Source organism: Novosphingobium rhizosphaerae, assembly GCF_050920675.1.
Lineage (GTDB): Bacteria > Pseudomonadota > Alphaproteobacteria > Sphingomonadales > Sphingomonadaceae > Novosphingobium > Novosphingobium rhizosphaerae.
The window spans coordinates 2286762-2344432 of the sequence record NZ_CP137861.1; the positions used below are offsets into that span (position 1 = coordinate 2286762).

The 57671-nt window shown below is 65.0% G+C and carries 46 protein-coding genes (2 of these 46 cut by a window edge); 19 read left to right on the forward strand and 27 right to left on the reverse strand.

All coding sequences use genetic code 11. From position 1 onward, the window contains the following. The 4 genes from R9J51_RS10480 to R9J51_RS10495 all read right to left on the reverse strand — a co-directional run. On the reverse strand, positions 1–177 hold the beginning of the coding sequence (locus tag R9J51_RS10480; protein WP_432787991.1) for a DUF2141 domain-containing protein. It extends 381 nt beyond the left edge of the window; 177 of the gene's 558 nt are visible here — the first part of the coding sequence; it begins with the start codon at positions 175–177; its stop codon lies beyond the left edge, outside the window. Positions 178–182: 5 nt separating this feature from the next. Beyond that, positions 183–1082 (reverse strand): hypothetical protein, encoded by a 900-nt coding sequence (locus R9J51_RS10485; protein ID WP_168554422.1) that lies wholly within the window; start codon positions 1080–1082, stop codon positions 183–185. 111 nt (positions 1083–1193) lie between these two features. Further along, complete coding sequence (locus R9J51_RS10490; RefSeq protein WP_179504429.1) at positions 1194–2306, reverse strand: glycosyltransferase; 1113 nt, start codon at positions 2304–2306, stop codon at positions 1194–1196. Positions 2307–2326: 20 nt separating this feature from the next. Beyond that, positions 2327–3106 carry a polysaccharide deacetylase family protein gene (locus R9J51_RS10495; protein ID WP_179504430.1) on the reverse strand — a complete coding sequence of 260 codons (780 nt, stop codon included), beginning with the start codon at positions 3104–3106 and terminating at the stop codon, positions 2327–2329. A gap of 351 nt (positions 3107–3457) precedes the next feature. Between R9J51_RS10495 and R9J51_RS10500 the strand changes: the two genes are divergently transcribed. Further along, positions 3458–4150, forward strand: coding sequence for an RBBP9/YdeN family alpha/beta hydrolase (locus R9J51_RS10500; protein ID WP_168554425.1), 693 nt, complete (start codon positions 3458–3460; stop codon positions 4148–4150). A 120-nt stretch (positions 4151–4270) separates the two neighbouring features. Here R9J51_RS10500 and glgX read toward each other — a convergent pair whose 3' ends face one another. From glgX to R9J51_RS10535, 7 genes are all read right to left on the reverse strand, one after another. Next, positions 4271–6052 (reverse strand): glycogen debranching protein GlgX, encoded by a 1782-nt coding sequence (gene glgX, locus R9J51_RS10505; protein WP_179504431.1) that lies wholly within the window; start codon positions 6050–6052, stop codon positions 4271–4273. Beyond that, positions 6052–7683, reverse strand: coding sequence for an alpha-D-glucose phosphate-specific phosphoglucomutase (locus R9J51_RS10510; protein ID WP_179504432.1), 1632 nt, complete (start codon positions 7681–7683; stop codon positions 6052–6054). The genes glgX and R9J51_RS10510 overlap by 1 nt, the downstream gene beginning before the upstream one ends. Further along, positions 7680–9143, reverse strand: coding sequence for a glycogen synthase GlgA (glgA, locus tag R9J51_RS10515; RefSeq protein WP_168554428.1), 1464 nt, complete (start codon positions 9141–9143; stop codon positions 7680–7682). The genes R9J51_RS10510 and glgA overlap by 4 nt, the downstream gene beginning before the upstream one ends. Before the next feature lie 63 nt (positions 9144–9206). Then, on the reverse strand, positions 9207–10466 hold the full coding sequence (gene glgC / locus R9J51_RS10520; RefSeq protein WP_169473994.1) for a glucose-1-phosphate adenylyltransferase: 1260 nt from the start codon (positions 10464–10466) through the stop codon (positions 9207–9209). 16 nt (positions 10467–10482) lie between these two features. Beyond that, positions 10483–12663 (reverse strand): 1,4-alpha-glucan branching protein GlgB, encoded by a 2181-nt coding sequence (glgB, locus tag R9J51_RS10525; RefSeq protein WP_179504433.1) that lies wholly within the window; start codon positions 12661–12663, stop codon positions 10483–10485. A 10-nt stretch (positions 12664–12673) separates the two neighbouring features. Continuing rightward, positions 12674–15082 (reverse strand): glycogen/starch/alpha-glucan phosphorylase, encoded by a 2409-nt coding sequence (locus tag R9J51_RS10530; RefSeq protein WP_169473996.1) that lies wholly within the window; start codon positions 15080–15082, stop codon positions 12674–12676. Positions 15083–15618: 536 nt separating this feature from the next. Further along, on the reverse strand, positions 15619–17691 hold the full coding sequence (locus R9J51_RS10535) for a TonB-dependent receptor domain-containing protein (protein ID WP_179504434.1): 2073 nt from the start codon (positions 17689–17691) through the stop codon (positions 15619–15621). Positions 17692–18353: 662 nt separating this feature from the next. Here R9J51_RS10535 and R9J51_RS10540 point away from each other — a divergent pair. The 4 genes from R9J51_RS10540 to R9J51_RS10555 all read left to right on the forward strand — a co-directional run bounded on the left by R9J51_RS10540 (position 18354) and on the right by R9J51_RS10555 (position 22624). Further along, positions 18354–19754, forward strand: coding sequence for an aldehyde dehydrogenase (locus tag R9J51_RS10540; RefSeq protein ID WP_179504435.1), 1401 nt, complete (start codon positions 18354–18356; stop codon positions 19752–19754). Between the two features lie 34 nt (positions 19755–19788). Then, positions 19789–20640, forward strand: coding sequence for a p-hydroxycinnamoyl CoA hydratase/lyase (locus R9J51_RS10545; RefSeq protein ID WP_168554433.1), 852 nt, complete (start codon positions 19789–19791; stop codon positions 20638–20640). Positions 20641–20792: 152 nt separating this feature from the next. Further along, complete coding sequence (locus R9J51_RS10550) at positions 20793–22190, forward strand: M20/M25/M40 family metallo-hydrolase (RefSeq protein WP_179506424.1); 1398 nt, start codon at positions 20793–20795, stop codon at positions 22188–22190. A gap of 98 nt (positions 22191–22288) precedes the next feature. Then, on the forward strand, positions 22289–22624 hold the full coding sequence (locus tag R9J51_RS10555) for a hypothetical protein (protein ID WP_179504436.1): 336 nt from the start codon (positions 22289–22291) through the stop codon (positions 22622–22624). Positions 22625–22915: 291 nt separating this feature from the next. On the opposite strand, the gene betI is transcribed toward R9J51_RS10555, so the two are convergent. Beyond that, the gene (betI, locus tag R9J51_RS10560) at positions 22916–23587 is read right to left on the reverse strand and encodes a transcriptional regulator BetI (protein ID WP_179504437.1); all 672 of its coding nucleotides are present in this window, start codon (positions 23585–23587) and stop codon (positions 22916–22918) included. Positions 23588–23687: 100 nt separating this feature from the next. Between betI and R9J51_RS10565 the strand changes: the two genes are divergently transcribed. Beyond that, positions 23688–24872 carry an aromatic ring-hydroxylating oxygenase subunit alpha gene (locus tag R9J51_RS10565; protein WP_179506425.1) on the forward strand — a complete coding sequence of 395 codons (1185 nt, stop codon included), beginning with the start codon at positions 23688–23690 and terminating at the stop codon, positions 24870–24872. A gap of 142 nt (positions 24873–25014) precedes the next feature. Beyond that, the gene (locus R9J51_RS10570; protein ID WP_179504438.1) at positions 25015–26625 is read left to right on the forward strand and encodes a phytoene desaturase family protein; all 1611 of its coding nucleotides are present in this window, start codon (positions 25015–25017) and stop codon (positions 26623–26625) included. Positions 26626–26718: 93 nt separating this feature from the next. Here R9J51_RS10570 and R9J51_RS10575 read toward each other — a convergent pair whose 3' ends face one another. Next, positions 26719–28023, reverse strand: coding sequence for an APC family permease (locus R9J51_RS10575; protein WP_432787380.1), 1305 nt, complete (start codon positions 28021–28023; stop codon positions 26719–26721). Positions 28024–28103: 80 nt separating this feature from the next. On the opposite strand from R9J51_RS10575, the gene R9J51_RS10580 reads away from it, so the two are divergent. Further along, positions 28104–29705 (forward strand): sulfotransferase, encoded by a 1602-nt coding sequence (locus R9J51_RS10580; protein ID WP_179504440.1) that lies wholly within the window; start codon positions 28104–28106, stop codon positions 29703–29705. Positions 29706–29835: 130 nt separating this feature from the next. Continuing rightward, complete coding sequence (locus tag R9J51_RS10585; RefSeq protein ID WP_179504441.1) at positions 29836–32415, forward strand: TonB-dependent receptor domain-containing protein; 2580 nt, start codon at positions 29836–29838, stop codon at positions 32413–32415. Positions 32416–32568: 153 nt separating this feature from the next. On the opposite strand, the gene R9J51_RS10590 is transcribed toward R9J51_RS10585, so the two are convergent. Both R9J51_RS10590 and pobA read right to left on the reverse strand, forming a co-directional pair. Then, positions 32569–33240: a response regulator transcription factor gene (locus tag R9J51_RS10590; RefSeq protein ID WP_168554440.1), complete on the reverse strand. Its 672-nt coding sequence runs from the start codon at positions 33238–33240 to the stop codon at positions 32569–32571. Positions 33241–33414: 174 nt separating this feature from the next. Further along, on the reverse strand, positions 33415–34584 hold the full coding sequence (pobA, locus tag R9J51_RS10595) for a 4-hydroxybenzoate 3-monooxygenase (RefSeq protein WP_179504442.1): 1170 nt from the start codon (positions 34582–34584) through the stop codon (positions 33415–33417). Positions 34585–34706: 122 nt separating this feature from the next. Between pobA and R9J51_RS10600 the strand changes: the two genes are divergently transcribed. The 7 genes from R9J51_RS10600 to R9J51_RS10630 all read left to right on the forward strand — a co-directional run bounded on the left by R9J51_RS10600 (position 34707) and on the right by R9J51_RS10630 (position 40989). Continuing rightward, positions 34707–35555, forward strand: coding sequence for a helix-turn-helix domain-containing protein (locus R9J51_RS10600; RefSeq protein ID WP_179504443.1), 849 nt, complete (start codon positions 34707–34709; stop codon positions 35553–35555). 72 nt (positions 35556–35627) lie between these two features. Continuing rightward, positions 35628–36761 carry a cobalamin-independent methionine synthase II family protein gene (locus R9J51_RS10605; protein WP_179504444.1) on the forward strand — a complete coding sequence of 378 codons (1134 nt, stop codon included), beginning with the start codon at positions 35628–35630 and terminating at the stop codon, positions 36759–36761. After that, the gene (locus R9J51_RS10610; RefSeq protein ID WP_432787381.1) at positions 36758–37156 is read left to right on the forward strand and encodes a nuclear transport factor 2 family protein; all 399 of its coding nucleotides are present in this window, start codon (positions 36758–36760) and stop codon (positions 37154–37156) included. Before R9J51_RS10605 ends, R9J51_RS10610 begins: the two co-directional genes overlap by 4 nt. A gap of 92 nt (positions 37157–37248) precedes the next feature. Then, on the forward strand, positions 37249–38010 hold the full coding sequence (locus R9J51_RS10615; protein WP_179504445.1) for an IclR family transcriptional regulator: 762 nt from the start codon (positions 37249–37251) through the stop codon (positions 38008–38010). Positions 38011–38117: 107 nt separating this feature from the next. Next, the gene (locus tag R9J51_RS10620) at positions 38118–38576 is read left to right on the forward strand and encodes a DUF6932 family protein (protein ID WP_179504446.1); all 459 of its coding nucleotides are present in this window, start codon (positions 38118–38120) and stop codon (positions 38574–38576) included. After that, positions 38573–39256, forward strand: a complete 684-nt coding sequence (locus R9J51_RS10625; protein ID WP_432787382.1) for a helix-turn-helix domain-containing protein — start codon at positions 38573–38575, stop codon at positions 39254–39256. Before R9J51_RS10620 ends, R9J51_RS10625 begins: the two co-directional genes overlap by 4 nt. Before the next feature lie 689 nt (positions 39257–39945). Continuing rightward, positions 39946–40989, forward strand: a complete 1044-nt coding sequence (locus R9J51_RS10630; RefSeq protein ID WP_432787383.1) for a beta family protein — start codon at positions 39946–39948, stop codon at positions 40987–40989. 75 nt (positions 40990–41064) lie between these two features. Here the strand turns inward: R9J51_RS10630 and R9J51_RS10635 are convergent, their stop codons facing one another. Then, the gene (locus R9J51_RS10635) at positions 41065–41913 is read right to left on the reverse strand and encodes a transporter (protein ID WP_179504449.1); all 849 of its coding nucleotides are present in this window, start codon (positions 41911–41913) and stop codon (positions 41065–41067) included. Positions 41914–41986: 73 nt separating this feature from the next. Then, positions 41987–43543, reverse strand: coding sequence for an amidase (locus tag R9J51_RS10640; RefSeq protein WP_179504450.1), 1557 nt, complete (start codon positions 43541–43543; stop codon positions 41987–41989). A gap of 125 nt (positions 43544–43668) precedes the next feature. Between R9J51_RS10640 and R9J51_RS10645 the strand changes: the two genes are divergently transcribed. Next, positions 43669–43944, forward strand: a complete 276-nt coding sequence (locus R9J51_RS10645) for a UvrB/UvrC motif-containing protein (RefSeq protein WP_168554448.1) — start codon at positions 43669–43671, stop codon at positions 43942–43944. Positions 43945–43960: 16 nt separating this feature from the next. Here the strand turns inward: R9J51_RS10645 and R9J51_RS10650 are convergent, their stop codons facing one another. Together R9J51_RS10650 and desA are read right to left on the reverse strand one after the other, a co-directional pair. Beyond that, the gene (locus R9J51_RS10650; RefSeq protein ID WP_168554449.1) at positions 43961–44806 is read right to left on the reverse strand and encodes a beta-etherase; all 846 of its coding nucleotides are present in this window, start codon (positions 44804–44806) and stop codon (positions 43961–43963) included. 151 nt (positions 44807–44957) lie between these two features. Then, positions 44958–46346: a syringate O-demethylase gene (gene desA, locus R9J51_RS10655; protein WP_168554450.1), complete on the reverse strand. Its 1389-nt coding sequence runs from the start codon at positions 46344–46346 to the stop codon at positions 44958–44960. 161 nt (positions 46347–46507) lie between these two features. Between desA and R9J51_RS10660 the strand changes: the two genes are divergently transcribed. Further along, the gene (locus R9J51_RS10660) at positions 46508–47521 is read left to right on the forward strand and encodes a nucleoside hydrolase (protein ID WP_179504451.1); all 1014 of its coding nucleotides are present in this window, start codon (positions 46508–46510) and stop codon (positions 47519–47521) included. A 65-nt stretch (positions 47522–47586) separates the two neighbouring features. Here the strand turns inward: R9J51_RS10660 and R9J51_RS10665 are convergent, their stop codons facing one another. The 6 genes from R9J51_RS10665 to R9J51_RS10690 all read right to left on the reverse strand — a co-directional run bounded on the left by R9J51_RS10665 (position 47587) and on the right by R9J51_RS10690 (position 54390). After that, positions 47587–47841: an ATP synthase F1 subunit epsilon gene (locus R9J51_RS10665; RefSeq protein ID WP_168554452.1), complete on the reverse strand. Its 255-nt coding sequence runs from the start codon at positions 47839–47841 to the stop codon at positions 47587–47589. 132 nt (positions 47842–47973) lie between these two features. Next, a complete protein-coding gene (atpD, locus tag R9J51_RS10670; protein WP_168554453.1) occupies positions 47974–49425 on the reverse strand; it encodes a F0F1 ATP synthase subunit beta in 1452 nt (483 codons plus the stop codon). Between the two features lie 29 nt (positions 49426–49454). Then, a complete protein-coding gene (locus tag R9J51_RS10675; protein ID WP_168554454.1) occupies positions 49455–50333 on the reverse strand; it encodes a F0F1 ATP synthase subunit gamma in 879 nt (292 codons plus the stop codon). Positions 50334–50404: 71 nt separating this feature from the next. Further along, positions 50405–51934, reverse strand: coding sequence for a F0F1 ATP synthase subunit alpha (gene atpA / locus R9J51_RS10680; RefSeq protein WP_168554455.1), 1530 nt, complete (start codon positions 51932–51934; stop codon positions 50405–50407). A gap of 30 nt (positions 51935–51964) precedes the next feature. Next, the gene (locus R9J51_RS10685) at positions 51965–52519 is read right to left on the reverse strand and encodes a F0F1 ATP synthase subunit delta (RefSeq protein WP_168554456.1); all 555 of its coding nucleotides are present in this window, start codon (positions 52517–52519) and stop codon (positions 51965–51967) included. Positions 52520–52830: 311 nt separating this feature from the next. Continuing rightward, entirely contained in the window at positions 52831–54390 is a 1560-nt protein-coding gene (locus tag R9J51_RS10690; RefSeq protein ID WP_179504452.1) for a trypsin-like peptidase domain-containing protein, read from the reverse strand. Between the two features lie 102 nt (positions 54391–54492). Here R9J51_RS10690 and R9J51_RS10695 point away from each other — a divergent pair, with 102 nt between their 5' ends. Beyond that, on the forward strand, positions 54493–55524 hold the full coding sequence (locus R9J51_RS10695) for a methylated-DNA--[protein]-cysteine S-methyltransferase (RefSeq protein ID WP_179504453.1): 1032 nt from the start codon (positions 54493–54495) through the stop codon (positions 55522–55524). A gap of 6 nt (positions 55525–55530) precedes the next feature. On the opposite strand, the gene R9J51_RS10700 is transcribed toward R9J51_RS10695, so the two are convergent. Further along, positions 55531–56490: a cupin domain-containing protein gene (locus tag R9J51_RS10700; protein ID WP_179504454.1), complete on the reverse strand. Its 960-nt coding sequence runs from the start codon at positions 56488–56490 to the stop codon at positions 55531–55533. A gap of 53 nt (positions 56491–56543) precedes the next feature. Then, positions 56544–57671: the 3' portion of a cryptochrome/photolyase family protein gene (locus tag R9J51_RS10705; protein WP_179504455.1), read on the reverse strand. 444 nt of this gene lie beyond the right edge of the window; the window shows 1128 of its 1572 coding nt (coding positions 445–1572); its start codon lies off the right edge, out of view; it ends in the stop codon at positions 56544–56546.

Consider the following 57671-nt stretch of genomic DNA (forward strand, 5'->3'; position numbering starts at 1 on the left):
GTCTTTCAGCCCCAGGATATCGACCATGAACGAGGGACCATGTTCGCCCGGGCGGCACTGTCCTTCGGCCTTGCCCAGGTCGGGCGTGGAGGGCGGCAGCGGGCCAGCCCCGCCCAGCAGCAGGGCGGCGGGAAGCAATGATGCACCTAGCAAGGCAGTTGGGGCCAGAACAGCCAGCTTGTTCACGCATTCTTCTCCTTCTGCACGAGATCCAGCAACATCAGGCCGATGAACAGGATCACGTGTGTGGCAACGATCAGCATCGATATCATCGCGATCATGACATCAGTCTGAACTCCCTTGCCCACGATCAGCGGCGTGATGCCGGCAAACGCGATATCCTTGTTGGGGATGAAGGGAAGGCGTGCCACCAGAAGGCGGATGGTGGAAAAGAGTATCCAGGTGCCGATCGAAACCTCGGGCAGGATCAGGTGCCATGACAGGGCGGTAAAGCCCATGCCGGCGGCGATGCGCAGGCAGTGCACCACGAACACGAACCACAGGTCCGGCCCCGAGAGGCTGAAAATGCCCTTGCGCAGGAAGGTGATGACCAGCGACGTGGCGAGGGCAAAGCCGATGGCCGAGACGATCAGCCAGGTGTTCTGGCCGAAATCGACCCGCCCGCTGACATACCAGGTGATGCCCATCATGCCGATGGTGATGATGTTGCCGGCCAGTGCCGAAAGGATCGCCACGTCCTTGACCGCGCCGAAAGGCGAACCTTCCATTTTCACATGGCGGCGCGCCCAGTCGTAGAAATAGACTTCACCGACATAGCCGAGCAGCAGTTCGTTGCCGACCAGCTTCTTCAGCAACGGCGCCAGCCCCGAAAAGGGAATGCCCCACAGCTTGCGGAAAATCACCCAGTCGGCCACCGGCCCGGCGAAATAGCTTGCGGCCAGCACCAGCCAGATCAGCGGCGAGCGCGGGATGATCGACACCACCATCAGCCAGTTGAGCTGGCGCAGCTGCCACAGCACGGCGCCCAGGATGGCCACCGACACGGCGGGGCCAAGATAGGCGCTCCATCTGCGCAGGCCGCTGGCTTGGGGAGCGGTCTCGGGAATCGCGGGTGTCGTCATTGTGTCTCGTTCAGGCCCGGGCGCGGCGTTACCGCGAACGAAGCCGCCGCGCCATCCGCTTTATGCAGGATGGCCCAAGCGGCGGGTTCGTCCGTGCCGGGCAGCGGGTGGTCAGCCATGGGCCAGTCGCTGCATTTCAACGACATAGCTTTGGGCGGCAATTTCTACGGTAAAACGGCGTGCCTGGGTACGCGCCGCGGCCGAATCGAAGGGCAAGGCAGCGATACCGTCCATCGCGGCGGCCAGCGCGGCCTCGTCGCGCACCGGCACCAGCAGGCCAAAGCGGCCATGACCCAGCAGGTCTGCCATGCTCACGCTGCAATCGGTGGAAACCACGGGCAGGCCGGCGGCCAGCGCTTCGGGCACCACGGCGGGCACGCCTTCATAATCGGATGACATGACCAGCGCATCGGCGGCCAGCAAAGCGTCGGAAACCGGATTCACGTGGCCGGGCATGTCCACCCGGTCGGCCACGTCCAGGCTGCGCGCCAGGGTTTGCAGCGTCTTGCGTGCGCCCCCTTCGCCCAGGATGGTGAGCCGGTCCGTTGGCCGCGCGATCCTGGCAAAGGCGCGCAGCAGCAGGGGGAAGTTCTTTTGCGCGGCCAGCCGGCCGATCGCCAGGAAGCGGCGGCCCGCTGCGGCCGGGCGAGGCGGACGCGGCAGGGTTTCGAGATGGGCGATCTGGGCTTCATCCAGCGCGGGATCGTCGATGATCGCCACGCGATCGGCCGGCACGCCCATCAGGTCCTGCAATTCGGCGCGCATCGGCTGCGCCATGCCCACCACGCGGTGGAGCATGCGGCCCTGGATGCACAGCCACAGGCGATAGAACGGGCGCGCGGGGGCGGGCAGGTCTGCCCGCGTCAGGTCGTTGCTGATCTTGGCCAGGATCGGCGGGCAACGCTTGCCCAGCACGAGGCGCATGACCACGGCCACCACGGTATAGGAATTGCCGGCGCAAAACAGCACGTCGGGACGGTGGCGGCGGATCGCACCTGGCAGACGCAGCATCATCCACAGCGTTTCCCACGCCGCCGTGGGCACGCCGTGGCTGTCGAACACCTCGGCTTCAAGCCCGGGCCATTCGCCACGCATCGCGCCTTGGGTGCGCCCCAGCACCAGCCGCGCGTCGATCCCCTGCGCCAGCCACGCGCGATGCAGGCGCAGCGCCACGCGCTCCACCCCGCCCGGCTCGAAGCTGTGCAGGAAGGTCAGAACGCGCAAGGGTCTTGGCGCGGTTGCAGTCAAAACAGGCTCGCCGGGCCGGTCAGGCTGGCATAGCGGGCGGGCGCGTGGCTCTTGGCAAAGCGCGCCAGCGTCTTGTCGATCGAGCGCAGCAGCGCGGGCACGGTGGTATCGCCGGGGTGCACCGCCACGCGCACCGTGCGGGTGGCGGGCAGGGCCTGGCGGGCCAATGCGGAAAACCACAGCGAGGAACGGATGCGGGCCTTGCTGCGGCTGGCCCAGGTGATCACCGGGCCCTTGGCCAGCACTTCGCCGGTCTGCGGCCGCCACACTTTCATGTGGTCTTCGGCCAAGGCAAAGCCCACGTCGCCCATCGCCTGGTGGGCGCCGGGGCCATAGAGCCAGGCCGGCGCGATAAAGCCGGTTACCGGGCGGCCCAGGATATCTTCGACCAGCGCCTTGCCCTCGCGCATGCGGGCCAGCGCCTGGTCATGCGGCAGGTTGAGGAACTCGCCTTCGCCCGCGGTCATGTGCTTGCCCTTGAAGCCGGCAAGACCCTGATCTGCGGGCGTTTCGTCCTTGTGGCACCAGCCGTGCAGGAACATCTCGATGCCCATGTCGGCCCATTGGCGTAGCCGCGCCTGGAACGCGGCGTTGCCAGCCAGCGGCGCGCCGCGCCAATGATCGGGGATCACCAGCATGGCAAAGCGGCCGGTGCCCAGATGGCCCGACAGCCGTTCGGCCAGCGCGTCCACTTCGCACTCGAAACGCGGGCTCACGTCGTGGATCGAGGCCAGCAGTCGCTTGCGCGGGGCGTCTTGGTTGGCTGGTGCAGTCATGCCGGAAACGTCCGTGATCCCTTTAGAGTGCGATGACAAAAAGTGGGCACCGGTTTTTGTCCATAAATCGCATGACAACGAAGAACCCAAAGCCTGCTGGCGCTTCAACCCAACGCCCGCAAGCTTCAGGGCGCCAAGGCCCCCCTTGCGCCGGCCCCCGCCAGCTTGCACCGGTTCGGGCCTGTCGCAATTGGCGGCAAAATGCAACGGTGTTCCAGCGCCTTCCCACCGGGCGCAAACGGCTGTCGTTTCATCGCCGGCCTATTGTCTATCACAAAGATTGAGTTATCTCTTGTTCATGTCGGGACGTAGACCGAGTCGACCGGCCGCTTCCTTGGTGGGAGAACTTGTATGGCCCATGAACATTCCTTCGCGCGCAATGCCGATCCGATCATCCTGACCGTGCCGGGGCTGGACAACTCCGGCCCGGATCACTGGCAAACCCTTTGGGAACAGACACTTCCTGATTGCCACCGGGTAGACCTGGGGCTGTGGAACGATCCGCACCGCAACACCTGGGTCAACAAGCTCGCTCTGGCGATCCAGCGCGCCCATGAGGGCACCGGTCGCCCGGTGGTCCTGGTGGCGCACAGCCTCGGTTGCCTTGCCGTGGCGTGGTGGGCGGAATACGAACGGCTCGCCAATGCCTCGCGCGCCCATGCGCCGGCCATGCCGGTGATCGGCGCGCTGCTGGTTGCCCCGCCCGACGTGGAAGACGGGGTCAAGGACCGCCGCCTCACCCGCTTTGCCCCGGTGCCCGATGCCGATCTGCCGTTCCCCGCCATCGTCGTGGCCAGCCGTGACGATCGCTATGCCGCGTTCGGCGCCACCCGGCGCCTGGCGCAGCGCTGGGGCGCGCGCTTTGCCGATGCGGGCGCGGCCGGCCACATCAATGCGCAATCGGGCCTGGGTGAATGGGCGTTCGGCCGCCTGCTGCTCAACCGCCTGCTGCCACGGCCGCTGTCGCTTGATGATGGCCAGGCCAACTATGTCCCGGCGCCGCGCCGCTATATCGATCCGGCCTTGCGGCGGCTGGGGGCTTGAGGCTGCGGCTGCGTAGGGGCTTCGACAAGCTCAGGCTGAACGGGGCCTTCTGGAATTCCTGTAACCCCGTTCGCCCTGAGCCTGTCGAAGGGCCTGTCCTGAGCAAGGTCGAAGGGCCCGTCAGCCCAGCACGACACCGTCGGAGCGGCTCACCCGAAAACCAGGCCTGATACCGGCGGGATCGTGCCATGCCATGCCCGGCGTCACTGGGTCTTCCCACCGCGCGCTATCCATCGGCGCGCCATCTAGCGCCAGCCATTGCCCGTCTTCCGGAAACCGTGCCATGTCGCCGCCCGCGCGCTTTGCAGCCAGCTGCGCGACAAAGTTCTCAAGATCGTGGTCGCGCCCCTGCCAGTCGATCCAGGTCAACCCGTTGTCCTGGGCATAGGCGTTGTTGTTGCCCTGCTGGCTACGGCCGAATTCATCGCCTGCGGTCAGCATGATCGTGCCGGTTGAGGCAAACAGCGTGCCCAGCAATGCGCGCAAGGCCGCCTGGCGCCGCGCCAGCACGGCCGGATCGTCGCTCGGCCCTTCAACGCCGTTGTTCCACGAGAAATTGTCGTCATGCCCGTCGCGGTTGTCCTCGCCATTGGCGTGGTTGTGCTTGCGGGCAAAGGCCACACAATCGGCCAGGGTAAAGCCATCGTGCGCCGCCAGGAAATTCACGCTGCGGCAGGGCGTTGCATCGCACGGGCCAAACACGTCGGCCGATCCGGCCAGCCGCGTGGCGAGCTCGCTCAGCGCGCCATCGCCGCGCCAGAACCGCCGCGCATCGTCGCGAAAGCGGTCGTTCCATTCCAGCCAGTTGGCCGGAAACCGCCCCAGTTGATAGCCATCGGGCCCGATGTCCCAGGGTTCGGCAATCAACACGCGGTCAGCCAGCAGCGGGTCGGCTGCGATCTCGGCAAAGATCGGTGCATCGGCGGCAAAGCCCGGCCCGCGCGCCAGGATCGGCGCCAGGTCGAAGCGGAAGCCATCCACGCCGGCATGGGCAACGAAATGGCGCAGGGCATCCAGCGTCAGGCGGCGCACATGCGGATTGGCAAAGTCCAGCGTGTTGCCACAGCCGGTATCGTTGATGAGTTGGCCCGCCGGATCGTGGGCATAGGCCTGGTTGTCCAGCCCGCGCAGGCCCACGACCGGGCCGGCCAGATCGCTTTCGCCGGTGTGGTTGAACACCAGGTCCAGGATCGTGCCGATACCCGCTGCGCGCAAGGCGGCCACCGTTTCGCGCAATTCGGCCAGGCCACCGGGGCAGAGGCCAGGATCGAGCGCCATGAAGCCCACCGGGTTATAGCCCCAGGCATTGGTCAGGCCCAGCGGGGGCAGGTGCCGCTCCTCGATCCAGGCGACGATCGGCATCAGTTCGACCGCGTTTACGCGCAGCTTCCTGAGGTGGGCCACCACCGCCGGATGCGCCAGGGCCGCTACCGTGCCGCGCAAATGCTGCGGCACGTGCGGATGCAGCATGGTGAAGGCGCGCACGTTGACTTCATAGATCAGTCCGCCCGGCGCGAAGAGCGGCGGGGCGGGGGGCACCGTGGGCAGATCGCCGGGCACCACGGCCTTGGGCACCAGTGCCGCCGTGTCCGTGGCGAAGGCAGACAGCGCGGGCTCATAGGAAAAGCGCCGGTCCAGTTCCACCGCATAAGGATCGACCAGCAGCTTGGCCGGATCAAACCACAGCCCGCGTTCTGGCGCCCATTCGCCGTTTGCGCGGTAACCATAGCGGGCGCCGCCATGATCGCCCGCCAGCGTCAGCGTCCAGTCCTCGCCTTCGCGCACCATCGCGTGGCGGGTTTCGACTTCGCCTTCGAACAGGCAAAGCCACACCGCCTCGGCACGGGGAGCGCGCACCCGCCAGGCGGTGCCGCCGGGGCAGGGGTGCGCGCCGTATCGCATCAGGTGATCACGTCGGGCGCGGTGCGGCCGGTGTGTGCCACGATGCCCGCCACGGCGTCGGCCGCCGCGATCAGGTCGGCCAGCATGTCGCCCGTTTCGCGATCGAGATAGCCGTCGGCCGGTTCATAGCGCTCCAGATAGACGCGCAACGTTGCGCCTTCGGTCCCCGTGCCCGAAAGGCGGAACACGATGCGCGATCCGCCCTCGAACAGCACGCGCAGGCCCTGGTTGGCGCTGGTGCTGCCATCGACGGGATCGAGGTAGGAGAAGCTGTCCGCCGTGGCCACGGTGAGCGCGCCAAAGCTCTGGCCCGGCAGGCTGTCCAGCTTGGCCTTGAGCGCCGCGATCAGGGCATCGGCCTGTTCGGTGGGCAGGCCTTCATAGTCGTGCCGCGCGTAATAGTTGCGGCCATATTTGGCCCAATGCTCGCGCGCCAGTTCGTCCACGCTGATCTTGCGCACGGCCAGGATGTTGAGCCACAGCAGCACGGCCCACAGGCCATCCTTCTCGCGCACGTGGTCCGATCCGGTGCCCGCGCTTTCCTCGCCGCAGATCGTCGCCTTGCCGGCATCGAGCAGGTTGCCGAAGAACTTCCACCCGGTGGGCGTCTCGAACGCAGGGATGCCCAGCGCCTCTGCCACGCGATCGGCCGCCGCGCTGGTGGGCATTGAGCGGGCAATGCCAGCCAAGCCACGGGCATAGCCGGGCGCCAGGTGTGCATTGGCCGCCAGCATCGCCAGGCTGTCGGACGGGGTGATGAAGCGTCCCTTGCCAATGATCAGGTTGCGATCCCCGTCGCCATCCGATGCCGCACCGAAATCGGGCGCGTCGGGGGCAAACATCGTGTCGAACAGGGCCTTGGCGTGCACCAGGTTGGGATCGGGATGGTGCCCGCCAAAGTCTTCCAGCGGCACGCCGTTGCGCACCGTGCCGGCGCCAAAGCCCAGCCGCTTTTCCAGGATTTCCACCGCATAAGGCCCGGTCACAGCGTGCATCGCGTCAAACGCCATGGTCAGGCCATCGCTTGCGGCAGCACGGATCGCGGCGAAATCGAACAGCTTTTCCATCAGGTCGGCATAGTCGGCGACGGGATCGATCACCGAAACCTGGCACCCGCCCACGTCCACGCTGCCGCAGCTGTCCAGGTCGATGTCTGCCGTGTCCACCGCGTGCCAGCGGTCGATGGTCTGCGTGCGGGCATAGATCGCCTCGGTCACGCCTTCCGGCGCAGGGCCGCCATTGGCGATATTGTACTTGATGCCGAAATCCTCGTCCGGCCCGCCGGGATTGTGGCTGGCCGAAAGGATCAGGCCGCCGCTGGCCTTGTACTGGCGGATCACGTTGCTCGCCGCCGGGGTGGACAGGATGCCGCCCTGGCCCACCAGCACCTGGGCATAGCCATTGGCCGCCGCCATGCGGATCGCCTGCTGGATCACCGTGCGGTTGTGATAACGCCCGTCGCCGCCGATCACCAGCGTGCTGCCGGCCGGGCGCTCCACCACGTCGAACACGGCCTGGATGAAATTCTCGGCATAATTGGCCTGCTGGAACACGCGCACTTTCTTGCGCAGGCCCGATGTGCCCGGTTTCTGCCCGGCATAGGGCGTGGTCTGGTGAGTCGTGATCGTCATTGTGCCCCCGCAAGTTGGCGATAGAGCGCAGCATAGGCCTGGCCGCTGCGCTTCCACGAAAAGTCCGTCTTCATGCCTGTTCGCTGCATCTGCGTCCAGACATCGCGTTGCCCGTAAAGGGCAATCGTGCGCGTTATCGCAGCTGCGAAAGAAGGATAGGTGACGCCGTGAAACGCCACGCCGGTCGCGGCCTGGCTGTTGATCGCGGCCAGATTGGCGTCCACCACGGTATCGGCCAGGCCCCCGGTATGCGCCACCACCGGCACACAGCCATAGGCCAGGCCGTAAAGCTGGGTCAGCCCGCAAGGCTCGAACCGGCTGGGCACCAGGATCGCGTCGCCACCGCCCTGCATGCGGTGCGAGAGTGCTTCGTCATAGCCGATGCGCAAGCTGACCCGGCCGGGATGGCGCGCGGCGGCGGCGTGCAGGCCCGCTTCCATTGCAGCATCGCCCGAACCCAGCAGTGCCAGCCGCCCGCCCAACCCAACGAGATGGTCGATGACTTCAAGCAGAACGTCGATGCCCTTTTGCCAGGTCAGCCGCGTGATGCACACGAACAGCGGCCCATCGCTCTGGTCCAGGTGAAATTCCCGCTCCAGCGCGCGCTTGTTGGCTTGGCGTCGCGATAGGGAGCGCCAGGAATAGGTCTGCAGCAGGTGGGCATCGGTTTCCGGGTTCCACACCGCCGGATCGATGCCGTTGACGATGCCGCTCACCCGGTCCGCCTTGGCGGCGATCAGCCCTTCCAGCCCCATGCCGAACGCGGGATCGCGAATCTCGCGGGCATACGTCGGGCTGACCGTGGTAATCGCGCTTGCGCTTTCCAGGCCGGCTTTCAAAAATCCCACGCCGCCGTGGTATTCCACCCCGTCGATCGCCCAGGCCCACGACGGCAGTTCCAGCAAGGCAAAGATGTCAGAGCCATAGTGCCCCTGGAACGCCATGTTGTGGATGGTCATGATCGAAGGCACCGTGCCCACGCCGGCCGGGGCAAAGCGCAGATAGGCCGGCGCCATCGCCGCCTGCCAATCGTGCGCATGGGCCACATCGAACGCCAGGCCTTTCACCGCGCCGCCCGCCACGTCGGCTGCGGCACGGGAAAACGCGGCAAAACGCCGCCAGTTGTCCCCCCAGTCGCGCCCGGCCAGATCGGTGTAGGGCCCGCCTTCGCGCGCAAACAGGTTGGGGCTGTCCACCACCAGCAAAGGGTGGCTGCCCAGGTTACCGGCCAGCTTGCCGGCCAGCAACCTGGCCGGTTCACCCAGCAGGCTGTCCCACTGGTGGATCGCCTTGGCTTTGCCGACGGCTTTCAGCACGGCTGGATAGCCGGGCAGGATCGTGGTCATCGCCACGCCATGGGGTGCAACGGCATCGGGCAGGGCGCCAACCACGTCGGCCAGCCCCCCGGTCTTGATCAGCGGCACCGCTTCGGACGCGATGGAAAGAACGCGCAAAGTCATTCCAATCTCCCCCTCCCGCCTGCGGACGGAAGCAGGGGGAGGGCATGTTATGCAACAATGGCGTTAAACCAGCCTGTCGATCATCGCCTTGGTGATGAGGCACACCCCATTGTCGGTGCGACGAAACCGCCGGGCATCGAGTTCGGGATCTTCGCCCACCACCAGGCCTTCGGGAATGCGCACGCCCGAATCCAGGATCACCCGCTTCAACTGCGCGCCGCGGCCGATGTTGCAATAGGGCAGGATCACCCCTTCCTCCACGCTGGAGAAAGAGCCCATCTTCACGCCGGTGAACAGCAGGCTCCGCTTGGCCAGCGCGCCCGAAACGATGCAGTCCTGGCTGATCAGCGAACAGATCGCCATGCCGCGCCGGCCATCCTCGTCGTGCACGAACTTGGCCGGGGCGGCCACGATCTGGTCGGTCCAGATCGGCCATTCGCGATCGTACATGTTGAGCGCGGGCACCGTGTCGGTCAGGTCGAGGTTGGCATCGAAATAGGCGTCGAGCGTGCCCACGTCGCGCCAGTACTCGCCGATCTCCTCGGCCGCGCGGATGCAGCTGTCGGTAAAGCGGTGGGCCACCGCCTTGCCGTGCTTGACGATGTAGGGGATGATATCCCCGCCAAAGTCGCGGTTCGATCCCGGCGTGACGGCATCGCGGCGCAGTTGGTCGAACAGGAACTGCGTCTCGAACACATAGATGCCCATCGAGGCCAGGGCATGGTCCGGATCGCCGGGAATGGTCGGCGGATCGGCCGGCTTTTCGACGAAGCTGGTGATCACGCTGTTTTCGTCCACGCCCATCACGCCAAAGCCGGTTGCCTCGGCCTTGGGCACCACCAGGCAGCCCACCGTCACGTCGGCGCCCGAATTGACGTGCTGCTGCAGCATCAATTCGTAGTCCATCTTGTAGATGTGGTCGCCCGCCAGGATCACCATGTGCTTGGGCGCATGGGCCTGGATGATGTCGATGTTCTGATAGACCGCGTCGGCCGTGCCTTCATACCACAGCAGTTCGGAAATGCGCTGCGAGGCGGGCAGGATGTCGAAGCTTTCGTTGCGTTCGGGGCGCATGAAGTTCCACGCGCGGTTCATGTGGCGGATCAGCGAATGCGCCTTGTATTGCGTGGCCACGCCAATGCGCCGGATGCCCGAATTGATCGCATTCGACAGGGCGAAGTCGATGATGCGGCTGACTCCGCCGAAATAGACCGCCGGCTTGGCGCGGTTGTCGGTCAACTCCTTCAACCGGCTGCCGCGTCCCCCGGCCAGGACATAGGCCATGGCATCGCGGGCCAGCGGTTGCCCATAGGTTTTGCGCATTGTTCCTCCTGACCGATTATTCGGGTTGGTCCTGCAATTCGAACATCATCGTGGAAAGCGGCGGCAGGATGACAAAGGCCGCGCCATCGCGCGCCACGATCTTGCCGGCGTTGCCCTGGCCGCTGCCGCCATAGATCGCGGCATCGGAATTGAGCACTTCGCGCCACACCCCATCCTGCGGGGCGGGCAGGCGATAGTGGTCGTGCAATGCCGGGGTCATGTTGCACACCACGATCACCGGGGCGTGGCCGGGCGTGCGGCGCACCCAGGCAAACACGCTGGCCAGCGCATCGTCCACCACCAGCCATTCAAAGCCTTCGCCCTCGCAATCGCGCGCGTGCAGCGCCGGCAGGGCGGCATAGGCGCGGTTGAGGTCGCGCACCCAGGCTTGCATGCCGGCGTGGGGGGCATGTTGCAGCAGGTCCCAATCGAGCTCGCGCGCTTCGCTCCATTCGCGCGATTGGGCAAATTCCTGGCCCATGAACAGCAGCTTCTTGCCGGGATAGCCCCACATCAGCCCGTAATACGCGCGCAAGTTGGCAAACTTCTGCCATTCGTCGCCGGCCATCTTGCCCAGCAGGCTGCCTTTGCCGTGCACCACTTCGTCATGGCTGATCGGCAGCACGAAGTTCTCGGTGAACGCATACATCAGGCCGAACGTGATTTCGTCGTGGTGATAGCGCCGGTGCACGGGTTCGCGCGCCATGTAGCGCAGCGTGTCGTTCATGAACCCCATGTTCCACTTGAAGCCAAAGCCCAGGCTCGATGGGCGCTCCCCCTGGTCCAGCGCCGGCTGGGTCACGCCGGGCCAGCTGGTCGATTCCTCGGCCACGGTGATCACGCCGGGGCAGGTGCCATAGACGGCCTGGTTCATCGCGCGCAGGAAATCCACCGCTTCCCAGTTCTCGCGCCCGCCTTGCGCATTGGGCACCCATTCGCCGCTCTTGCGCGAATAGTCGCGGTACAGCATCGAGGCGACCGCATCGACGCGCAACCCGTCGACGTGATAGCGCTCGGCCCAGAACAGCGCGTTGTTGACCAGGAAATCGCGCACTTCGCGCCGGCCGAAGTTGTAGATCGCGGTGTTCCAATCGGGGTGAAAACCCTGGCGCGGGTCTTCATGTTCATAGAGCGCGGTGCCGTCGAACCGCGTCAATCCGTGGGCATCGGTGGGGAAGTGCGCCGGCACCCAATCGATCAGCACGCCCACCCCGGCGCGGTGCGCCCCATCGACGAAGCGGGCAAAGCCCTGCGCGTCGCCGAACCGGGCCGATGGCGCATAGAGCCCGGTGGTCTGGTAGCCCCAGCTTGGATCATAGGGATGCTCTGAAACCGGCAGGAATTCGATATGGGTAAAGCCCATGTCCACGGCATAGGGGATCAGCCGCGCGGCCAGTTCGTCCCAGCTGAAGAATTCGCGGCCGTCGCCCGGCTTGCGCCAGGATCCGGGGTGCACTTCATAGATCGAGATCGGCTGGCGGCGCGGATCGACCTGAGCCCAATGCGCGCGGTGGGCCGCGTCGCCCCATTCATGCGGCGGCTCGTCCAGCGTGATCGAGGCGGTATGCGGGCGCAACTCGGCGGCAAAGGCAAAGGGATCGGCCTTGTAAGGCTGCACCGTGCCATCGGGCCCGACGATGCGATACTTGTAGGCACGCCCGCCGCCGATTTCGGGCAGGAACAGTTCCCAGATGCCGGTGTCGGTGCGCCGGCGCATGGGATGGCGGGCTGGGTCCCAATCGTTGAAATCGCCCACCACGCTCACCAGCCGGGCGTTGGGCGCCCAGACGGCAAAGTGGACGCCGCGCGCGCCTTCGTGGTCGATCACGTGGGCGCCCAGCTTGTCGAACAGGCGATGGTGGGTGCCTTCGCCGATCAGGAAATCGTCGACCGGCCCCAGCACCGGCCCGAACGAATAGGGATCGGTCACGTCCCAGGTATACGTGCCCGCATGGCAGGCATAGCGCACCGGCTGGCGCGGGCCGGCCACCGGCCCTTCGAACAGGCCGCGCGGATCGACGCGCGACAGCACGCCAAGCGGCGTGCCATCCAGGGCAAAGGCTTCGGCGCGCTCGGCGCCCGGCAGGATGGCGCGGGCAAAGGCACCCTGCGGACCGGGATGCACCCCCAGCAATGAAAATGGGTCGGCGTGGGTGCCGTCAAGCAGCGCGGCAATCGCCTCTGCCGGGGGGTGCATGGTCAGGATGTCAAACTCCCCAGATGTCGCGGGCATATTCGCCGATCGTGCGATCGGACGAGAACCAGCCCACGTTGGCGATGTTGCGGATCGCGCTGGCGCGCCAGGCGGCCTGGTTTTCCCAGCGCTTGTCCACCCCGCGCTGCGCGGCGTGATAGGCATCGAAATCGGCCGCCACCAGGAACCAGTCGCTGTCGTAAAGCCCGCCCATCAGGCCGGCATAGCGCTGCGGATCGTCGGGCGAGAACACGCCGCTGGCAATCGCGGAAATGGCCTGCTGCAATTCGCGGCTGCTCTCGATCACCGCGCGCGGGTTATAGTTTTCGCGGGTCTGGGCCACTTCGTCTGCCGTCAGGCCGAAGATCACGATGTTGTCATCGCCCACGCGGTCCTTGATCTCGATATTCGCGCCGTCGAGCGTGCCGATGGTGAGTGCGCCGTTGAGCGCGAACTTCATGTTGCCCGTGCCCGACGCTTCCATGCCCGCGGTGGAGATCTGTTCCGAAAGATCGGCGGCCGGAATGATGCGTTCGGCCAGGGTCACGTTATAGTTCGGCACGAACACCACCTTGAGGAGTCCCCCGACGGAAGGGTCGGAGTTGACGCGGCGGGCAATGTCGTTGGCCAGTTTGATGATCAGCTTGGCATTGTGATAGCTTGGCGCGGCCTTGCCCCCGAAGATCTTTACGCGCGGGGTCCAGTCGCGTTCCGGGTGGCTGCGAATTTGGTCATAGAGCGCAACGGTTTCCACCAGGTTGAGCAACTGGCGCTTGTATTCGTGGATGCGCTTGATCTGCACGTCGAACAGCGCATCGGGATCGATGCGGGTGCCGGTCAATTGCTTGATATGCCCGGCCAGCGCCACCTTGTTGGCGCGCTTGACCTCGGCAATGCGTTCACCCAGCGCGGCATCATCGGCCAGGGCATTGAGTTCCGAAAGCTTTTCCGCGTCATCCAGGAACGCGTCGCCGATCGCATCCTTGATCACGCCCACCAGGCGCGGATTGCACTGCTGCAGCCAGCGGCGCGGGGTGACGCCATTGGTCTTGTTGTTGATGCGCGTGGGATAGAGCGCGTGCAGATCGGCAAAGACCGTGCTTTTCATCAGCTCGGTATGCAGCGCGGCCACGCCGTTGATCGAATGCGCGCCCACGAAAGCCAGGTTGGCCATGCGCACGCGCCGCTCGCCGCCTTCGTCGATCAGGCTGATCGCGGCAATCGCGCGGTCGTCCAGCCCCGCCTTGCGCGCTTCGCGCAGCACGCGGCTGTTGATCGCATAGATGATCTGCATGTGGCGCGGCAGCAGGCGTTCGAACAGCGGCAGCGGCCAGCTTTCCAGCGCCTCGGGCAGCAGGGTGTGGTTGGTATAGCCCACCGTGCGCTTGGTCACTTCCCAGGCTTCGTTGAATTCAAGGCCATGCACGTCCACCAGCAGGCGCATCAGCTCGGCCACGGCGACGCTCGGATGCGTGTCGTTGAGCTGGATCGCGGCTTTGTCGGGCAGGGTGCGCACGTCGCCATGGTATTGCGCGTGGCGGCGCACGATGTCCTGGATGGAAGCAGAGGTGAAGAAGTATTCCTGGCGCAGGCGCAGCTCCTGGCCTGCCGGGGTGCTGTCGGCCGGATAGAGCACGCGCACCAGCGCATCGGCGCGCACTTGTTCGGCCAGCGCCCCGGCATGGTCGCCGGCGTTGAACGCATCCAGGCGGATGGGATCGAGCGGGTTGGCCGTCCACAGGCGCAGGGTGTTCACCCGCTTGCCCTTGTAGCCCACCACTGGCGTATCGACGGCGTTGGCTTCCACCTTTTCATGGGGATGCCATTCCACGCCATCGCCATTGTCGATCACTTCGCCGCCAAAGCCGATCATGTAGGCGCTTTCGCGGCGGTCGAATTCCCAGGGATTGCCGTGGCTCAGCCAGGTTTCGGGCAATTCCACCTGCCAGCCATCGTCGATGCGCTGGCGGAACATGCCGTTCACATAGCGGATGCCATAGCCGTAGGCGGCAATGTCCAGGCTGGCGAGGCTTTCCATGAAGCAGGCGGCCAGGCGGCCCAGGCCACCGTTGCCCAGCGCGGCATCGGGTTCCAGCTCTTCCAGCGCTGCCAGGTCAAAGCCGTGGCTGGCCAGCGCCTTTTCCATCTCGCGGGTGAGGCCAAGGTTCGACAGCGCATCGCGCAGCAGCCGCCCGATCAGGAATTCCAGGCTGAGGTAGTAGACCCGCTTGCCGCCTTCGTCATAGGTCTTGCGGGTGGATTCCATCCAGCGGTCGATGACCACGTCGCGCAGCGCCAGGCAGGTGGCGGTATACCAGTCATGCGGCTTGGCGGCGCGTTCGTCCTTGCCCACGCGGTGGCGCAGCACATCGATGATGTGGGCGTCGATTTCGGCAACCTTGGACGTGATTTCGAGGGTCATGGCTACTGGCTCCACCTGCTTTGGGCCGTGCCATGCTGCGTGCCCAAGGGCGCAACATGGATCGGGCCGGTTATCCCGGCCTTTCGCTGGCTCCTGCCCCCGTATCGCGTGACGCCGCTGCCGCCCCCTTGCGACATGCGGCCACGGCCAGCGGCTTGTTGTCGCAGCCCGAATTGCCCCCGGCTGCGACCTCCCGATGCAAGGGGTAAGCCAGGCCAGCCCCTGCCGACAAGCGCAGAGTTGCAAACAATGTAAGAACGGCGCCGCCCGCCCATCGAATTGTGCGTGAACGCCTGCCCCATCGCGCGCATCCCCCCATGGCCCCGCACGCTGTGCTGCGCGTCTGGCCTGCAACAGGAAGGCTAGGCGCAAATCCTGCGCCTGTCTGCCTGCTTGGGGATTGAATACGATTGCGAGGGCGCGCGCAACTGGGGGCTTCGACAAGCTCAGGGCGAACGGAATTCGAGAGATGGTACCGAATTCCGTTCGCCCTGGGCCTGTCGAAGGGCGCTTCCCGAAAACGCGGCGCCAGATCTTTACTTCAACCCGATCCGCAGCCCCGCCCACAGCGTGCGCGGCGTGCCGATGTCGATCGTGCCGCCCGAATTGCGCGTGACGATCGTGGTGTCGAACAGGTTCTCCCCGCGCAGCACCAGGCTGGCCCAGGGCGCCAGCGGCACTTGGGCAAAAGCATCCAGCGTGGTCGCCGCGCGCAGCGGCGCGGTCTGGAGATCGTCTTCATAGGCAAGGCCCACGTGGCGCAGCGTCACCGCGCCGGTCCAGCGCGGGGCAGGGTGCCAGGCCAGCGTGGCGCTGCCGGCAATGCGCGGTGTCTGGGCAGGCCGCATGCCGTCCAGCGCCGTGCCGGGCGCTTCCACCTTGGCGTCGGTCCAGGCCAGGCTGCCGTTGAAAGACAGCGTGCCGGCGGTCACTTCACCGCCCAGTTCCAGCCCGCGCGCATGCACGGCGGCCACGTTCTGGCGCTGGCGCACCGTGGTGGTGCCGCTGGACGATAGCGTCACGTTGGCGATCGCGTCCTTCACCTTGTTGTCGAACGCCGTCAGCGTCAGCTTCACGCCCTTGGCCGGGGTCAGGTCGATCCCGCCTTCAAAGCCGATCAACCGCTCGTTCTTGAGCGCCGGGTTGCGCTGGGTGGTGGTCAGCGAAACGCCGCCACTGCCATTGGGCGCGGCGAGCGTGAACGAGCGGTAGAGTTCGTTGAGCGTGGGCAGGCGCAGCCCGGTATAGGCCGCCCCGCGCAGCGCGGCCCAGCTTGCCGCCTGCAAGACCGCGCCACCGCGCCAGCTGCCCTGCCAGCCCGTGCGCGAGGCAACGGCAGGATCACCGACGGAGGTGACGGTCGTGGTCCCGGCCGCGTTCAATTCGCCATAGTGGCCCTGGGTGATCGCCCAGCGATCGGCGCGGCCGCCTGCGGTCAGCACCAGCGGGCCCAACGTCCAGTCATCCTCGATAAAGAAGCCCACGTCGTCGCTTCGCCCGCCGGCATTGCGCCGCGCGGTGACCAGGCCGGTGACGGCGGAGATGGCGTTCTCCTTGGTTACGCCATCGGCCCGGCGCCAGTCTGCCCCCAGCTTGAGGACGTGGCCACCGCCCACCGGCGGGCGCAGTTCCAGCTTGCCGCCAAGGCCGGTGGACGGCGTGGCGTATTGGTCCAGCGTCTTCTTGAAACTCGTTGAACTCACCGTAACGGCGTGGAAATCGCGCGCCTGGACATAAGCCAGCGCATCGAACTGCCAGGCGCCGCGGCCCACCAGGCGCAAGCTGGCATCCTGCCCGCTGATGCCATTGTCAGCCCCGGCAAAGCGCAAGGTGCGGTTGTCTTCGAACGCGGCCACGCGGGCCTGCAATTCCACGCTGCCCGTCAGGGGCGCCACCGCGCGCACGCCGGTTGACCAGCTTTCATAGCGGGCCCGCACGCTGGCGGCCACGCGCTGGCTTTCAGGCGTCGTCCAAAAACCCTGGCCGCGGTCCCACCGTCCGGTCACCACGGCAAAGCCTTGGCCCAGCTTGGGCGCCAGCGCGCCGGAAACCGTGGTCTCTCCGCGATCGTCCACCAGGCCCTGCGCGTTGAGCAAGCCCAGATCGGCCTGTCCGGCGCTGGTCATGTTCACCGTGCCGGCCACCGCGCCCGCGCCGAATGCGCCCGATCCGCCACCGCGCTGCACGCGCACGCTGGCCAGGCGCTCGGGATCGATCGCGTTCATGGGGATATAGCCAAAAAACGGATCGGCCATCGGTACGCCGTCGAGCAGGACCAGCGTGCGGCTGGTGGCATTGCCGCCCAGCGCGCGCAGGGTGATGCCCTGGGCCGATGGATTGGACGCGCGGCTGTCGGAACGGCGAAATTGCTGCACGCCGGCGGCCGAAAGCAGGGCGTCGTCGATTCGGCCCGATGCGGTGGCGTTCAACTGCGCGGCAGAAATCGTCTGCGTGTCATAGGCCGGGGTGGCGGGCGTCGCCGCCAGGCCCTGTCCGGTCACCACGATCGTGCGCTCCGCGCCACTGGCGTCGGCTGCGTCGGGGGCTGCGTCAGGCGCATCTGCTGCCATCGCCGGCGCAGCCAGAGCCAGGGCAAGTCCCAATGCCATGGCCGAGGTAGATGGGAATTTGGTATGCAATGCGCGCACTTGGCTCGTCCTCTCCTGACAGTCCCTGCCCATTGCGCCCCTTATGGTGAGGCCCCCTGGCGGCGTCATCCGCGATTGTTCTGGTTATCGTGCGTGGCGCGTTTGCTGCGGCTTTGATGCCACATGCCCCCGTGCCCGCGGGGCGACGATGGCCGTTGCTTTGTCCTGGCGCCATTGCACGTTAGGCCAATGGCGCACGCCGCCGGCGGAGGCAGAAGGCGCAAAAAAAGGCCGCACAAGATGGGCGGCCCTTCGAAAGTTTGGGAGAGGATGCCTGAAAGGCCCGTCCCTTTTGTCTGCCGCAGCGCAAATGTGCAAGTGCGAAATGCAGAACTAATCTTGCAAAAAATGCAATTGTTAAACGCTCAGCAAGAAACACCCTTTCCCCGCCGGAACACATGCATTCCACTAAAAATATGAAATATATGAATAAAAGACGATAAGCGCATCTGCAACCAATCTGCGCTGATGCGGAAATTGCAAATCACCCCGTATGTTTGCCTACGCGAAATAGCAGGTGCCCCAAGGGGCATAACCGCCCGCGATGGGCCTGTGGCGGCACTGCCCGGTTGCGGCTGCCTGCGATGATTGCTATAAACCATAACATAATTGGGAGACTCACGATGCAGTTCGAACGGCTCAATCCCCTTGATGGCTCGGTGGCATCTTCGGCCCCGGCCATGCAGGCTGCCGATATCCCCGCCATTGCCGCCAAGGCCGGTACTGCGTTTCCGGCCTGGGCTGCCCAAGGCCCCAATGCCCGGCGCGCCGTGCTGATGAAGGCGGCCGCCGCGCTCGAAGCCCGCGCCGATGCCTTTGTCGAGGCGATGATGGGCGAAATCGGCGCCACCAAGGGCTGGGCGCTGTTCAATCTGGGCCTGGCCGCCAGCATGGTGCGCGAGGCTGCCGCGCTCACCACCCAGATCGCCGGCGAAGTGATCCCGTCCGACAAGCCCGGTTGCCTGGCCATGGCCCTGCGTGAACCGGTCGGCGTGATCCTGGGCATCGCGCCGTGGAATGCGCCGATCATCCTGGGCGTGCGCGCCATTGCCGTGCCGCTGGCCTGCGGCAACGCGGTCATTCTCAAGGCATCGGAACAGTGCCCGCGCACCCATGCCCTGATTATCGAGGCTTTTGCCGAAGCCGGCTTCCCCGAAGGCGTGGTCCAGGTCGTCACCAATGCCCCGGCCGATGCCGGCGCGGTGGTGGGCGCGCTGATCGATGCGCCGCAGGTTAAGCGCATCAACTTCACCGGCTCCACCGCAGTGGGCAAGATCATCGCCACCCGCGCGGCCGGCCACTTGAAGCCCTGCCTGCTCGAACTGGGCGGCAAGGCGCCGCTGATCGTGCTGGAAGATGCTGACCTCGATGAAGCGGTCAAGGCCGCGGCCTTTGGCGCGTTCATGAACCAGGGCCAGATCTGCATGAGCACCGAGCGGATCATCGTGGTCGAAGCCGTGGCGGCCGAATTTGCCAAGCGCTTCAAGGCGAAGGTCGAAACGCTCGCCGTGGGTGACCCGCGCGAGGGCAAGACGCCGCTCGGCGCCGTGGTCGATGCCAAGACCGTGGCGCACTGCCAGGGCCTGGTGCAGGACGCGCTTGATCACGGCGCCACGCTGCTGGTCGGCGGTGAAACCACCCACAACGTGCTGATGCCCGCCCATGTGGTGGATGGCGTGACGCAGGCCATGAAGCTGTTCCGCGATGAAAGCTTCGGCCCGGTCGTCGGCGTGATCCACGCGCGGGATGAAGCCCATGCCATCGCACTGGCCAACGACAGCGAATATGGCCTCTCCGCCGCCGTGTTCACGCGCGACACCGCGCATGGCCTGCGCGTGGCGCGCCAAATCACTTCGGGCATCTGCCACGTCAACGGCCCCACTGTGCACGATGAAGCGCAGATGCCGTTCGGCGGTGTCGGCGCGTCTGGCTATGGGCGCTTTGGCGGCAAGGCCGGGATCGACAGCTTCACCGAACTGCGCTGGATCACCGTGGAAACCCAACCCGGCCATTTCCCGATCTGAATTTCCGAAACAAGAACACCGAAAGGACAATATCATGGCAGAAGAACAGGCCGTGCGCGCGGAAGAGGATACCGTTGCCGTCACGATCGAGAACCGCATCGCCTGGGTGCGTTTCAACCGCCCGGAAAAGCGCAACTGCATGAGCCCCAAGCTCAACCGCCAGATGCTCAAGGTCATCGAGGAACTGGAATTCCGCGAAGACGTGGGCGTGCTGGTGCTCTCGGGCGAGGGCGATGCCTGGTCGGCCGGCATGGATCTCAAGGAATACTTCCGCGAAACCGAAGCGCAGGGCCTGTGGGCCGTGCGCAAGGCGCAGCGCGAAGCCTATCGCTGGTGGAACCGCCTGCGCTGGTATGAAAAGCCCACCATCGCCATGGTCAATGGCTGGTGCTTTGGCGGCGGTTATGGCCCGCTCTACGCGTGCGACATCGCCGTGGCTTCGGATGATGCGCAGTTCGGCCTTTCCGAAATCAACTGGGGCATCCTGCCCGGCGGCGGCGCGTCCAAGGTGGCGGCCGATCTCATGCCGCTGCGCAAGGCGATGTACCACGCGATGATGGGCGAAAACCTCACCGGCCAGCAGGCCGCCGCGCAGGGTCTCGTCACCGAATCCGTGCCGCATGACCAGCTCAAGGCGCGCGTCCAGGCCGTTGCCGAAGCGCTGCTCAAGAAGGACGGCCATGCCCTGCGCGCCACCAAGTGGGCCGTGCGCCGCATGATCGACATGACCTATGAAAACGCCGAAGACTATCTGATCCGCGCCCAGGAAGCGCTGCACAGCTTTGGCGGCGTGGCCGCGCGCAAGGAAGCGACGCGCCAGTTCCTCGATGAAAAGAGCTTCAAGCCCGGCCTGGGCACGTTCGACACGTCGAAGATCAAGGACTGATCGCGCGTTCCTTTGCGACGTAATGCCGGACCCCGGTGCCTTTGCGGCGCCGGGGTTTTGCACATCTGGCATCGCAAAAAGAGGTTGTGCGCGAAACCAATCGGGACCAGTTTCCGGCGCGAAAAGGAGTGCCCCCCCCCATGACACCGCCGATGAAACTGACGTTGCCCCTGGTTTCCCTCGCTGCCCTGGTCGCCACGCCCGCCCTGGCTGCCCCTTCCGGCCATGCCGAGGCGGAAGCCCAGACGCTCGACTTGTCCAAGCAGACCATCGCCATGCGCTCGGTGCAGGGGCCGGGCAACGAAACGCCCAAGGTTGCCGCGCTCTATCGCGACACGCTGCTCAAGGCCGGCTGGGCACCGTCTGACATCGAGATCGTGCCGGTAGACGATACCGCCTATCTGCTCGCCACCTGGAAAGGCAGCGACCCCAGCCTCAAGCCGCTGGTGCTCTCGGGCCATATGGACGTGGTGGAAGCCAAGCGCGCCGATTGGGAACGCGATCCCTTCGTGCCGGTGGTGGAAAACGGCTACCTGTTCGGGCGCGGCGCGCTCGACATGAAGTTCAACGCGGCGCTCGCCGTCTCCACCCTGATCGAAATGCGCCACAAGGGGTTCAAGCCCAAGCGCACGATCATCATCGCTTTCTCGGGCGATGAAGAAACCACGATGAAGACCAGCCGCCTGATCGCCGAACGGCTGAAAGGGCAGGCGGGGCTGGTCATCAACGTCGATGGTGGCGGCGGCATGCTGGCCGAAGACACCGCCAAGCCGCTCGCCTGGACCTGGGACGGCGCGGAAAAGAACTATGCCGATTTCCAGCTGGAAGTGACCAATCCCGGCGGCCACAGCTCGGCCCCGCGCAAGGACAACGCCATCGTTCAGCTCAGCCAGGCGCTGGTTGCGATCGGCGCCTATCACTTCACCCCCGAACAAAGCCCGCTGACCAAGGCGTTCTTTGAAAGCGCGGCCAAGATCACGCCCAACCCGCAAGTCGCCGGCGCCATGCGCGCCTTCGCCGCCGATCCCACCGATGCCGCTGCCATTGCCACGCTGCGGTCCTTGCCCGAATTCATCGGCCGCATCGAAACCACCTGCGTGCCCACGATGGTCAATGGCGGCCACGCGCTTAACGCCCTGCCGCAACGCGCCACCGCCAATATCAACTGCCGCATCTTCCCCGGCCACAAGCGCGAAGACATCATGGCCGAACTGGCCAAGGTGGCAAACATGCCGGTGGTCAAGTTCACCGACGTGACCGAGGGCTCCACTCCGTCGCCGGCCAGCCCGATGCGCCCCGATTTCGTGAATTCGGCGAACAAGGCCATTCACCTGGCCTATCCCGGCATCGCCGTGATCCCGGCCCAGGCCTCCGGCGCGTCGGACTCGATGTGGTACCGCGTCAACGGCGTGGACGCCTATGGCGCCAGCCCCGTGCTGATCAAGGACAGCGAAGAATTCGCCCACGGCCTCAACGAGCGCGTGCCCTTGTCGAACATCGCCCCCGGCGTGGTCTACTTCACCAGCCTCTTCACCGACCTGTCCAAATGAAGAATGAGCCCCCTCCTCTTCAGAGGAGGGGGTTTGGGGGTGGTGGAAGCAAGGCGCTACTATAGCCTTCCTCCACGAAGTCGTTGAGGAAGATTTGCATGAGCCCAATGTTGCGCGAACAAGACCCCCAATGGAAAGAATACCGCGCAAGCCGGCAGGCAAACTACGCACGCTTGATGAAGCGCTACGGTCCGCATCCACATTGGTTCGCCCAGCGCCACATTTCACAAATTCGGGCGATGCGCCGTGTATTGCTCAACGGCGGGCAACCTACCTATCGCGCATTTAGTTCCCATCGCGTCCTGCAAGTTTGGAAAGACAAACGCAGGATGGCTATTGAAGTAAGGCAGCGCGCATTGAGCCGCGATCTCCCTCACCACGAGCAAATCCGAAGAATTGCCAGATTGACCAAGCAACTTAGCGTGCTTTGGTGAAAACTTGGAATCGTCACAATAAGCGGGACCCCGGATCAAGTCCGGGGTGACGGAGAAGTAATTACACCACGGATATTTAACGTCACCCCGGACTTGATCCGGGGTCCCGCTTACGGCCGTGCATCACACCATCGTGACGGGCCATTCCCAGTCGTGCCAACCAAAAAATCCCACACGAAGACACGAAGCCACAAAGAGAACGACCTTCTTTGTGCCTTCGTGTCTTCGTGCGAAACCATCCCGAAACCGGGTTGATCGATCGGCGACAAAGCGATCGGGCGTTGGCTGACTTTACTCGCCTACCGTATCCCCACAAACCGTCCCCAGAAACCGCCGCGCAATCGCGCCGGCTTCCTCGCCGGAAAAGCACTGCGGCGAAAGGCACAGTTCCAGCCACAGCCCATCGACCAGCGCAGTCACGGCAATCGCCGCATGGCGCAAATCCGCCTCGGCCACGCCGGTTTCGCGCAGCAAGTGCTCCAGCCGGGCGCGATAGCCGGCGTATTGGTCGTCGTGCTGGCGGGCGATCTGCGGCTGGCTGGTCACCAGGCTCCAGAACGCGATCCAGGTGGCCAGCAGCGCGGGCTGGGCGATCGGTGCGGTGAAGCTTGCCGTGACGAAGGCTTCCAGCCGGGCGCGGGGCTGGGGCGGGGCGGCGGCCACGGCAGCGTCCAGCGCACGGGTCACCATGGCATCGACGTGGGTATAGGTTTCGGCGATCAGCGCATCGATCCCGGTGAAGTAATGCCCCACCAGGCCCGGCGAAACGCCGGCTTCCTGCGCAATCGCGCGCACGCTTGCGCCATTGGCCCCGGCGCGCGCCAGCACCCGCATCGTCGCCTCGATCAGGCTCTGCCGCCGCGCATCGGGTTCGGCGCGTCGGCGCGTGGCACCGCGCGGCGCGGCTTCACGAACCTGCGGAGGGCGGGGCGAGCGCCCTGTCCGGGCATCGGCACCTTGCATCTTGCACTTCCCGATAGTTGTTGTACGATCGTCCAATAAGGCGATGTGCGGGGAGTCACCCATGGCCGATCTTGCTCTTGATGAACACCGCCATTTGGTGATGGCGCAATGTGCTGGTCAAGCGGGCACGCCCGATCCGGATGCGGATTGGAGCCTGCCCGGCTGGATCTATCGCGATCCCGAATTCGCGGCGTTGGAAATGGAGCGGATCATCCGCCCTTCGTGGCAGATCGTGTGCCATGAAAGCGATCTCGATCAGCCCGGCGCCTGGCGCAGCCTGTCCTACTGCGGCGAAAACGTCATCGTCGTGCGCGGCGAGGATGGGCAGGTACGCGCGTTCCACAACCTGTGCCGCCACCGCGCCATGCGCCTGGTGGAAGGCGCGGCGGGCTGCGCGCGCAAGCTGGTCTGCCCCTATCACGCCTGGACCTATGAGGCCGATGGCCGGCTCACCGGCGTGCCGATGAAGCGCGATTACCCTGCGCTCGATCTGGCGCAGAACGGCCTGTTCCCGGTGGACCTCGAAGTGTGGCACGGCTTCGTCTTCGTCCGGCTGGAGGATCGCGGCTTTCCTTCCGTGGCCGAAATGATGGCGCCCTATGAAGCCGAATTGGCGCCCTATCGCCTGGCCCAGATGTGCCGCATGGGCGACGTGCGCGAACGCCCCCGCGCGGTGAACTGGAAGAACGTGGGCGACAATTATTCCGACAACCTGCACATCCCCGTGGCGCACGACGGGCTAAGCCGGATTTTCGGCAAGTCCTACGAGATTTCCGCGCAGCCCTGGGTCGATCGGATGAAAGGCGATCTGGTCGATACGCCCAGCCCGCATTTCTGGGAGCGGTTTTACCAGACGCACCTGCCGCGCGTTCCGCACTTGCCCGATGCGGCACAGCGGCGCTGGCTCTATTACAAGCTCTGGCCCAACATGGCGTTCGACATCTATGCCGATCAGGTCGATTTCATGCAGTGGCTGCCCACATCGCCCACCACCTGCACCTTGCGCGAAATGGTGTTCAGCCTGCCTGACAGCGCCACGCCGCCGGGGCAGGAGCGCACGATGAAGCTGGTGCGCTATGCCAATTGGCGGATCAACCGCGTGGTCAATGCCGAGGATACCTGGCTGATCGAACGTGTGCAGCAAGGCATGCATTCGGCCAGCTATGGCGCCGGGCCGATCGGCCGCAGCGAAGTGTGCCTGCGCAGCTTTGCCCGCAAGATCCGCACCTTGATCCCTGAGGCCAGACTGCATCACCAGCCGGCCGAGGGCTGGAGCAAACGTTAGCACCAACGTCACCCCGGACTTGATCCGGGGTCCCGCTTGAACCCGTGCACGGCGCTGGCAAAGAAGCGGGACCCCGGATCAAGTCCGGGGTGACGAAGCAGAAACGCATTCCCTTTTACGATCCCACGAAGGAAACCACACGATGAGCAACCGCTACGACGCGCTGATTATCGGCGGCGGCCACAACGGCCTGGTCTGCGCGTTCTATCTGGCCAAGGCCGGCATGAAAGTGCGCGTGCTGGAACGGCGCGACATCGTGGGCGGCGCCTGCGTGACCGAGGAATTCCACCCCGGCTTCCGCAATTCCACCGCCAGCTACACCGTCAGCCTGCTGCGGCCCAAAGTGATCGCCGACATGAAGCTGGCTGATCATGGCTATCGTGTGCTCGAACGCCAGATCAGCAACTTCTTCCCCTTTTCTGACACCTATTTGAAACTCGGCGGCGGGGCGGAACGCACCCAAGCCGAATTCGCGCGCTTCTCGCAAAAGGATGCTGACGCTTATCCGCGCTATGACGCCGCGCTGGAAAAGGTGGCGCAAGTGCTGCGCGATCTGGCCCTGCAATGCCCGCCCAACATCGGCGGCGGGCTCCATGCCCTGGCCGCGGCGGCCAAGCAGGGCTGGCCGCTCGCCAAGATGGACCTGGCGGCGCAGCGCGACCTGCTCAATATCTTCACCCGCTCCGCGCGCGAGTTCCTCGACGCCTGGTTCGAAGACGATCACGTCAAGTCCGCCTTCGGCTTCGACGCGGTGGTGGGCAACTTTGCCGGCGTCTCCACGCCTGGCTCTGCCTATGTCCTGCTGCACCATGTGTTCGGCGAAGTGAACGGCAAGCTTGGCGCCTGGGGCCACGCGGTGGGCGGCATGGGCGCGATCACCCAGGCCATGGCCAAGGCCTGCGAACTGGCCGGCGTTGAGATCAGCCTGGAAAGCCCGGTGGCCAAAGTGCTGGTCAACAACGGCAAGGCGGCCGGCGTCAAACTGGCGGGCGGCGAGGAACTCTACGCGCCCATCGTCGCGGCCAATGTCGGCCCCGCGCTGCTCTATCGCCAACTGGTGGACCGCAGCGACCTGGCGCCCGATTTCGCCCAGGCCATCGATGGCTACAAGACCGGATCGGGCACGTTCCGCATGAACGTGGCGCTGTCGGAACTGCCCGATTTCACCGTGCTGCCGGGCAAGGCCCAGGCCGAACACCATACCGCCGGCATCATCATCGCGCCGGGCATGGACTATATGGACCAGGCCTATGACGACGCGCGCGTCCACGGCTGGTCGAAAAAGCCCATCGTCGAAATCAAGATCCCCAGCACCGTGGACAAGACCCTGGCCCCCGAAGGCGCCCACGTGGCCAGCCTGTTCTGCCAGCAGTTCAGCCCGGAACTGCCCGACGGCCGCAGCTGGGACGACGTGCGCGAGGAAGTGGCCGACCACGTGATCGACACGATCACCGAGCATGCGCCCAACTTCAAGAATGCGGTGATCGCCCGCCAGATCCATTCGCCGCTCGATCTGGAGCGCAAGTTCGGCCTGATCGGCGGCGATATCTTCCACGGCCGCATGAGCCTCGAACAGCTTTGGGCCGCGCGCCCGGTGCTCGGCCACGGCGACTATCGCGCGCCGATCAAGGGCCTCTACATGTGCGGTTCGGGCACCCACCCCGGCGGCGGCGTCACTGGCGCCCCCGGCCACAACGCGGCGGCCGAAATCATCCGCGACCGCTCGCTCCTGTGGAAAATGCTGCACCGCTAAGGGCGCAACAAAAAAGCCCCCTCCTCTTCAGAGGAGGGGGTTTGGGGGTGGTGGAAACCACGCGCAACGCCTCAAAAAAAGCCAAACCCCGGATCAAGTCCGGGGTGACGAGGTGTCCCTGCGCTTCCCCCACCGCACCGCCAGATAGACAGGCAGCCCCAGCGCCACCAGCACCAGCCCATAGGCAATCGCTTCCAGCCCCAGGCCCCACAGCGCCCAGGCGTTGAACGCGCCCGCCAGCATGGCCACCACCACCACCGCCCATTCATCACGCAGCAGGCGCATTGCCGCTGCCATTGTCGCCACATAGGTCAGCATGCCGGCGGCCAGGCTGATCGAGGCGATGAAGGTGAACAGGTTGCCCATGTCGCGCCCGAAATTGAGCAGCGTGATCACGGTGAGCAGCCCCGAGGACACGAGGTGCGCGTTGATCGGCGTGCCGGCGCGGGTTTCCTTGCCGAACCAGGCGGGAAACAGCCCGTCGCGCGCCATGGCCCAAGGCACTTCGCCTTGCACCAGGATAAAGCCGTTGAGCGTGCCGAACGCGCTGATCGCGGCAAACACCGCGACAATCTTCGAAACGTCCCCACCCAGGCGCGATCCCAGGAACTGCGCCACCGGGGACGGGGAGGCGCCCGCCGCTGCTTCTGGCATATAGGCCCGAAAGGCCAGCGCGATGCCCAGGTAGATCGCGCCGGCCAAGGCCACGCCCCACAGCGTGGCGCGCGGCACCACGCGCGCGGCGTTTTCCACTTTGTCCGAAGGCACGGTGGCCGATTCCAGCCCTAGGAAGCCCCAGAACGTCAGGCCGGCCGCGGTCGCCACCAGGCTGGGCGACAGGGGCAGGGCGGGCTGCACCACGCGCGGCGCGCCCGCAAGCCACAGCCACAGTGCCAGCCCGATCAGCAGCGCCAGCGGCAGCAACTTGAGCACGGTGGTGATCACCTGCACATCGCCCGCGCTGCGCACGCCGCGAATGTTGATCGCCGTCAGCAGCCACACCGCGCCCACCGCAAGGGCCGCCGGCGCGCCCGGCGTGTTGCCCAGCGGTGGATAAAGCAGGCTGAGGTTGGAAACCACCGCCACCGCCACCGCGCCATTGCCTGACCACAGCATCGTCCAATAGGCCCAGGCCGCGGCAAATCCCGCGCCCGGCCCGAACCCTTGCATGACATAGGCAAACGGGCCGCCCGGCGCCGGCATGCGCGCGGCCAGCCGGGCAAACACGAAAGCCATGCACAACGAGCCGGCGATGGTCACCCCCCAGCCAGCCAACTGGTTGATGCCCAGCGGCGCCAGCGTGGCCGGCAGCAGGTAGATGCCCGATCCGATCAGGTTGCCCACCACCAGGGCGAGCGTCATCCAGAAACCCAGGCCCCGTCTTTTGGCATCACTCACGCGGCGCATCCCCTGGTTCACCTGGCATCGCACAAGACTAACGCTTGATCGCGCGGCGTCACCATGTTTGTTGTGGCGCGATGACCACCGTGACCCTGCCCTCGCGCCCCGCCTACGATCCCCGCCTTGTCGCTGCCGCCGCCGCGATGAACGCCAACGATCTGCCGCGCGCCGAACCCCTGCTGCGCGCGCTGCTCAAGGACGATCCGTTCGATGCCCGCGCGATCCGCCTGTTTGCCGAACTGGCCGGGCGCATCGGCCGCTATGGCGACGCGGAAAACCTGTTGCGCCGCGCGATCGAACTGGACCCGGCCTTCACCCCCGCGCGCGCCAACCTGGCCTTGGTGCTCTATCGCACCAACCGCGCGGCAGAGGCGCTGGAGCAGTTGCAGCAAGTCACCCTGGAAGACCCCGAAAACCTCGGCCACGCCAATCTGGCCGCCGCCGCCAATGGCCGCATCGGATCTTTCGATGCGGCCCTGGCGCTTTATGAAAAGGTCCTGGCCCAGGCGCCCGACCAGCCGCGTGTTTGGATGAGCTATGGCCACATGCTGAAAACCGTGGGCCGCCAGGCCGACGGCATTGCCGCCTATCGCCGCGCCATCGCGCTGATGCCGGGGCTGGGCGAGGCGTGGTGGAGCCTCGCCAACCTCAAGACCGTGCGCTTTGCCGATGAAGATATCGCCGCGATGGAGCAGGCGCTGGCCGATCCCGCGCTTGGCGCCGAAGACCGCTGGCATCTCGATTTCGCGCTGGGCAAGGCGTTCGAGGATCGCAAGCAGGCCCAGGCCGCGTTCGATCACTATGCCGCCGGCAATGCCCTGCGCCGTCGCCGCATTCCCTACAAGGCCGATGAAACCACCGCCACCGTCGATGCGATCATCGCTACGGCCCCGCCGGCGCTGTTTGCTGCACGCGCCGGCGCGGGGTGCGCGGCGCCCGATCCGATCTTCATCCTCGGCATGCCGCGCGCCGGCTCCACCCTGGTCGAACAGATCCTGGCCAGCCACAGTCAGGTGGAAGGCACCAGCGAACTGCCCGACATCGCCCAACTGGCCCGCAAGGTGCCCGATTACCCCGCCGGCCTGGCGGGCCTCTCGCCCGAAGAGTTGCGCAGCATGGGCGAAAGCTATCTGCACACCACGCGCATCCAGCGCCACACCGCACGCCCGCTGTTCATCGACAAGATGCCCAACAACTGGGTGCATGTGCCGCTGATCCGCCTGATCCTGCCCAACGCGCGGATCATCGATGCGCGGCGCCATCCGCTGGGCTGCTGCTTTTCCAACTTCAAGCAGCATTTCGCGCGGGGGCAGGGCTTTACCTACGATCTGGCGGACATGGGGCGCTATTATGCCGATTATGTCCGGCTCATGGCCCATGTCGATGCCGTGCAACCGGGCGCGGTCCATCGCGTGATCTATGAACGCATGGTCGATGATACCGAAAACGAAGTGCGGGCGCTGCTCGATGCCTGCGGCCTGCCGTTCGAGGCGGCATGCCTGGCGTTCTACCAGACCGAGCGCGCCGTGCGCACCGCCAGTTCCGAACAAGTGCGCCAACCGATTTTCCGCGAAGGCACGCAAGGCTGGAAAGCCTTCGAACCCTGGCTCGATCCGCTCAAGGCCGCGCTCGGCCCGGTGCTCGATGCCTATCCCGATGCGCCGCAAAGTTTTGTCTGACATCGGCAATGCGTTGCAAAACTGCCACGCTCATCTGTGATCGATTGGTGAAGATTGTAACCGCTTGACGCAATATCGCACGGCGGCGCACACCCTTGCGCACAAGAATTGCAACAGGGTGGGTTCAAGCATGCGTATTGCCACGGCGGGTCTCTCGCGGTTTCTCCTGATGACGAGCACCGCGCTCCTGGCGCCGGCCAGCATCGCGATGGCGCAGGATGCTGCGCCCCAGGCCGAACCGCAGGCGGCCGATGGCGGCAACGTGATCATCGTCACCGCGCAAAAGCGTTCGGAAAACCTCCAGAACGTGCCGATCTCGATCCAGGCCCTGGGCACGCAAAAGCTCGACCAGCTCAATGTGTCGAACTTCAACGGCTATACGCAGCAATTGCCCACGGTCGTGGCGCAAAGCTCGGGCACGCCGGGCACCAACATCATCTACATGCGCGGTGTCGCCTCGGGCGGCGATGGCAACCACTCGGGGTCGCTGCCCTCGGTGGGCGTCTATCTCGACGAACAGCCGGTCACCACGATCGGTGGCAACCTTGACGTGCATGTCTATGATATTGCCCGCATCGAAAGCCTGGCTGGGCCGCAGGGCACGCTCTATGGCGCCTCGTCCGAAGCCGGCACGATCCGCATCATCACCAACAAGCCCGATACCTCGGGCTACTACGGCCGCATGGATGTGGAAGTGAACAAGGTGCACAAGGGCGGCACCGGCGGCAAGGTGGAAGGGATGGTCAACATCCCGCTGTCGCAAAAGGCCGCGCTGCGCATCGTCGGCTTCTATGAAAAGGATGCCGGCTATATCGACAATGTCGCGGGCACGCGCAGCTTCGAGCCCAAGCCCGGTGGCATCACCATCAACAACAGCAAGTACGTCAAGAAGAACTACAACGACACCGAGATCGCCGGCGGCCGCGCCCTGCTCAAGGTGGACCTTGACGACAACTGGACCGTCACGCCCGGCCTGATGTACCAGGATACGCGCAGCCACGGGTCCTACGGCTATGACACCAGCCTGGGCGATCTTCAGGTGCAGCATTTCCTGCCCGAATATCGCCGCGACATCTTTGCACAGGCTTCGCTCACCATCGAAGGCAAGATCGGTAGCTGGGATCTCACTTATGCCGGCGCCTACCTCGATCGCAAGACGTTCTCGTCGAGCGATTATACCGACTATGCCGAAGCCTATGACTCGCTCTATTCCAGCGCGGGCGGCCTCGCCGGCTATTTCTATTACAAGGACAATGCCGGCAACCAGGTCACCCCGATCCAGCAGGTGATCGGGCAGGATCACTTCAAGAAGATGAGCCACGAACTGCGCATCGCTTCGCCCACCAGCGAGCCGCTGCGTTTCGTCGGTGGCCTGTTCTACCAGCGCCAGTCCAACCTGATCCACCAGGATTACCAGGTCGCGGGCCTGGCCGATCTGCTGTCGGTCAACGGCAAGCCCGGCACGCTGTGGCTGACCCAGCAGCACCGCGTGGACAAGGACTATGCCGCGTTCGGGGAATTGAGCTACGACATCCTGCCCAACCTCACCGCCACGGCCGGCGGCCGCTATTTCAAGTATGACAACTCGCTGATCGGTTTCTTCGGCTTCGGTCGCAATCCGGCCTATATGACGGGCGCGGATGGCAAGGCGGTTCCCGGATCGCCGCCGCCAAACGCTGCGGGGTCGTCGCGCACGGGCGTGGCTGGCTGCTACACCACCAGCGGGTTGCGTCTGCGTGATGCACAACAGGCCGGACAGGCCGATACCACGTTGCTGCCGCCAGCCGTTGGCGGAAGTCCCTGTACCAACCTGGGCGAATACGAAAACGGGGGCGTGGTGCCCACGCGCGCCAAGGGTGATGGCGGTACCTATCGCTTCAACCTAACGTGGAAGCCTGATCGTGACGTGACCGCCTATGCCACCGTCTCCCGCGGGTTCCGCCCCGGTGGCATCAACCGCCGTGCCGACGTCGCCGCCTACAAGCCGGACTATCTCACCAATTTCGAACTGGGCCTCAAGACCACGCTGTTCGATGGCCTGCTGCGCTTCAACATGGCGGTCTACCAGCAGAACTGGAAGAACTTCCAGTTTTCGTATCTGGGCGCCAACAGCTTTACCGAAATCCACAATGGGCCCGATGCGCGCATTCGCGGCGTGGAATTCGATGCCAATGTGGTCAAGGGTGGGCTCTCGTTCAATTTCGGCGGCGCCTATACCGATGCCAAAACGCGCAAGAACCTGTGCCTTGGCGATGATGCCACGTACAAGTGCAACGGCACGCTGCCAGATGGCCGCGCCGATGCCGTTTCGGCAAAGGCCGGAACCCGCCTGCCGATCACCCCGCAGTGGAAGCTGGTCAGCACCCTGCGCTACACCACGCCCGTGGGCGCGGCCAAGGTCTATGGCCAGGTGAACGCCACCTATCAAAGCTCGGCGGCATCGGACATCCGCTCGCTGTCGTATCTTGGCGGCACCACCACCACCTACAGCCCGGCGGCCGCGCTGGGTCGCATCAACGCGTTCACGCAGTTCAATCTGGCTCTGGGCAGCGAGTGGGACAAGTATTCGCTCGAACTGTTCGCAACCAACGTGTTCGATGAGCGTGGGGATCTTGCCCGCTTTGCCCAATGCGGCTCGTGCACGCAGCGCACCTACGTGGTCCCCAACCAGCCCCGCACGATCGGCATCCGCGCCGGCGCCAAGTTCTGACCCTCACACAAAAAGCCCCCTCCTCTTCGCAAGGAGGGGGTTGGGGGTGGCGGAACCCTCGCGCTTTACTGCAAAAGGCTTCGGCACGGTCACCCCGAACGGGATCGAGATCGGCGGCTTTGCCCCCATTCCCGTCCGCAACGCCGCCAAAGATCAAGGCTTGTCCAGCACATACCCCAGCGCGCGCACCGTGCGCAGCGGATAACCGGCCCCGGCGTCGCGCAGCGCGCGGCGCAGGCGGCTGACCCAGGCGTCCACGGTGCGCTCGTCGATCGGCTGGCCCTGTTTGCCCAGTGCCGCGATCAGTTGCTGGCGGGAAAAGACCTGGCCCGGCTGCTCCATCAGGTAGCGCAGCAGGCGCAGCTCGTTGGGCATCAGCGCGATGGCCTTGTCCTTCCACCGCGCCTGAAGCGCCGTCAGGTCCAGGCTCAATTCGCCCAGCCGCAGCGTGCGGGCCACGGTTTCGCGTTCGGGCAATTGCACCGAAAGAACGCGATCGAGCACGGTGCCACGGTCGATCGGCCCGACGATGTAATCATCCGCCCCGGCGCGCATGGCGCGGCGCTTGGCCTCGGGATCGTCTTCTTCCAGCACCATGGTAACATGGGCCGCTTCGGTCTGCATGTCGCAGCGCAGGCGCCGGCACAGCTCCAGGCCCGAAAGTTCGGGCAGCAGCCAATCGACGAAGGCCCAGGGCCGCCCGTCGAGCAGGGGCAGGGGGCCCGCGCCACGCCAGGGGTGAAACACCACTTTCAGGTCGCCATGGGCAAACGGGTCGTGGCCGCCTTCCAGCGGGTTGGTCAGCAGAATGTCGATCTGGCGCATGGGCCTGCCTGTTGGGGGAAACAACAGGCGCCTTGTGTCTGCGCTTTATGACGGCCTTGTGACGATACTTGGCGAATTGTCACATTGCGGGGAAAATTCGCTTCTCGTCTGGCAAGGGGGTGGGGGAGAGAGGCCCGCCCACCCCCTTGCCAAGCTAGTCAAAGGGCCAAGGGGTCAAACCGGAAGCCCCACATAGTTTTCGGCAATGCTGGTCTGCGCGGCACGGCTGGTGGCGATGTAATCCAGTTCGGCCACCTGCATCGCCCGCTCGAACGGGCCATCGTCGGGGAAGCGGTGCATCAGCTTGGTCAGGGTCCAGCTAAAGCGTTCGGATTTCCACACCCGCGCCAGCGCCTTGGCGGCATAGCTGGCAATCGCGTCGGCATCGTTCGCCTTGAAAAAGCCGGTCAGCGCCTGCGCGGCATAATGCACGTCGCTGGCTGCCAGGTTCAGCCCCTTGGCCCCGGTTGGGGGCACGATATGGGCCGCATCGCCGCACAGCAGCAGGCTGCCGTGGCGCATCGGCTCGAACACGTAGGACCGCAGCGGTGCGATCGACTTTTCGATCGAGGGCCCGCGCGTGATGTTCGCGGCTGCATCGGGGCCCAGGCGGATGGCCAGTTCGTCCCAGATGCGATCGTCGCTCCAGTCCTCGATCTTTTCGGTCAGCGGCACGTCCACGTAATAGCGGCTGCGGGTGTGGCTGCGCATCGAGGCGAGGGCAAAGCCGCGCTCGTGGTTGGCATAGATCAGTTCGTGGTTGCACGGCGGCACGTCGGCCAGGATGCCCAGCCAGCCGAACGGATAGACGCGCTCGTATTCGCGCGCCACGCTGGCGGGAATGGCCTTGCGCGACGGGCCGTGAAAGCCGTCGCAGCCCACGATGAAGCGCGCGTCCAGCCGCTCTGCGCGGCCTTCATGGGTAAACGTCAGGTAGGGCGCATCGCTTTCGATGTCGTGCAGCGCCACGTCGCCTGCGCCATAAAGCACCGGCAGCCCGCGTCCGGGCGCGGCATCCATCAGGTCGCGCGTCACTTCGGTCTGGCCATAGACGGTCACGGTCTGGCCGGTGAGGCCGGCCACGTCGATGCGGATCAGGCGCTCGCCATCGGCCAGGTTGAACCCTTCTTCCACCAGGCCTTCGGCCTTGAGGCGGGCATCCAGGCCCAGCCGCTCCATCAGGTTGACGGTGATCGATTCCAGCACGCCGGCCCGGATGCGGCCCAGCACATAGTCACCGGTCTGGCGTTCCACCACCACGCACTCGATCCCTTCGGCGCGCAGCAGGTGGCCCAGCAGCAGGCCGGCGGGGCCAGCGCCCACGATGGCAACTTGGGTTTTCATCGCTTTTCTCTCCCTCGGGCGGCCCGTCCGTCATGGCCGCCGCTCACGCCCTTTCTTGACATTGGCCGGCCCGTGCGGGAAGGCATCAGCCTGACATAAGATGGCACTTTCAGGACAAGTCGATGGCGCAAGGCAGCATCCCCAGCTATGCCCTCTATGGCGAGGAACAGGCCGGAATTGCCAGCGGATTTGCCCATATCGAGACGATCGCAGCGCGTTCCTCCTTGCACGATTGGGAAATCCGGCCGCACCGCCACGCCGATTTCGTGCAATTGCTGCTGGTGCACACCGGACAAGTGCGCATCACCTTCGACGGTGCAGAACAGGCGCTTGACGGGCCCGTGGCGGTGATCGCACCGGCCGGCGTGGTCCACGGCTTTCGCTTTGCCGCCGATGTGGTGGGCCATGTCGTCACCTTGGGTGCCGATTTCCTGGCCCGCGCCCCGGCGGCGGCCGATCCGCTGCATCGCGCGCTCACCCAGGGGCAGGCCGCCCCGCTGGCGGCCGAGCCGGCCCGCCGCGCCGCCTGGCTCGCGGCCGAAATGCTGGCGCTCCAGGCCGATCGCACCACGGCCGATCCGCTATTGCTGGCGCTTGCCGAAACCCTGGCCCGCTGCGTCGCCCAGGCCGCGCCCGCCGCCGGCCCGGCGCCCGACACCCGGCTCGATCGCTTCCGGCAGTTGGTCGAAGTTCATTTCCGCAGCCATCGCGATCTGGCGTTCTACGCCTCGGCCCTGGGCACCACCCCGCGCACGCTTTCACGCCTCACCGCCGCGCGCCTCGGCTGCTCGCCCATGGACGTCGTCCACCGCCGCCTGGCGCGCGAGGCGCACCGCCTGCTGCGCTACACCAACGCCACCGCCGCCCAGGTTTCAGCCGAACTCGGCTTCGAAGACCCTTCGTACTTCTCCCGCTTCTACTTGCGCCTCACCGGCCGCCGCCCGGCACAAGATCGCGCTGGGGCGGCGTAATGGCGCTTGCACGCGGCCACCCAGTCGCTATGAAATCTTCACAAGTGTGAAATTGCGCAAGGGAGAGGCCCTGTGGCCCATATCAAGACCAGCCATGTCGGCAGCCTGCCGCGGGGCGAGGAACTCACGCCGCTGTTGCTCGCGCGTGATGCGGGCAAGCCTTATGACGCGGGCGAATTCGATGCCAAGGTGGGGGCGGCCGTCAAGGCGGCCGTGCAGGCGCAAGTGGAAGCGGGCGTGTCGATCGTCAGCGATGGCGAGCTGGGCAAGGTGGGCTATTCCACCTACATGATCGAGCGCCTGTCCGGCTTTGGCGGGCATATCGATCGCAAGCCGGCGGCAGACCTGGCCGAAGTGCCGAACCTCGCCAAGAAGCTTTCGGCGATCATGGGCAGCCAGGAGTTCGTGCGCGCCTCGTGCATCGGGCCGGTCAAGCTGGTCACGCTCGAGCCGCTGCATGACGATATCCGCCGCTTCCGCGCCGCGCTCGATGCCCATGCCGCGCCCGATACGCAGGCCTTCATGAACGCCGCCTCGCCGGGGCTGATCACTGCGTTCCAGGTCAACCGCCACTATCCCAGCCACGAAGCCTATCTGGCGGACCTCGCCGATGCCATGCGCGAGGAATACGAGACGATTGTGAACGCCGGGTTCTTCCTGCAACTCGATTGCCCCGATCTCGCCATGTCGCGCCACACCGGCTACCAGGACCTGAGCGAGGCCGAATTCCTGAAAGTGGCGGCGGCCAATGTGGAGGCGCTCAACGCCGCCACGGCCAACATCCCGCCCGAAAAGATGCGCATGCACGTGTGCTGGGGCAATTACGAAGGCCCGCACGATCACGACATTCCGCTCGAACGCGTGATCGACATCGTCATCGGCGCGCGGCCTTCCACCGTGCTGTTCGAGGCGGCCAATCCCCGGCACGAGCATGAATGGAAAGTCTGGGCCGATGCCAAGCTGCCCGATACCAAGATCCTCGCGCCCGGTCTGATCGACACCTGCTCCAACTATATCGAGCATCCCGAACTGATAGCGCAGCGGGTGGAACGCTTTGCCGGCATCGTGGGCGCAGACCGCGTGGTGGCCAGCACCGATTGCGGGTTCGGCACCTTTGCCGGCTATGGCAAGATCGATCCCATCGTCACCTGGCGCAAGCTCAAGGCCCTGCGCGAAGGCGCCGACATTGCCGGAGCGCGCCTGTGATTAACGAAGACGAACGCCGCGCGATCGAGGCGGACTGCGCGCGCCTGATCGCGCTCTATGCCAACTTGAACGATGAAGCGCGCTGGGAAGACGTCGCCGCCCTCTATGCCGCCGATGGCCTGATGACCCGGCCCACCGCGCCCGATGCGCCGATCGTGGGGCGCGAGGCGATCCTTGCCGCGTTCCGGTCGCGCCCGCCGCGCACCACGCGCCATGTGTGCAGCAACGTGGTGATCGACGTGGAAAGCGCCGACGCCGCCCGTGGCACCAGCGCGATGCTGCTGTTCAACGGCGGCCCGGCGCCGCTGGTCGGCTCGTTCCACGATCGCTTCGTGCGCACGGCGCAAGGCTGGCGCTTTGCCGAACGGCGCGGCACTCTCCTCTTCCAAACCTGACCAGACAAATAGCCCCCTCCTCTTCAGAGGAGGGGGTTGGGGGTGGTGGAAGCCAAGCACCGCCGCCGCCCCGCAAAAAGGACAAGACACCCATGGCCTCCGCCCCATCGCCCACCGCTTCGGCCAAGACCGGCCCGGTCAAGTCGGCGCTGCGCACGCTCGACGTGATCGAATTCGTCGTGGCCCATGCCGGCGGCGTGGTGGCGCAGGATGTGGCGCAGGCGCTGGGCATTCCGGTGTCGAGCCTGTCCTACCTGCTCGCCACGCTGGTGGAGCGGCAATACCTGGCGCGGGACGGGCGGCGCTACCTGCCCGGGCCGGGGCTGGAGCGCCTGCGCGTGGCCCCGGCGGCCTTGCCCCTGGCCGACCGCGTGGCGCCGCTGGTCCGCGCGCTCAAGGCCGAACTCAACGAAACCGCCAGCTTCATGGTCCGCGTGGGGTGGGACGTGGAAGCCGTGGTGACCGAAGCCAGCGACCAGACCCTGCGCTACGCCATCGAACCCGGCGCCCGCCGCCCGCTGCACTGCCTCGCCGCCGGCAAAGTGATCCTCGCCTATCTCTCGGAAGCAGACCTGCACCGCTACTTCGCGGAAAGCACCCGCACGGCCATGACCGAACACACCCGCGTGCGCGACGAAGACCTGCGCGCCGACCTCACCCGCATCCGCGCCGAAGGCATCGCCACCGCCTGCCACGAAGCCACCCTGGGCATCTGCGGCACCGCCGTCCCGGTGTGGAGCGGCGGCCAGATGGTCGGCGTGCTGAGTGTCGCCGTGCCGGAAGTGCGCTTTGATGCAGCGCTGGCGGCGCGGGTGCGGAGCGCGCTTAAGCGGGCGGCTGGGGCGGTGGGGTGAGGGTGACCTTCTTGGTTCTAACTGACCTCATGGTCGACTTTAACCCATAGTCGGCTACCATCGAAAAGTCGTTGCAATGACATGAACACAACGATATCGTTGTGTTCATGATCCCAGCGCTCATTAGTCAGGTTGGGCATTCCGCCCAGGTGCTGCCCATCGGCTTACACTTTGTGAGCCTGCGGGAGTTCCGCAATGCATTCGTCTTCAATGCTCATCGAGCATGGCTTTTCGATGGGCTGAAGGAGGCGTGCCATGATCTTCGGTTGGCTGGGTGCGCGCGAATTTTCGTTGGTGGCAGCTTTGTTACATCGAAGCCCGACCCGAGTGACTACGATGCATGTTGGGACCCTGTAGGAGTTTCCGCTGATCTTGAGCCCATGCTCTACGACGAAAATCTGCGCATTGAACGGCGTAATCGATACAGAGGCGATCTTCTAATTGGTGGGTGCGACCCCGGTCCTGCGGGCGAGTTTTTCCGCTTCCTGTCGAAAGACAAGATGTCCGGTGAGGAGCGAGGAATGATCGGAATTAAGTTAAAACTATTGGAAATCATGAATTCATGATTAGCAACGAAAAAGAGTATCGATCAACAAAACTTGCATTGGCGGGATTTGAAGATGCGTTGATGAAGTACGACGTCTTGAAGGCGATCGAATGCGGAATTGACCCGATGATTGCTCGGGCGCAACGTGGTTCTTACGAGCGCCAAGCTGCAGAACTGCGTGAGCAGTTGAGTGCCTACGAGGCGCTACGGGACGGGAAAGTGCATGAGTTCGAAGTTCATGGCATCCCCGATCTTGGAAAAGGCTTGGTAGAAGCGCGGGTGGCAAAGGGGCTAACACAACGAGAACTCGCCAATTTGGCAGGGCTGCAGGAACAGCAAATCCAAAAGTATGAGAAGGAGCGCTATGGTTCCGCAAATCTCAAGCGGTTGGCGCATATCGCAGCGACGATTGGTATAGGTTTTGATGCGAAGCTGACTATTACGGGTGATGATCCTTCAATCGATGAAATGCCGGGCGGTCTCAATCTGGCAGATTTCCCGTTTGCCGAGATGAATTCTCGTGGTTGGTTCGGCCAGCAGGTTGATCGGCGCGCGCCATCAGTCGAACGAGCGCGCGTCTTGCGAGACTTTTTCGTTCAAGCGCCACGAGAGATTGCGCCTGCATTGCACATACATATTATTTTTCTCATTCCGCACCTTTTTTCATCATTATTTTTTATTACATCTTTAATTTACTAATTTCTCTTCATCTCTTTTTCCAATCCCTTCTATACACACTAATTAATACTTAACTAATACCCAATAATAACCAAATTACACCCCCCTAAAATAAAAAATATAAACTTTAACACTTTTAAAATCACTACTCATCATTCTACTACTCATTCATCTGCTCATTCCTTGCTAATATACACTTTTACCAATTAAATCCTCTTCCAAAATTCACTCCCCAAAATTAACTAAAAACAATCCCTCCAATTACACCACACTACAATTCCATCTACTACCCTTATCCTTCCACTACCCTAATACTCATCTTTAACATCAACCATCATCTATATCCTACTCCTTCTTTCATCTTACCTTTATAAATCTCCACTACCCCCATCCTTCATCATTCTTTCACCACCTATATAAATCCCAATCCCTCCGTCACAACCCAAGATTATCTTCCCATCCAATCCTCATCTCTTATTTCCCTACTACACTAATATTATCTATCTCAACCTCAAATATCACATAATTTTTCCCTCCCCTTTTATAATTATAATCGAACCCTACTCATCAAAATGATTTCTCTACCGAATCGCCTAATTCTCTTATAATACACTCTCCTTCCTGAGCCAGCAAACCTTACCTCCCTGTTATCTACTTCAATACCCAGCCCCACCGTCAATACGCCCACACGCTCGGCTCACCGCAAACTCTTGTCCCCAGCGTTCAAGATCACTCCGGCAGGATCTTTCGATCCCGACGAGCAGCGGGTACTCTCACCCACGGAGTATCTAAAGAGGTTTGGTCACCAGCTTGCTGAGAGTCGCGGTCGGCGTTTGTCGTTCATCGACGCAGAACTAATCGATGATGACCGCCATCGCAGGGCTGTAGATGTTCATCCGCTTACCGAACTCCTTGAGCGGGCACGTCTCTCTGGCGCTAACGCTGCGCCGATATTCAGCCGTGCTAGCTCGGTTGATTACACCGCCGCTGTCAGCCGTTTCGTACAGCGTGACAGCAACGCACTTTTATGTTTTCGCATCGGACTTCAGGAGCTTGAAGATATACCGAATGCTTCTGTGCTTAGTGATTACGTTCGAGAACTGGGAGGAAGTCCGGGGCAAACAGTATTGCTTTTGGACGGCGGACCACTTCAAATTGACGATGCTGAAGATTTGGCACATCTGCTCGCTATGCAGATGGCGCGCCTTATTGTGCGGGGCACTTGGTTGAGGGTGTTTTGGAGCGCAACCAGCTTCCCTGATAAGCCCAAAATGAAGCCGGGAACTCTTGCTCGCTTTCCACGCAGTGACTGGCATGTTTACGAAGCCATTCTTCGAATTAAGGATGAGTTTCCAGTTGTTCCCATGTTTTCAGATTACATGTTAGAGTTTCCGGGAAACTATTTGCCACTTAATGTAAGCCCTACTGCAAAGTTATTTTATTCGACGGAGAATGAATATATTTACTGCAAGGGGCGTTCGACTAGGGTAGGTGATGGTTATGGCAACATTTTATCGGTTGCTGCGCAACTTGTTTCGATCGAAGAAATGAAGGTGTCAGATTACAGCTTGGGAGATTCTTATATTCATGGGCTGGCCGGCGGGATTGGAAAGACAGGAAATGCGAGTATGTGGAGGTGGTGTTCGACCGATCATCACCTCGCGATGGTGGATGAGCAGTTGACCAGATTGTTGGGTATCCCTCGGGAGCGTTTGGTGCCATCCATTCCGGCTGAACAGTTGCAATTGGTATAGTCATATTTCAGAATTGGCGATTTTTATATTGGTTTAGAATTCGAATATATTTTTCTCTTCATAATTAATCACCCCCTAAAACTTCCGCGTAACCCCAAACCCCAGCTCCACATCCGGCGTATCCCTATTCAACCCCGCCACCGCCTGTACATCCAGTTGCAGCATCTTCGCCGGCTGCACATCGAACGAGAGCGCCGCGCGGCTCGTTGTCGCATGTCCTGCCGGGTCTTGGTCGCGCAGGAATTGCAGTTCCGGGGTCAGGCGGGTCGCTTTCGACAGGTGCACCTGCACCCCCATCGCGGCACCATAGGCGAGGTGGCGGCCTTGGCCGCTTTCGTTCACGGCGGCGTCCACTTCGGGGGAGAGTTCCAGCGAGACGGTGTCGTCGATCTTGTAGCTCGTCGGGACGATCAGCCCGGCACCCCAGTCGCCGGCGCCCACTTCGCTATGGCCGGTCGGCAGGGTGACGAAGGGCAGCACGGCCACGGCGAGGCCGGTCTTGCCTTCGGCGGGATGGCGCAGGTTCTGCTTTACGCCCAGGGTCACGTCGCCCACGCCCTGTGCGGTTTCGATCGTGCCCGATGGCACATCGCGGGTGCGCACGTGGCCATAGGCGGTCCAGCCGAGCCGCACTTCGGTAGTGGCCGTCACGCCATAGCGCAGCAGCACATCGCCGCTTTCGATCGTGTCGGTGCGCTGGTCGGCCTGCTTGTCGAGCGTCCAGTCGCCCAGCCCGATTTCAACCTGGACGCGACCGGGATCGACGGTGCAGGCGGGGGTGTCGAGGCCCGGCCGGTCGCTGCACAAGTCGCGCGGGGCAGGGTGGTGGGTGCTGTCCTGGGCCACTTCGTCGGGCGTGCCGGTGTCCTGTGCCGCCGCCGGCGTGGCAGCCAGCGCCAGCGCCGCGATGATCATTGCTCTCATGGCTTTGCCCCCTTGATGATACGGGGGGCAACGTGCGCCCATCCGGCCGGTTCCCCCGGCGCGGACGCGCGGCTCAGTGTGGCGCCAGCACCGGCGCGCGCCGCGCATGGCTCGCTTGTTCAAAGGCATAGCCATAGGCGAGCACGCGCGCATCGTCCCACGCGGTACCGATGATCGAAAGGCCCACGGGCAGGCCGGAAACCTCGCCCATCGGCACGGTGAGGTGGGGATAGCCGGCCACCGCCGGCAGGCCGCCCGCGCCGCCGCCCACGAAATTGTCTTTCAGCACCTGGTCGATCAGCCAGGCCGGGCCGAGTGTGGGGGCGACCAGTGCGGTCACCTTGTTGTCGGCCAGCATGCGGTCGATCCCCTCGGGTCCCGCCATGCGCCGCGCCTCTGCGGCGGCGGTCACATAGGCGGGGTCGGCCAGGCCCTTGGTCTTGTCGGCGTCTTCGAAGAAGTCCTGCCCGAACAGCGCCATTTCCTGCGCGGCATGGGCCTGGTTGAACGCGATCAGGTCTGCCAGCGTGCGGCTGGGCACTTTGGCCGGATCGGTGGAGGCAAGATAGGTGGCGAGGTCTGCCTTGAGTTCGGTGGACAGCACCAATTGCTCGCGCTCGCCCACGTCTTTCGTGGCGGGCGGGGGTGCCTTGATCTCCACCAGCGTGGCGCCGGCGGCGCGCAGGGCGGCCAGCGCCCGTTCGAACACGGCATCGGTTTCGGGGTGGAACCCGGCGGCAAAGCGCATCACGCCGATGCGCGCGCCTTTCAGGGCATCGGCGGAAAGTGTGGCGGTAAAATCGTGGCCCAGCGCATCGGCGCGGGCCGTGGCCGGATCGGCCGGATCGCTGCCGGCCATGGCACCCAGCAGCAGCGCGGCATCGCGCACGCTGCGCGCCATCGGGCCGGGCGTATCCTGGCTGTGGCTGATCGGCACGACATGGGTGCGCGAGACGAGGCCGACGGTGGGCTTGAACCCGACCAGGCCGTTGACCGCCGAAGGGCAGGTGATCGAACCATCGGTTTCGGTGCCCACGGCCGCTGCGGCGAAACTGGCGGCGGCGGCCGCGCCCGAACCGGCGCTCGATCCACACGTGCTGCGGCGCGGATCATAGGGATTGCGCGCCTGGCCGCCCGTGGCGCTCCATCCGCTGATCGAATGGTTCGATCGGATATTGGCCCATTCGGAAAGGTTGGTCTTGCCCAGGATGATCGCGCCCGCCGCGCGCAGACGCGCCACCAGCGTGGCATCGCGGCCGGTGACGTTGTTCGCCAGCGCCAGGCTGCCGGCGGTGGTCGCCACGGGATCGGCGCTTTCGATATTGTCCTTGATCAGGATCGGAATGCCATCGAGCGGCAGGTGCGTTGGCCTGGCCTTGCGCGCCGCGTCGGCAGCGCGGGCCTGCTCCAGCGCGCGCGGATTGAGCGCAATCACCGCGTGCAGCGTGGGGTCGATCCTGGCGATGCGCGCTTCATAGGCGGCCACCAGCTCTGCCGAGGTGACGCGCCCGGCATCGAGATCGGCGCGCAGGGTATCGACCGACTTTTCCGCCACGTCATACGCGTGGGCCGGCGTGGCGCAGAGAGCCAGGGCCGGAAGAGCAAGGGCAAGCGGGCGCACGAATCGCATGAGGGTCCCCGGTATGTCGCCCGCCAAGTCTGGCATGCGGGCCGGGGTTGGGCCAACCGGCATTTGGCGCATGCGCGCGCGAGACCGGGATGGCACTATCCGCCCATCTCGCGCATTGTGCCATCATGGCCGACACGATCCAGTCCCTCACCGCGCGGATGGAAGCCGCCGTTGCTGCGCTCGATTTCGAGGAAGCAGGGCGCCTGCGCGACAGGATCACGCTGATGCGGGGTGGGGCGAGTGCGGAACAGGCGGCAAAATCGGATACGGCGGGGCTGACCCGCCAGGTGCCCGGCGCCATGGGCCTGGGCACCAGCCAGCAAGCCATGACGCCGCCACCCGGCTGGCGCCCGCCCCCCAAGCCCGATCTGATGACCCGGGGGACGAAGCGCAAGCGGTGAGGGCGGTGGCCGCCGGTCAGGCCGGCTGCTTCATCCCCTGGGTGATCTTCTGCGTTTCGGCCTGGGTCGAAGCAGGGCCGGTGTTGCGCTTGTAGATGCCGCCAAGGCCGGCCGCGCGGTTGAACGCGGGCACGTCGCCCTCGCGCTCTTTCAGGCCGAACAGCGGGAACAGGCCGGGATGGCGGCCCAGACCGCCATAGAGATCGAGGCAGCGGTCGAGCCAGCCGCGCAGCGGATCGTCTTCCACCAGCACCGGCGTCTTGCACACCGAGGACGTGAACAGGAAGCCGCCCAGGATGCGGTAATCGGCATAGTTGGGCGTGGCCCCGCCCAGCCACTGGTGCTGCGACAGCGTGGAGCGCAGCGGTTCGAGCGCGGCGGAAATGGCGGCCAAGCGATCCTCGCGGCCGGCCTGGATATCCTCCAGCTTGCGGCCCAGCATCTTTTCGCGCGAATGGGTGATGTATTCGTGGTCCTGCGGCAGCGACAGATCGCGATAGTCCGCGCAGAAGCAGCGCATCCACGGGCCGACGGCGTTGGCCCAGAACCAGTGGTCCAGCGCCTTGAGCGTGGCCGCCACGCTTTCATGCGGGATCAGCGCGGGGCGATCGGGATAGGTGGCATCGAGGTATTCGACGATGCCCCAGCTATCGAGCACCCACTTGCCATCATCGACGATGGCCGGCAGCCGCTCGGTCTGCCCGCCGGTGCGCTCCAGGATGCCGGTAAACCCGCCGGGCACCACATCAAGATCGAAACCCTTGTGCTTCAACGCATATTTGGTCGCCCACACGAACGGACTGATCGTTGCGCCGGTGGAAATGGCCAAGTCGTAAAAGGTGATCTTGTTGTCTTTTGCCATGGCGGCATCCTCTCCTTTGTTGCCGCGATCATGCCATGAATTGTTAGCAAGGCAAACAAAATATCTGCGCAAACAGAAAGCGCCGGCCTTCGTCGGGAGAAGGCCGGCGCCGCGTCCGGGATGTGCTTCCCGGGCGCTTACCTGTGCGGGCTTACTTCTGCGTGCGCCACCCTTCGGCATAGCTGTCGCGCGCCACTTCCGAATAGGGCACGGGGCTGACCACGGCCTTGATTTCGGTCTGCACGTGGGGTTCCACGGTGGGCTTGGTGGTGCCGCCATTGGGTTCGCCCCACAGCAGGCTGACTTCGCCGCCGATCGTTTCGTGGCCCGGATCCAGCATCGCCAGGGTCAGGAACTTGCCCTCGTTGGCGGAATAGCCGATCCAGGTGGACAGGCCCACCTGCTTGCCGTCCTTGAGCACCTGGTCGAAGGGATGCATCGCATAGACCGCGCTGGGATATTCCATGAACTTGGCGCGATCGCCCTTGCTCAGCGCCGAAGACTGCACGCGCATGACGTCTTCGTTGTCGAGCGCCAGGGTCACCTTGGTGCGGTGGTTGCCGGCAGCCGCCATCTTTTCCAGCGCGGCGCGGCCGATGAAGTCATGGTCGAACTTGACGAACGGGCCATAGCCCAGGTCCCACGGCGTGGTGTAATACCCTTCGACGGTTTCGGGCACATAGCTGCCACCCACCGAGCACTTGGCTTCATAGGAATTGGCCGAAAGCCATTCGCGATAGGGCGCCAGCGCCTCGCCGGTGTAGATCGCCGGAAGGGGTGAGGGGATCCAGCCCGATTCGAGCGTGTTGGACGAGTAGGCACGGCCACCCACCAGGGCGAGGCCGAATTCCTTGCCAGCTTCCACCAGCGCGGCGTGCACCGCGCCATAGTCTTCCCAGGGGCCGAACAGTTCGAAGCCCGGCTGGCCGGCCATGCCATGGCGCAGCGCGCGCACGTCCTTGCCGCCGATGGTCATGCGGGTCATGTGGAAGAACTTGAGTTCGGGCGGGGTCTTGCCGGTGGCCTTCTCGATGATCTTCATCGCGTTGGGGCCCTGGATCTGGAAGCGATAGCTGTTGCGCTTGCCATCGTTGCGCATGGCCCAGCGCTCGTCGCGCTCGACGGTCACGTTCCAGTTGCCGGTGGCGGCGTGGTATTCCACCCATTCGATGGTGGGCGCGCGGCCCACCAGGTTGAATTCGTTCTCGTCCAGGTAGAACAGGATCACGTCACCGATGACATAGCCATCGGGCGTAACCGGCACGAACTGCTTGGCGCGATCGGGCTGGAAGTTCTTGAAGCTGTTGATGCCCAGGTATTCCAGCATCTTGAATGCATCGGGCCCGCGCACGGCCAAGTCCACCATGTGGTAGGACTGGTTATAGAGCACGGCGGTGTGACCCCAGGCCCATTGCTCGGCCCGCCAGTTGGAATATTCCGCCGGCACGCCGGGATAGACATTGGGGCCGACCTGCTGGTTGCGCAGGAAATCGACGAGGTTGGCTTGTGCGCCGATCACGTTGGCCAGGGTTTGCGTCATGACAGGTATCTCTCCCTTGAGCGTTGTCGGGGTGCTTCATGCCTCAAATTCACGCTGGTGAAAAGTTCACAAACATGAATTTGGCAAAAAAGTTCGTGCGGCTTACAATGTGGCATGCCTCAGCGGGTTGACAACGTGCGACAACATGCTGTGATCGGCGCATGACCTGCTCACGACGCGCTGCCCTGCTCGGCCTTTCCGCCGGTGCCTTTGCCCCCATGCTGGCGCGCGCGGCGCCGGTCCTGCCCGATGCGCCGCCGCGCATGCGGGTGATCGTGGACAACGACCTGGCGGGCGATCCCGATGGCCTGTTCCAGCTTGCCCACGCGCTGCGCAGCCCTTCGGCCGATGTGCGGCTGATCGTGGGGTCGCATCTGCATTCCCCCCAAGATGCCGAGCCCGACGACGGCCACCAGGCAGACAAGGCGGCAGCTAAGGCGCGGGAATTGCTGGCCCTGATGGGACTGGCCGGGCGGGTGCCGGTGGTGCGCGGGGCCGAGGGCGCTCTGGGCCGCGCGGATCGGCGCAATTCGGCCGAGGCGGTGGCCGCGATCGTGGCCGAAGGCATGCGCAGCGATGTGCAGACGCCGCTGTTCTATACCGCCGGGGCCGGGCTGACCGATCTGGCGGCCGCGCTCCAGGCCGAACCACGCCTGGCGCAGCGGATGACCTTGGTGTGGATCGGCGGGGCCGAGCATGACGGCGTGGCACTGCCGCCACCGGGCGGCACGCCAGGCGAATACAATTTCACCATCGATCCGGCTGCGGCGCAGTTCGTCTTCGGGCAAAGCGCCATCCCGATCTGGCAGGTGCCGCGCAACGCCTATCGCCAGATGCTGGTGAGCCTGGCCGAACTGCGCGTGCTGGCGCAAAGCGGCCCGGTGGGCGCCTGGTTGGTGGCACAACTGGATCATATGCGTGGCCAGTTGACCCGGCTCGGTCGAAACTTGGGCGAAGTCTATGCCTTGGGCGATAGCCCCCTGGTGACGCTCACCGCGTTGCAGGCCGCGTTCGAGCCCGATCCCGCCTCGTCGCGCTATCACCTGGCGCCAACCCCGCGCCTGGGCGAGGACGGCGCATATCTGCCGCGCCCCGACGGGCGGCCGATGCGCGTCTATGACTGGATCGATACGCGGCTGACCTTTGCCGACATGTTTGCCAAGCTCGCGCACTGAAACGCAAAAAGGGCCAGCGCTGCGAGAGCGCCGGCCCTTTTTTGCCCATCCGTGGGATGAAAGCGTCAGCCTTCGACGTGTTCGGCCAGAACCGTGAGGCCCTTGGCCGAAACTTCGGCAAAGCCGCCCTGCACCTGGATTTCCTCGGGCTGGGCGCCCTGGGTGCGGTAAATCTTGATCGTGCCGTCCTTGACCGTGGACATGAACGGCGCGTGGCCTTCCAGCACACCGAATTCGCCTTCGGTGCCGGGAACGACAACCTGCCACACCGCTTCGGAGCGGACGAGGCGGGCCGGAGTGACGAGTTCAAAGTGGAGCATGGACCGTCTCTGCGCTCCCCTCCCGCTGGCGGGAGGGGCTGGGGGAGGGGCGGTTAGCCGGATGTTCGAAGAAGGGCGCCCCTACAGGCCCTCCGCCGACCCCTCCCGCAAGCGGGAGGGGAGCATTTGGCCTCAGGCTTCGGCAGCCAGCTTCTTGGCCTTTTCGACGGCTTCGTCGATGCCGCCGACCATGTAGAACGCCGCTTCGGGCAGGTGGTCGTATTCGCCGTCGACCACCGCCTTGAACGAGCGGACGGTGTCTTCGAGCTGCACGAACTTGCCCGGAATGCCGGTGAACACTTCGGCCACGTGGAACGGCTGGCTGAGGAAGCGCTGGATCTTGCGGGCGCGAGCCACGGTCAGCTTATCTTCTTCCGACAGTTCGTCCATGCCCAGGATGGCGATGATGTCCTGCAGCGACTTGTACTTCTGCAGGGTTTCCTGAACGCGGCGAGCGGTTTCGTAGTGCTCGGCACCCACGATGCGCGGTTCGAGCACGCGGCTGGTCGAGTCCAGCGGGTCCACCGCCGGATAGATGCCGAGTTCCGAGATCGCGCGGTTGAGCGTGGTGGTCGCGTCCAGGTGGGCGAACGAGGTGGCCGGCGCAGGGTCGGTCAAGTCGTCGGCCGGCACGTAGATCGCCTGGACCGAGGTGATGGAGCCCTTGTTGGTCGAGGTGATGCGTTCCTGCAGCGCGCCCATGTCGGTCGACAGGGTGGGCTGGTAACCCACGGCCGAAGGAATACGGCCGAGCAGCGCCGACACTTCCGAACCGGCCTGGGTGAAGCGGAAGATGTTGTCCACGAAGAACAGCACGTCCTGGCCTTCCTGGTCGCGGAAGTATTCGGCCATGGTCAGGCCCGAGAGCGCGACGCGCGCGCGGGCGCCCGGCGGTTCGTTCATCTGGCCATAGACGAGCGCAACCTTGGAGCCTTCCGAGGTGGCGTTGCCTTCGGCGTCCTTGGCGATGACGCCGGCGTCGAGGAATTCGTGGTAGAGGTCGTTGCCTTCGCGGGTGCGTTCACCCACGCCGGCAAAGACCGACACGCCGCCGTGGCCCTTGGCGATGTTGTTGATCAGTTCCTGGATCAGCACGGTCTTGCCCACGCCGGCGCCGCCGAACAGGCCGATCTTGCCGCCCTTGGCATAAGGCGCGAGCAGGTCGATCACCTTGATGCCGGTGACCAGGATGGCCGCTTCGGTCGACTGGTCGACGAATTCGGGAGCCTTGGCATGGATCGGGGCGAACTGGTCGGCGCCAACCGGGCCGCGTTCGTCGATGGGATCGCCCACCACGTTGAGGATGCGGCCCAGCGTCTTGGGGCCGACCGGAACCGAGATCTGCGCGCCGGTGCTGGTCACGGCCTGGCCACGGGTGAGGCCTTCGGTCGAGTCCATGGCGATGGTGCGCACGGTGCTTTCGCCCAGGTGCTGCGCCACTTCGAGCACCAGGCGGTTGCCGTTGTTGCTGGTTTCGAGCGCAGTGAGAATGGCCGGAAGTTCGCCGTCGAACTGGACGTCGACGACGGCGCCGATGACCTGGCTGATCTTGCCGGTCGAAGTGATGACAGGTGCGGTTGCCATTTGTGTCTTTCCTTGCCTGCTGGTCGTCGTCAGAGCGCTTCGGCGCCGGCGATGATTTCGACGAGTTCGGTGGTGATCGCGGCCTGGCGGCTGCGGTTGTATTGGATGGTCAGCTTCTTGATCAGTTCACCGGCGTTGCGCGTGGCGTTGTCCATCGCGGTCATCGAGGCGCCCTGTTCGCTGGCCATGTTTTCGAGCAGCGCACCGAACAGCTGGACGCGCAGGTAGCGCGGCAGCAGGTCAGCGAGGATCGCTTCCTCGTCGGGTTCGTAATCGACCACGGCGCCGCCATCGTTGGCCACGGCCACGGTGGGCGCCGGCACGGGGATGATCTGCTGCGTGGTGGGAATCTGGGCCAGCGCGCTGCGGAACCGCGAATAGAACAGATGCGCCACGTCGAACTGGCCGGCTTCGTACATGGCCAGCAGTTCGTTGGCGATCTTTTCGGCTTCGGCAAAGCCGGCTTCGCGCACGGTGGTGGTGTCGAACCCGCCGGCAATCGCGCTGGGGAAATCGCGCCGGATCGGGGCGCGGCCCTTGCGGCCGACGAGGTAGAACTTCACCGTCTTGCCTTCGGCGATCAATTCCTGCGCCTTGGCCTTGGCGGCCTTGACGATATTGGCATTGAACGCGCCGCACAGGCCGCGATCGGAATTGGCGACGACCAGGAGGTGAACCTGGTCCTTGCCGGTGCCGGCGAGCAGCTTGGGGCTGCCTTCGCCAACCTGCACCTTGGAGGCGAGGCTGGCCATGACAGCGGCCAGGCGGCCGGCATAGGGGCGCGCGGCCTCGGCAGCGGACTGCGCCTTGCGCAGCTTGGCCGCGGCGACCATCTGCTTGGCCTTGGTGATCTTCTGGGTCGATTTGACCGAGTTGATCCGCAGCTTGAGTTCCTTGAGCGAGGCCACTCGTCTTTTCTCCACTTCATCCCCCCCGGCATGCCCGCAAGGGGCCACCGGGGGGATGAGTCATGCGTTGGTCAGGCGAACTGCTTGGCGAAAGCGTCGAGCGCTTCCTTGAGCTTGGCCTTGGCGCCGTCGCCCAGATCCTTGGTATCGCGGATTTCGGCCAGCAGGTCGGCCTTCTGCGTGCGCAGGAAGCTGAGCAGTTCGGCTTCGTATTCGGTCACCTGGTCAACCGGCACGGCGTCGAGGTAGCCCTGGGTACCGGCAAAGATCACGCAGGTCTGCTCTTCGAAGCCCTGCGGCGAGAACTGCGGCTGCTTGAGCAGTTCGGTCAGGCGCGCACCGCGGTTGAGCAGCTTCTGCGTGGAGGCGTCGAGGTCGGACCCGAACTGGGCGAAGGCCGCCATTTCGCGGTACTGCGCCAGCTCCAGCTTGATCGAGCCGGCCACCTTCTTCATCGCCTTGGTCTGGGCCGAGGAGCCCACGCGTGACACCGAGAGGCCGACGTTGATGGCCGGACGGATGCCCTGGTAGAACAAGCCGGTTTCGAGGAAGATCTGGCCATCGGTGATCGAGATCACGTTAGTCGGAATGTAGGCCGACACGTCGCCCGCCTGGGTTTCGATGATCGGCAGGGCAGTCAGCGAACCGGCGCCGTTGTCGTCGTTCATCTTGGCGGCGCGTTCGAGCAGGCGGCTGTGCAGGTAGAACACGTCACCCGGATAGGCTTCGCGGCCCGGCGGGCGGCGCAGCAGCAGCGACATCTGGCGATAGGCGACGGCCTGCTTGGAAAGGTCGTCGTACACGATCACGGCGTGCATGCCGTTGTCGCGGAAGAATTCGCCCATGGTGCAGCCGGTGTAGGGCGCCAGGTACTGCAGCGGGGCCGGTTCCGAAGCGGTGGCGGCCACGACGATGGTATATTCCATCGCGCCGTTTTCTTCGAGCTGGCGCACGATCTGCGCCACGGTCGAACGCTTCTGGCCGATCGCGACGTAGATGCAGTAGAGTTTCTTGCCTTCGTCCGAACCGGCGTTGGCGGCCTTCTGGTTGATGAAGGTGTCGATGGCGACGGCGGTCTTGCCGGTCTGGCGGTCACCGATGATCAGCTCGCGCTGGCCACGGCCCACGGGCACCAGGGCGTCGATCGCCTTGAGGCCGGTCTGCACGGGTTCGTGCACCGACTTGCGCGGGATGATGCCCGGCGCCTTGACTTCGACGCGGCGACGCTCGGTGTATTCGATCGGGCCCTTGCCGTCGATCGGGTTGCCCAGCGCGTCGACCACGCGGCCCAGCAGGCCCTTGCCGATCGGCACGTCCACGATGGTACCGGTGCGCTTGACGGTGTCGCCTTCCTTGATCTCGGAGTCCGAGCCAAAGATCACGACGCCGACGTTGTCGGCTTCGAGGTTGAGGGCCATACCCTTGACGCCATTGGCGAATTCGACCATTTCACCGGCCTGGACCTGGTCCAGCCCGTGGATGCGGGCGATGCCGTCACCGACCGAGAGCACGGAGCCGACTTCCGAGACCTGGGCCTCGGTGCCGAAGCTGGCGATCTGGTCCTTGATGACCTTTGAGATTTCAGCGGCGCGGATTTCCATCGTTCAGCCTTTCGTGCAAACTTTTTGGCTTCAGCCCTTCATGGCCTGGGCGAGCGAATTGAGACGGGTGCGGATCGAGCTGTCGATCATCTGGCTGCCGATCTTGACGACCAGCCCGCCGAGAATTTCGGGATCGACCGCAGTCTTGAGCTTGACCGACTTGCCGGCGCGCGCGGCCAGCTTTTCAGCCAGCGCGGCAACCTGCGCATCATCGAGCGGGTGGGCGCTGGTGACCTGCGCGGTCACTTCGTTGCGCGCGGCCGCGGCGATGGCGGCATAGGCGCGGGCCACATCGGGCAGGGCAGCGAGGCGGCGGTTGCCGGCCAGCACGCCCAGGAAATTGGCCGTCAGCGGGGTGATGCCGAGCAATTGGCCCACGGCAGCGATGGCGCGCGCGGCTTCTTCGCGGCCCACCTTGGGGTTGCGGATCAGCGCAGCGAAATCGGCCGATTCGCGCAGGGCGTCAGCCAGGCGTTCGAGATCGCCTTCCACGGCCGCAGCAAGGCCCTGTTCGTTTGCCAGCTCATAAAGCGCAGAAGCGTAACGCCCTGCCAGGCTGGCGGTGATGCCGCTGGAAATCTCCACGCGCCTCAGTCCCCCTTCGTCCAAGGATTTCAAGCAAGGCACATGACGCGCAAAAAATGCACGTGACGGCCCGCAGTCCCGGCGCGCCTAGCAACGTCACCGCCATATGACAAGTCACCAGTTGGCTCGCGCTGTTGAACGTTGGCCTCCAACACGCAAACGTATGCGTATAACGCCAGCGAAACGTCTCAAGCGCGGGACGGCGGGGCGGTTTGCAGCGCGGGGCTGATTCGGTTTTCGGCGGGCGCTTGCGGGGTTGCTATCTCCCGTCCTCTGAAGAGGAGGGGAGATTGTTGTGCCGCGCTCCCCGTTCAAGGCACCGGCTGGCAGTTGTAGCGCATGCGTTCGTTGGGTTCGGCAGGGAGCAGGGCGCGGATGGCCTGTTGGTCCTGGCCGAAGCGGCGGGCTTCGGTGTCGCCTGCGCCACAGGCCGGGGCGACGATCTTTTGCCGGGCGTCGCGCGCCTTGGTCATCGCGTCGAGCCCCATGAGGAAGCGCTCTACCGTATAGGTGCGACTGTCCGGATTGAAATGGGTGACGGCGATGGTGTCTTCGCCGTTGGGCACCAGCACGCGCGACCAGCCGTCGCTTGCCAGGCCATATTGGCTGCGCTCGTTCATGCAGCCATCGCCGCTCCAGGTGATCGGCACGTCGGTCATGTCGGACACGGTCACGCGGCTGCGCTGCGCGTCGATCACGCAGATGAACTTGCCCGCGCGCGCCGGGCTGGCGGCGCCCGCGCTGGCCGGTGCCTCGGGCGTGCCGCTGGCTGCGGCAAGGTCTTCGGCGCGGGCATCGATCGATTGCAGGCTGGGGCGCAGCGCCCAGGCCGCCACCGTGCCCAGCAGCAGGGCGAGCGCGCTGCCGCCAGCGATCCGCGTGGCGCGAGGGTTGCTGCGCTGGGCATAGATGAACGCGGCGCCGCCGGCGCCCAAGGTGGCAACCAGCAGGAGCACGGCGATCGCCATGCCATTGTCGCGCTGGGTCAGCACGTCGATCTCGGCCTGGCGGCGCGCCAGTTCGAGGGTGCGGGCGCGGGCGATCTGCTTGGCCTGCGCTTCGGCCGCCTGGCGCGCCTGGTCGCTGGCGGCGCGCTCGCTTTCGGCGCGATCGAGATCGGCGATCGACGTGCAGGGCAGGTCGCTGGCATGGGCCTGCACGCCGTTCTGTTGGAGGAAGCGCGAGAGCTCGCGCATCGAGATGGCGAAGTAGAATGCCGAATCGGTTCCGTTGTCGCTGATCGTGCCAAACGAATTGACCCCCACCACGCGACCGCAGGCATCGAGCAGCGGGCCGCCCGAATTGCCCGCGCCGATCGGTGCAGTGTGGAGGATCGTGTCGAATTCCTTGGAACTGCGCCCGGCCGAGACATAGCCGCGCGTCTTCACCGCCGCTTGCGGGCTGACCAGGTCGGACAGCGACAGGCCCTGCGCCAGATCGACGTTGCCGGGATAGCCCACCGCGCTGACATCGGCGCCATCGCTGACCTGGCCGGCATAGAGCGACAGTGGGGACAGGCGCCCGCCGCCATCGATCTTGAGCAGGGCCAGATCGTTGCGCGGGGAATAGGCGACGACTCGCGCTTCATAGCCGCCGCGCCCTTCGGGCGGGACGACGCCGGCGATCAGCGTGTCATCCTGGCGCAGCGCTTCGACCACGTGGGCATTGGTCACGACATATTCGGGCGTGACGGCAAAGCCGCTGCCATGGCCGATCAGCGTGGAACTGCGCCCTTCGCTCTGCACGATGACGACGCGCACCACGCCACGACTGGCCGCCGCGATGTCGGCCGGGTCAGCCAGCGCCGCGGGCACGAGCAGGAACGAAACGATGAGCGAGGCGATGAGGCGGCGCAACATGGCGCCGGTCATTGCCGGGATTTGCTTTGATCGCAAGGCGCGGGATGCGTGGGGGCTGCAACGATGGCATGAAGGGGCCACCAAACAGACTCAGGTCCAGACGCAGGAAACGCCATGACCGATGCCCCAACCCTTGATCAACAAGCCTGCTGGCAGGCCGTGCTGGCGCGCGATCGCGCGTGGGACGGGGTGTTCGTCACCGGGGTGCTGACCACTGGGATCTATTGCCGGCCATCGTGCCCGGCGCGGCATCCGGCGCGGGGCAACGTGCAGTTCTTTGCCGATGGCGCGGCGGCGCGTGACGCGGGCTTGCGCGCCTGCCTGCGTTGCCGGCCGGACGACCTGGCCCGCGATGCGCAGGCGGTGGCCACGGCGATCGCCGCGATCAAGGACGCGGAAGACGCGCCCAGGCTGGAACAGCTGGCTGCGCAGGCCGGCTATTCGCCCGCGCATTTCCAGAAGCTGTTCACCCGCCATACCGGGCTTTCCCCGGCGGCCTATGCCCGCGCGCTGCGCCAGCGGCGGATGGGCGAGGCGCTGAGCGAGGCGGACAGCGTGACCGAGGCGATCCACGCCGCCGGTTATGGCGCGCCTTCGCGCTTCTATGCCGAAAGCGAGCGGCTGGGCATGGCGCCCTCGGCCTGGCGCAATGGCGGGGCGGGGGTGACGATCCGCTGGGCGCAAGTGCCGACCTCGCTGGGGCCGATGCTGGTGGCGGCGACCGACAAGGGCGTGTGCCGGCTTTCGTTCGGCGAGGGCGAAGCAGCGCTGCGCCAGCGTTTCCCCCGGGCGACGCTGGTTGCCGGCGGGGCAGACTTTGCCGCCCTGCTCGATGACGTGATCGCCGCCGTGGAAGTCCCAGGACGGGCCGATCACATCCCGATCGACGTGGCCGGCACTGCGTTCCAGGAAGCGGTATGGCGCCAGCTTCGCGCGATTCCGCCTGGCGAGACGCGCAGCTATGCCCAGATTGCCGCTGCGGTGGGCAAGCCCGGCGCCGTGCGCGCCACCGGCAGCGCCAATGGCGCCAACCACGTTTCGGTGCTGATCCCCTGCCACCGCGTGGTGCGCACCGACGGCAGCCTGGGCGGCTATGCCTGGGGCCTGGAGATCAAGCAGGCGCTGCTGGAGCGGGAGCGGCGGTAGGCCGGCTCAGGGTTTCAGGATCACCGTGTCGGACTGCTGCCAGGCGGGCGTGGCGGAGACGTAGAACGTCAGTTGCGAGAGGGCGCTGATGCGGTGGGGCACTTGCGGGGGCAGGTAGATCACGGCGCCGGGCTTGAGCGGTTGCACGGCGTCACCGATCTGCACGGTGCCTTCGCCGCCGGTCACGAACATCACTTCGTGGCCCTGCTTGGTCATCATGCTGGGCATGGCGGTGCCGGCGGCCATGGTGAAGCGCGCGGCGCTGATCTGGTCGGTGCGCTGTGGCGCGGTGCGGCCGACGAGTTCCTCCAGCTTGATCGGCGGCGGCGGCGGCGTGGCTGCGGCGGGTGCCGGCTTGGCCGGGCCGTCCTCACGCGTCAGCTGTTTGATCGTGCGGGCAAACTTGGGATAACGGGCCAGCAGGTCCTGGCGATGGCCGGCTTCGTAATCGGCATATTCGAAGCCGGGCGAGAGCGTGTTGGCGCCAAAGCTATAGGCGGTTTGCGGCGCGCCGAGGGGGATTGCGCCCATCCAGGTGCCGCGCGGCACCAGGATCTGCGGCTCTTCCCCGGCGAGGACGTGGCTGCCCCAGACTTTGGTTTCGCCATGGCCATCGGGATAGAGCAGCAGCAAGAGCGCCGGGCTGCCGCCGTAGAAGTGCCACATCTCGTCGGTGGCCAGCCGGTGCATGGCGGAAAAGTCACGCTGGGTGAGGATCAGGTAGGTTGCCGTATAGGCCCAGCGCGGACCGGCATAGCGTTCGGCCAGCGGGCCGCCGATCGCGTCCTTGCTTTTGAAGGTCTGGATGAACCAGGGGCCTTCGTGCGGGATGTTTTCCATGTGGAAATGCCGGATCAGCGCGCGGGCGCCCGCCGGAATGCCGTCGGTGGCGGCCGGACGGGCCACGGCGGACGGTGCGGCGCAGCCCAGCAGCAGCGCGGCGCCCAGCGCGATCGCGGTTTTCATGGTCGTTCTCCATCGCTTGCCGGCAAGCCCCCTGCCGGCGCGGCGCATGGCGTTTAAGCAGAAGTGACGGCCCTGGCCCAGCCTTTGCGCGCGGGTTTCAGTGTCTGGAGGAACGCGGCGGCGCTGTCGCGGTATTCGGCTTGCTTTTCGGCGGTCATGCGGCGCCAGGTGGCATAAGGGTTGGCCAGGCGCGGGTTGCCCGCGAGGCGGTCTTCGTTGCGGGCGAGAAAATCCCAGTAGAGCGCGTTGAACGGGCAGGCTTTATCGCCGGTCTTGCGCTTCACGTCATAGGCGCAAGCGCCGCAATAGTCGCTCATCCGGTCGATATAGGCGCCGCTGGCGGCATAGGGCTTGGACGCCAGCTTGCCGCCATCGGCATAGAGCGCCATGCCCGCCACGTTGGGCAGTTCCACCCATTCGAAGGCATCGGCATAGACCACAAGGAACCAATCGGCCACGTCCTGCGGAGACAGTCCAGCGAGCAGCGCGAAATTGCCCATGACCATCAGTCGCTGGATATGGTGGGCATAGGCATTCTTGTGCGTGGCGCGCACGCAATCGGCAATGCAGGCCATCTGCGTTTCGCCGGTCCACCAGAATTCGGGCAGGGGGCGCGTGGCGTCCAGTTCGTTGGCCTGCGCCAGATCGGGCATCGTCAGCCAATAGATGCCGCGCACATATTCGCGCCAGCCGATCACCTGGCGGATGAAGCCTTCCACCGCCTCGATCGGGGCGCGGCCTTCGCGCCATTCGGCCTCGGCCAGGCGGCACATTTCGACCGGATCGATCAGCCCGATGTTGAGCGCCGGGCTGATCACCGCGTGATACATCGTGTCGGTGCCCGCCATCATCGCATCCTGATAGCGGCCGAACAGCGGCAGGCGGGTTTTCAGGAAGCGGTCGAAGGCGTGGGCTGCCTGTGCCGCCGTGACCGGCCAGGCGAAGTGATCCAGGCTGCCGAAGTGATCCTCGAACCGCGCGGCGACCAGATCGAGCACTTCGCGCGTGATCGCGTCTGGCGCAAAGTGCGAAACAGCGGGCGGGCGGCAATCGGCATCGGGGCCGCCGCGGTTTTCCGCGTCGAAATTCCACTTGCCGCCCACCGGCTTTTCGCCGTCCATCAGCAAGCCGGTCTTGCGGCGCATGTCGCGGTAGAAGAATTCCATGCGCCATTGCCGGCG

Coding starts and splice junctions, on each gene's coding strand:
- glgB (WP_179504433.1), bottom strand. CDS start 12,663: ATGCACCCCCCGGCAGAGGCGATTGCCGCGCTGCTTGACGGCACCCAC.
- R9J51_RS10590 (WP_168554440.1), bottom strand. CDS start 33,240: ATGCGCCAGATCGACATTCTGCTGACCAACCCGCTGGAAGGCGGCCAC.
- R9J51_RS10690 (WP_179504452.1), bottom strand. CDS start 54,390: ATGACCGGCGCCATGTTGCGCCGCCTCATCGCCTCGCTCATCGTTTCG.
- glgC (WP_169473994.1), bottom strand. CDS start 10,466: ATGCGCAAAACCTATGGGCAACCGCTGGCCCGCGATGCCATGGCCTAT.
- R9J51_RS10645 (WP_168554448.1), top strand. CDS start 43,669: ATGGCCGACACGATCCAGTCCCTCACCGCGCGGATGGAAGCCGCCGTT.
- glgA (WP_168554428.1), bottom strand. CDS start 9,143: ATGACTTTGCGCGTTCTTTCCATCGCGTCCGAAGCGGTGCCGCTGATC.
- R9J51_RS10660 (WP_179504451.1), top strand. CDS start 46,508: ATGACCTGCTCACGACGCGCTGCCCTGCTCGGCCTTTCCGCCGGTGCC.
- R9J51_RS10665 (WP_168554452.1), bottom strand. CDS start 47,841: ATGCTCCACTTTGAACTCGTCACTCCGGCCCGCCTCGTCCGCTCCGAA.
- R9J51_RS10695 (WP_179504453.1), top strand. CDS start 54,493: ATGACCGATGCCCCAACCCTTGATCAACAAGCCTGCTGGCAGGCCGTG.
- R9J51_RS10600 (WP_179504443.1), top strand. CDS start 34,707: ATGGCGCAAGGCAGCATCCCCAGCTATGCCCTCTATGGCGAGGAACAG.
- R9J51_RS10700 (WP_179504454.1), bottom strand. CDS start 56,490: ATGAAAACCGCGATCGCGCTGGGCGCCGCGCTGCTGCTGGGCTGCGCC.
- atpA (WP_168554455.1), bottom strand. CDS start 51,934: ATGGAAATCCGCGCCGCTGAAATCTCAAAGGTCATCAAGGACCAGATC.
- R9J51_RS10545 (WP_168554433.1), top strand. CDS start 19,789: ATGGCAGAAGAACAGGCCGTGCGCGCGGAAGAGGATACCGTTGCCGTC.
- R9J51_RS10485 (WP_168554422.1), bottom strand. CDS start 1,082: ATGACGACACCCGCGATTCCCGAGACCGCTCCCCAAGCCAGCGGCCTG.
- R9J51_RS10640 (WP_179504450.1), bottom strand. CDS start 43,543: ATGCGATTCGTGCGCCCGCTTGCCCTTGCTCTTCCGGCCCTGGCTCTC.
- R9J51_RS10625 (WP_432787382.1), top strand. CDS start 38,573: ATGATTAGCAACGAAAAAGAGTATCGATCAACAAAACTTGCATTGGCG.
- R9J51_RS10650 (WP_168554449.1), bottom strand. CDS start 44,806: ATGGCAAAAGACAACAAGATCACCTTTTACGACTTGGCCATTTCCACC.
- R9J51_RS10510 (WP_179504432.1), bottom strand. CDS start 7,683: ATGACGATCACGACTCACCAGACCACGCCCTATGCCGGGCAGAAACCG.
- R9J51_RS10635 (WP_179504449.1), bottom strand. CDS start 41,913: ATGAGAGCAATGATCATCGCGGCGCTGGCGCTGGCTGCCACGCCGGCG.
- R9J51_RS10550 (WP_179506424.1), top strand. CDS start 20,793: ATGAAACTGACGTTGCCCCTGGTTTCCCTCGCTGCCCTGGTCGCCACG.
- R9J51_RS10585 (WP_179504441.1), top strand. CDS start 29,836: ATGCGTATTGCCACGGCGGGTCTCTCGCGGTTTCTCCTGATGACGAGC.
- pobA (WP_179504442.1), bottom strand. CDS start 34,584: ATGAAAACCCAAGTTGCCATCGTGGGCGCTGGCCCCGCCGGCCTGCTG.
- atpD (WP_168554453.1), bottom strand. CDS start 49,425: ATGGCAACCGCACCTGTCATCACTTCGACCGGCAAGATCAGCCAGGTC.
- R9J51_RS10495 (WP_179504430.1), bottom strand. CDS start 3,106: ATGACTGCACCAGCCAACCAAGACGCCCCGCGCAAGCGACTGCTGGCC.
- R9J51_RS10555 (WP_179504436.1), top strand. CDS start 22,289: ATGAGCCCAATGTTGCGCGAACAAGACCCCCAATGGAAAGAATACCGC.
- glgX (WP_179504431.1), bottom strand. CDS start 6,052: ATGCGATACGGCGCGCACCCCTGCCCCGGCGGCACCGCCTGGCGGGTG.
- R9J51_RS10565 (WP_179506425.1), top strand. CDS start 23,688: ATGGCGCAATGTGCTGGTCAAGCGGGCACGCCCGATCCGGATGCGGAT.
- R9J51_RS10540 (WP_179504435.1), top strand. CDS start 18,354: ATGCAGTTCGAACGGCTCAATCCCCTTGATGGCTCGGTGGCATCTTCG.
- betI (WP_179504437.1), bottom strand. CDS start 23,587: ATGCAAGGTGCCGATGCCCGGACAGGGCGCTCGCCCCGCCCTCCGCAG.
- R9J51_RS10530 (WP_169473996.1), bottom strand. CDS start 15,082: ATGACCCTCGAAATCACGTCCAAGGTTGCCGAAATCGACGCCCACATC.
- R9J51_RS10535 (WP_179504434.1), bottom strand. CDS start 17,691: ATGGCATTGGGACTTGCCCTGGCTCTGGCTGCGCCGGCGATGGCAGCA.
- R9J51_RS10580 (WP_179504440.1), top strand. CDS start 28,104: ATGACCACCGTGACCCTGCCCTCGCGCCCCGCCTACGATCCCCGCCTT.
- R9J51_RS10620 (WP_179504446.1), top strand. CDS start 38,118: ATGATCCCAGCGCTCATTAGTCAGGTTGGGCATTCCGCCCAGGTGCTG.
- desA (WP_168554450.1), bottom strand. CDS start 46,346: ATGACGCAAACCCTGGCCAACGTGATCGGCGCACAAGCCAACCTCGTC.
- R9J51_RS10570 (WP_179504438.1), top strand. CDS start 25,015: ATGAGCAACCGCTACGACGCGCTGATTATCGGCGGCGGCCACAACGGC.
- R9J51_RS10615 (WP_179504445.1), top strand. CDS start 37,249: ATGGCCTCCGCCCCATCGCCCACCGCTTCGGCCAAGACCGGCCCGGTC.
- R9J51_RS10500 (WP_168554425.1), top strand. CDS start 3,458: ATGGCCCATGAACATTCCTTCGCGCGCAATGCCGATCCGATCATCCTG.